Raw genomic sequence first — 57,467 nt, 5'->3', positions numbered from 1 at the left:
GTCGCGAGCCTCGTCCAGCCGCCCGGACTGGGCGAGCAGCACACCGCGCAGCAGCAGATCCTTGGTCTCGGTGGTGTCGCCGAGCAGGTCGAGCGCCTCGGCGAACCGGTCGTCGCGCAGCAGCCCGAGCGCGCGCGGATAAACGTCGTCCTCGACCACCGGGGCAGGCGCTTCGACCCGGCGGGGCGACAGCGGGGGAGGGGTCGTCTTCGCCGGTGAGGTGGACGACGTGCGCCGGTAGTACACCGTCCCGCCGTCGTGACCCACCTCGAGACCGTCCGGGCTGCTGCCCAGCGAGTCGGTGTGCCCCAGGAAGAGATAACCGCCGGGAGCCAGCGACGAGGTCAGATGCTGGATCAGCCGGGCCTGCACGGCCGGGGTGAGATACATCAGCACGTTCCGGCAGAAGATCACGTCGTACCGGCCCGGATGCCACAGCTGCGGCGCCTCCTCGGCCAGGTTCTGCTCGACGAACTGGACCACGGCGGTGACCTCGGGCACCACCCGGAAGTTGTCGCCCTCCGGCCGGAACCACCGCTGCTGCATGTCCTCCGGCGTCTCCCGCAGCGACCACGCCGAGTACGTCGCGCCGCGCGCCTTGGCGAGCACCCGCCGGTTCGCGTCCACCCCGGTGACCGAAACGATCCAATCGTTGCCCGGCCGGGCCCGGTACGCCTCGATCGCGAGCGAGTACGCCTCCTCACCCGACGAACACGCCACCGAGATGAGCCGCAGCACCCGCTGACCCTCCCGCTCCGCGATCCGCTCGGGAATGGCCTGGTCGCGCAGGATCCGGAACTGGTCACCGTGCCGGAAGAAGTAGGTCTCGGTGATGCTGAGCGCGTCGGCGAGCTCCGCGGTCTCGGCCTCCCAGCCGGGCTTCGCGAGCTGGTTGAGGTAATCGCGCGGGTTCATCTGGTGCGCCGCGGCCCGTGCCGACAGCACCTCGGTGGTCTGCGTACCGTCCTGATCGGTCGGCGTCCACCCGAGCCGCCGTTGCAGCAGCTCCCAGAACCGGCTCAGATCACTGGCCCGGATCATGCGACGGCCCCCGTACCGGCAGCGGCCTCCCACACGTCGTCCGGCACCGTCCGGATCCCCCGGAGCAGCAGCAACGGATCAGTCCCGATCCGCCCCACCCCGGAGATCAACGCCCGCGACACCACACCGCTCAGCGCGGCGGACGGCCCCTCAGGCGGTTCGACATCGATGTCCCGCACACCCAGCACCGGCCCGGTAGCGCACGCGACAACACCCCGCCCAGCCCGAACCGCAACATACCGGTGAATTTCCCCGACTTCCCCGGTGAGCAGCCGCGTAACATCGATGACCGGCGAGGGCATCCCGCGCAAAATGGTCAGCCCCTGAACATAGGGCGGCGTCCCGGCGAGCGGCCGGGTCTGCAAAGGCCGCATCGTCTCCACCACCTCTTCCAGGGGAAACGCACAGAAAAGCGGCCCGGCCTGAAAGACCAGAGCGATCACCCGAGCGCCGACCGCTGCCTCCCCCACAGGGTCAGGCTAGCGACCAGATCGCGCGCTTTCGCGAGCTTCGCTCGCTTTGCCCCTTCCCGCAAACCCCGACGTTTCCCCAGCTGAAACCCGGGTACCCGGCTCCGGCCCCACACCCACGCCCGCGCCGCCCACCTCACCCTCCCCGCGCGCCCCACCTCACCCTCCCCGCGCGCCCCACCTCACCCTCCCCGCGCGCCCCACCCATGCGATCCCCCAACCCCACCAGCCCGGGTACGCCCAAAGCCCCCAAAGCCCCCAAGCCCCGCCCCGCCCTTTCCTGGCCCACGCCCGCCACGACGCCCACCCGCCCGAGCAAGCACCCGAGCGGCCGGCCGGCCGGGCGGGCAGTCGAGCGAGCGGGCAGCCGAGCGAGCGGGCAGCCGAGCAGGCAGGCGAGTGGGCAGCCGGCCGAGTGGGCAGCCGGCCGAGTGGGCAGCCGGCCGAGTGGGCAGCCGCCCGAGCGGACGGGCAGCCGAGCGAGCAGGCAGCCGAGCAGGCAGGCGAGCAGGCAGGCGAGCAGGCAGCCGCCCGAGCGGACGGGTAGCCGAGCGAGCACGCGCCTGAGCGAGCGCGCGGGCAGGTGAGCGGGCGGGCGCGGGCGACCCAACAGCCGGAGGTGTTCTGTCGAGGTAGGGCTTGTCGCCGCGGGGGTGAGCCGTAGCTCAGATAGGTCATCGGGGCTGATGACCTATCTGAGCTACGGCTCACCCAGTGGTTGGCTCGCCCAGTGGTCGGCCCGCGCCGGCGACCGTGTTTGGTCCGCCAGGCGGGGCCGAGTGCGTCACGCCGTGAGCACCCCTCCGCGCCCGGTGTGTGTCGAGTTGAGGTGCGTATCAAACCCGTAATCGACACACGGCAGGCAGTTCGCGGGGTGCGTGTCGATTTTGGGTGCGTATCGAACCCGAAGTCGACACACCGGCCCTGGCCTGCGCGATCTTGGGCCGCCGTTCCCGTCAGGGTGTGGTTCGGGGCCCACGATCGCCGCGAGGATCCGGGGCGGAAAGGCGATCAAGACCGAGCGTCCACTGCCAGCGGTATTTCCATCAACCAGCAGGGTCAGCGCTGACAACCAGCCGGACCAGCCGGATGTGGGCGTAGGCCAGGTCGCACGTAACACCATCGTGTGCCCCGATCTACGCCCTGGCCGTGATGAAGTCACACGAACCGCAACTGTGCGACCCCATCCACGCCAACCCGAGCATCCGTGCGCTCCCAGCCACGTCAGTCCAAGCCCTCGCCGCAGCGTGGCGCGACCAGGGCTCACCGTGTGCCGGCATCCCGGATGCGTCGAGGCTCACCGTGTGCCGGTGTCTCGGGCGTGCCAGGGCTCACCGTGTGCCGCTGTCCACGTTCGTGCTGTCCTGCTTTGGCGGCTCATGCATCAGGTCCGGCTTGTGCTTACGGCTGCTTCAACGCCCCCGAGACAGCCGTAAGCACAAGCCGGACCTGTGGGCGACCGGTCCCGGCGTTTGGCCGCCCTCCGCGCGCCGGGACCGGAGTTATCAGGGGGTGCCGTCGTACCGCATCGCCGGGGCTTCGTCCGGCTCACGCGGACCCCGCTGCGGGCCGGGCTGCCAGGGCTCACGGGCACCTCCGGCATGGCCCACCCACGGCACCCCGCCATAACCGTCCTGCTGAACCGCGCCATAACCGTCGGACGTCCCGGCTTGACCGTCGGATGCACTGCCATAGCCGTCGGACGCCGCGCCATGACCGTCGGACGCCCCGTCACGACGGTCAGGCTCGGCGCCGTAGCCGTCCTGATGAATCCCGGTGTAGTCGTTCCGCGCCGGATCGGCCCCTTCGAGGGCGTATCCCGGCGAGGGCCGCCCGGCCACCGGCATGCCGTCCCTGCCCGCGATGAATCGCGGATCTCCACCGCTCGCCGGGCCACCCCAGCTCAGCCCCGGCGCCGACATCTGCGCCGTGTCGGTGGACGTCAGCCGCGGGCCCTCAGCGCCGGACAACCGCGGCCCTTCGTCAGCCGACAACGACGGACCTGAAGCCCCCGGCAACGACGGACCTGAAGCCCCCGGCAACGACGGACCTGAAGCCCCCGGCAACGACGGGCTCGAAGCTCCCGGCAACCCCGGACTCTCCGCCGCGGACAACCTCAGCCCTGGCGTCGGCAGCTGATCGGTGCCCGCGCGGGCCACCCCCGCCTCCTCGCGGGGCACCTCCGGCCACCCCGACGGCACCGGGCCCACCGTCGCCGTCGCCGTCGCCAGCTCCGGAGAAGGCCCCGACCCCGGCCCCGACCCCGGCCCCGGCCCCGGCCTCGGCGCCTCATCAGCCGGCCACAGGCGCGGCCGGCGCTGGGCGGCGAGATCCTCGGCCCACCCGAAAAGCACCACCGCCAGCGCGGTCACCGCGAACGTGATGCCCAGCGTCACCGGCGGCTCGAAGTCGCCGAGGTCCTCCATGCCGACGAACTCCAGGATCGGCCAGACCGCGGCGATCGCCACGCCGTGCCACAGGTAGACCGTGACGGCTCGCGCGTTGAGCAGGCTGATCGCTTTCGACACCGACGGCGTGGCGACGAGTTTCTCGATCGGCGGCTGCCAGCGCAGGGCGATCAGGACGAAGGCGAGCGAGTACACCGCCTGGGCCTCGGAGACCTCGTTCAGGTCCCAGCCGGTCTCGGCGTGGTTCTGCACGAGCCAGTGGATTCCCAGGCCGGCGAGCGCGGCGAACGAGATGACGACCAGGACCGGGTTGGTACGCCCGAGCCGCCCGTCCCGATGAGCGAAACCGGCCAGCCAGCAGGCGCCGTACGTGGACAGGTCCCACAAGGCCGACTCCACCGGGGCCGGCATGCCGAACGAGCCGTGCTCCAGGAACACCATCAGCAGCAGCGGCACGGCGAGCAGCGGCCAGCCCACCTTGCGGAATACCGGATAGAGCAGGGGGGAGAGCAGGACCAGCCAGAGGTACGTCCGGACGTACCACAGCGCGTCCCAGATGAACGCCGCCGCATCGCTGCCGGGCGGGTCGCCGAGCGGGACGATCCAGAAGGCCAGGCCCAGCGGTGAGAACGGGTGTTCGCCGTCGGTCTCGTCCTGCCATCCGGCGTAGAGCATGAGCGGCACCGCGATGAGCCCGAGCAGCCAGACCGGTGGCAGCAGGCGGCGCATCCGGGAGACGACGACGTTGCCGGGGGAGCGTTTCGCCAGGGACGCCGCGGTCAGCGAACCGGCGACCGCGAACATGATCCCCATGGCGGGGAACAGGATGGACAGTAACGGCCATCCGAAGTGGTGATAGACGATCACCCGGACGATCGCCACGGCGCGGAGGAGGTCCAGGTATCGATTTCGCACCGCGAAAACTTAGCGACGTGGTGGGAGTGGACAGCACCGGCCGCGCGGTCGGCAGAAACGCCTGAGCGGGTTACCCCATTAGACGGAATGCGGCGGATTTCCAGTGCGATTGTGCGACGCGTGTGCATTCCGGGAAATGACGTTCAGGCTGCTCACCGCGTACAAAAGACGGGTTTTGATCTTTGGTCGGGAAATTGGGGGCAGTGTCCGGCCTGGATCGGGGCCGTTGGTCAACGGTGCGCGCTCCGGAGAAGGCCGGGGCGCCGGAGACCGACGGGATCGACGACGACATGCGGAAACCTCTGGTACTGGCCTGTGTGGCCGCCGCCGCGCTGGCCGCGGGTGGCATCACCGCGACCGCGCTCGCGCAGGCGTCACCGGACGTGCCGGAAGTGCCGGACGTGCAGTTGTACGGCGAGCCGATGCTGCCGGATCCGGACGATGCGGCCTTTGCGGAGCCGTCCGCCCCGGCCGGGAAATGGGTGGGTGAGCCGGGCCCGGATCCGGTGAGCAAGAGCCCGGTAAGAGTGAGCAAAAGCCCCGCCGCCAAAGAGGACAAAGCCGAAACCCCAGAACCGAAAAGTCCGAAAAATCGTGATAAAGCGGAAGTTCAGCGGCAACCGCAACCCGACGCCCCCGCACGCGACGCCATCGCTGGCGCCCGTGAGGCAGTCACCGCCCGAGACATCTCCAACAGCCCCGCCGCCCCCGTCCAGCAACAGGTCCTCGCGCTGGTCAACAAGAACCGCCGCGCGCACGGCTGCGACTCCCTCACCCCGGACCGCCGCCTGATCGAGGCCGCGAACGAGCACGCCGCCGACATGGCGAAGCGCGGCTACTTCGCGCACGAGGACCGGCAGGGCGAACGGGCCGGCTCGCGGGTCGCCGGAGCCGGTTACGAGTGGAAGCGGTACGGCGAGAACATCGCCCGCGGCCAGAAGTCGCCGTTCGAGGTGGTGAGCGACTGGATGGATTCGCCGGCCCACCGGGAGAACATTCTCGACTGCCGGCTGGACCAGATGGGTGTCGGTTTCGCGATCGCCGGCGATGACACCCCGTACTGGGTCCAGGACTTCGCCACGCCCCGTTGATCTAGGAATAACTCCCCGGAGTCTCAAGCACGAAACCTGAATGCCGATGGCATACCGGTTTCATGTCACGGTCCTTCCCCGTACGCCATTAGTGGGACGGCTGTGCTTCGATGTGCGGACAGAAACTCCTGGGGAGGATGCAGATTTGGCAGTGAGACGGGTTTCCGCCCGCCTCGCCAGTGCCGTTTTGGCGGTGCTGGTGGGCGGTGGTCTCGGCGCGTTCGGGCTGACGCCGGCGAGCGCTGGTGCGGCGGTGCCGGTGGCCACCAAGGTGGTCACCAAGGCGGCTGCCGCGTCGTGCGCGACCGGCAAGTACCAGAAGCAGGTCGAGGGCTACCTCAAGAAACTGGGCGGCTACGGAACGGTTACGGTCGACGGCAAGCAATCAGCCGCCGACTGCGCCGCGATCGTCAAGTTCCAGAAGCGGTTCGGCATCCAGCCGGCCAAGGGTCTCGCCGGCCCGACCACCTTCAACGTCGCCAAGCGTCTGGCGTCGACGAAGACGTCGGCCTGCAAGGCGAAGAAGAAGGGCATCACCTTCTGCGTCGATCTGACCAACCAGACGACGTACGTGATGAAGAACGGCAAGGTCCTCGTCAAGCCGACGGTCACCCGTACCGGCATGAAGAACTACCGGACCCCGGCCGGCACCTTCAAGATCAACAAGCGGACCAAGAAGGAATGGTCGGACCCGTACGAGGTGTGGTTGCCGTACTGGCAGCGTTTCATCGGCGGACGTGGCTTCCACCAGACCACCACCTACATCCACGACATGTGGCGGGGTTCGCACGGCTGCGTCAACCTGCTCCCGCAGGATGCGAAGAAGTACTACAGCCTCGGCAAGATCGGTTCCACGGTGAAGGTGTACGGACGGCGTTCCGGTACCTGATCCGAAGCAGGGAACGGGCCGTCCTCCAGCAATGGAGGGCGGCCCGCTTCTCATGAACGGCATAGAGTGGCCTCTGTGTCTCGACGACCACGGATCGTGATCATCGCAGCGGGCCTCCTCGTGCTGCTCCCCATGACCGCCGCTTCCTGCGACGACGAACCCACCGGGATCCGGGTCGGCACGGCCGCCGTCGGCGCTGTCGACGAGATCGTCGAGGCTCCCGGCACGGTCACCGCGCGGGCCGCCGCCACCCTGACCGCCCCCGCCGCGGGCACCCTCGCCGAGCTGCGCGTCGAGCCCGGCGACCGGGTCGACAAGGGTGACCTTCTCGCCGTCATCGACTCTCCCGAGCTGGAACGCCGCCGGGAGTCGGCAGCCCGCGCCCTGGATCAGACCGGCGACGTGTCCGTCGACAGCGGCACCTCGGAGTTCGTCGCGGTCCGTAAACGCACCGACCGCCAGGCCACCGAGGCCTTCGAGCAGGCCGCCGACGCCGCCGACAAGCTTGCCGACCCGGAACTGAAGAAGGCGCTGAAGCACCAGATCGCGGCGGCCGAGGAACAGTACGAAGCCGCGTCCGACGCGGCCGCCGCAGCGGTCCGCTCGGTCCAGCGCGGCGTGAGCTCGCTCGGCCGGGCGGTGGGCGCGCTGAGCGCGGCACAGCGGCTGCAGGCCGAGCAGGCGTACGAGCTCGCCGACGCGGCCGTGGAGGCGTTGTCGCTGCGGGCGCCGGTCGCCGGGGTGATCCAGGCCGGCGGGCCCGCGCAGCCGGCAGCCGCTCCCGATCTCTCGGCGCTGATCCAGAGCAACACCGCGAATACCGCGGCAACCGGTGTCGACACCGAGATCAGCGAGGGTGGCTACGTCTCGGCCGGTACCCCGGTGCTGACCATCGTCGACACCAGCACGCTCGGCCTCACCGCCGACGTCGACGAGACCGACGTGCTCCTGGTCGAACCGGGTATCGAGGCCGACGTCGAGCTGGACGCGGCACCCGGCGTCGGTTATACCGCCACCGTCCGCTCCACCGATCTGCTCCCGACCACCTCGGCGCGCGGCGGTGTGTCGTACCAAATCCGCCTTGATCTGGCGAAAGCCGACCCCGCCCCGCGCCCCGGGATGAGCGCCGTCGTCCGGCTGAAGGTCCGGCAGGCCGACGACGCCGTGACCGTCCCCGCGTCGGCGGTGCTCAGCGTCGACGGCAAGGACACCGTCTGGACGGTCCAGGACGGCCGCTTCCGATCGGTTCCGGTCACCCTCGGCGTCCAGGGCGAGGACTCGGTGCAGGTGGTCGACGGGGTGGGCGCCGGCGAACGGATCGTGGTCGCCGGCGCCGATCAGGTCATCGAGGGTGAAGAGACACCGTGAGCGCGATCGTGGCCGACAACGTCAGCCGCACCTACCAGCTCGACGGCTTCGAGGTCCCGGCGCTGCGCGGCGTCTCGCTGACCGTCGAGGCCGGCGACTACGTGGCGATCGTCGGCACCTCCGGCTCCGGCAAGTCGACCCTGATGCACCTGCTCGGCGGCCTGGACCGGCCGACCAGCGGAACCCTGCTGATCGGCGGCCGCGACGTGAGCACCTTGAGCCCGAACGAGATGGCCGAGCTCCGGAACACCACGATCGGCTTCGTCTTCCAGTCGTTCCACCTGCTGTCCCGGACCACCGCGCAGGACAACGTCGGGCTCCCGCTCGTCTACCGGGGCGCCGGCCGTAAGGAGCGCCGGGCCCGGGCCGCCGAGATGCTGGACCGGGTCGGCCTCGCGCACCGGATGACGCACCGCCCCAACCAGATGTCCGGCGGCGAGCAGCAGCGGGTGGCGATCGCGCGTGCCCTGGTCACCGGCCCGTCGGTGCTGCTCGCCGACGAGCCGACCGGCAACCTCGACTCGGCGACCGGCCAGTCGGTGCTCGCCCTGCTGGAATCGCTGAAGGACGACGGCGTTGCGGTCGTCCTGGTCACCCACGACCGGGAGGTGGCGGCCCGGGCCGATCGGCAGATCGTGATGAAGGACGGGAAAATACAGTGAGGCTCGCCGAGGCCTGGCGGGTCGCCCTCGAAGCGTTGCGGGCCAACCGGCTGCGCAGCCTGCTCACCATGCTCGGCGTCGTGATCGGCGTGGCCGCCGTGGTGGCGCTGGTCGGCATCGGCACCGGTACGAAACAACAGATCGAGCAGCAGGTCGAGGGACTCGGCTCCAACCTGCTGATCGTCGTACCCGGGAGGCTCGAAGCCGGCGCCGCGCCCACGTCCTCGCCCCTGACGCTCGACGACGTCGAGGCGGTCACCCGCATCGTGGGCGACCGCGGCCGGGTCGCCGTCACGATCAGCTCCGGCGAGACGGTACGCGCCGGCCGCAACACCGGTTTCGCCAGCATGCAGGGCGTCCTGGAGACCACCCCGGACGTCTTCGTCCGCAAGCTCGACCGGGGCACCTACCTGACCAGGACCGACGTGAGCACCGGCCGACGGGTGGCGGTACTCGGCGCCGGCACCGCGAAGAGCCTGTTCGGCGAGCGGGACCCGATCGGGCGGCAGATCACCATCGGCGGTGTCCGGTTCCGGGTGATCGGCACGTTCGAGCCGCTCGGGCAGAGCCTCGGCGTGGACCGGGACGGCGAGGTGCACGTACCCGTGACCGCCGCGCAGCGGCTGCTCGGCACCGAGCGCATCGACGGCCTCGCGATCCGCGCCCCGGACCGGGACCGGATCGACGAGCTCAGCGCGAACATCCTGAACGTGCTGACCAAGGAACACCCGGACACCGACTTCTCCGCCGTCACCCAGGAGCAGATCCTCGGCGTGCTCGGCGACATCCTCGGCGTGCTGACCGGGGTGCTCGCCGCGATCGCCGGGATCAGCCTGCTGGTCGGCGGGGTCGGCGTCTCCAACATCATGCTGGTGTCGGTCCGGGAACGCACCAAGGAGATCGGCCTGCGCAAGGCGGTCGGCGCCCGTCCCCGCGACATCGGCACCCAGTTCCTGCTCGAAGCGGTGCTGCTGACCACCACCGGCGGGATCCTCGGCATGCTGCTGGGCGGCTCGGCCGCGATCCTGGTCGACCGGCTCTCCCCGGTGCCGGCCGCGCTGACCTGGTGGTCGATGGCCCTCGCGTTCGGGGTGTCGGCCGTCGTCGGCATCGTCTTCGGCGTGGTCCCGGCCCAGCGGGCCGGCCGCCTGGACCCGGTAGTGGCCCTGCGCACCGAGTGACGGCTCAGGTCCGCCGCGTCCGCGCCGAATGAAACAAGCGAACCAGGAGGAGCCCCACTTGCCGTTTCAGATACGCGATCAGCACGGCGCCGCCCGTGCCGTCGCCTACCTGATGCTGGCTGCCAGCCCGTACAACATCATCACCGGCGTGCTGATGAAGCTCGGCGATCCCCTTCCCGAGCTGATCGCGGTCACCGTCACCGCCGTCGCGTTCCTGATCATCGGCCTGATCTGCCTGCGCCGGCCCCGGGTGATGCCCCGCGCGTTCTGGGTCTCCCTGCCGGTGCTGTCCGCCCTCGCGGTGACCGGGCTGAACTACGCGACCGAGGACACCACTGTCGGCGCGCAACTCTTCTACCTCTGGCCCCTGCTGTTCGCTGCGTCGTTCCTGAGCCGCTGGGTGATCGCCGCGACCGTGGTCACCATCTCCGGTGGTCACGCCCTGGTGGCGTACTCGTTCACCGACACGTCCCGGGCCATGAGCGACTGGATCGCGCTCACCGTGGCGATGGCGATGACCGCGTTCGTCGTCACCAACCTGCGCGAGCGCAACGACCGGCTGCGGGAGGTCCTGGAAGCCCAGGCGACCTCGGACTCGCTGACCGGTGCCGCGAACCGGCGCGCCTTCGACGAGTCCCTGACGAAGGCCGTGCGGTTGGGCGGGACGATCGCGCTCGTCATGGTCGACGTCGACCACTTCAAGACGATCAACGACACGTGGGGTCACGCCACCGGTGACCGCGCGCTGTGTGCCGTGGCCGACGCGCTGCGCTCGGCCGCGCCGGACGGCACCAGCATGGTGGCCCGCCTCGGAGGCGACGAGTTCGCGGTGCTGCTGCGGGCCGGCCCGGGTGAGGCTCTCGCGTACGCCGAAAAGGCCCGCACCACGCTCGGCACCACCACCGACCTGCCCGGTGGGCCGCCGCAACTCAGCATCGGCGTAGCCGTCCTGCCCGACCACGCCGGATCGGCCGAGGAACTCCAGCGCGTCGCCGACACCGCCCTCTACCAGGCGAAAGCCGGTGGCCGCGGCCGCAGCGCCCTGGCACAGGGCCGGCCGCCACGGCACAACGTCGATCAGGTTCCGGAACCGGACCCGTTCACCGTGGCGTGACGGTCGCCTGCTCGGCGGTCGTCTCGTTGAACGCATCCGGGCCGGCGCTCTTCTTCAGCACGCTCTCGATCTCGGCGCCGTTGCGCGGGAAGGGTCCCCACCCGTCGCGCAGCACGTGGATGTAGACCGACTCGAGGCACACCCCGATCCGCTCCACCAGGTCGGTGTCCTCGGGCGCGCCGAGGCGTACCGCCCGCGCGAAGTGGTCCAGCGCCTCCATCTGCCGCCCCTGGTCGAAGCAGCACCGCCCGGCGTTCTCGTGCACGACGCTGCGTACCGCCGCCGGCACGTCCGCGTCGACAGCCCGCTGGAACAGCCGGTCCGCCTCCATGAAATCGCCGCGCAGCCGCAACACGTGCGCCAGCTCGGCCTGCGCGATCACGATCGACTGCAGGTCCTTCGCCGACTCCGCGTGCGCCAGCGCCAGCCGGCTCGCCGCCGCGGCCATCCCCAGCTCACCGAGCAGCCGGTAGACCTCGGCCCGGACACTGAGCAACCCCGCCTTGACGATGTTGTCAGCCTCGTCAGCGAGCGGCCCGTCCAGCCGCTCACCCAGCGCCCGCAGCGCGTCCCGGTCATCGACGACCTCCCGCAGCGAGGCCCCGTCGAGCCGCCACCGGATCGCCGACAGATCAGCGGCGGTCAGCGGAAGGTGAGCCGCCAGCTCAGGCTCCGGCTCCTTCCCCTCGGCCTCATCCGCCTCGTCCGTGGTCTTGGCAACGAACCACCCACCACCGAATGCCGTGTCGGTATACGACCGCGGTTCCTGGTCCGGCCCACTGACCTCCAGCACCGCGATCGGCTTCAGGTTGTGCCAGGTCCCTTCCGCATCCATGTAAGGCGCATCCGGATCCGCAGGACGCCCCTCATCACCCTTCTCCGGTACGCCCGACGCACCCGAACCGTCATCGTCCGGGTTTCCGCCCGCACCGCTCCGGTCAGGCATCGCAATCCCCGCATCGACGGGGCCGTCCTCGGGCCGCTCACCGCGAGCCGCCGCACCGTCCGTAGTGGTGTCCTCAGGCCGAGCATGCCGCTTGTCCCGAACCCCAGGCTGAATTGGAACCGCGATCCGCCGCTTACTCAGCGAAACAGTGGCCTCGTCCGCCCCCGAATCCTCCACCGCCGGCGCAACCGGCGGCGGCACCAGCGGCCGCCCGACAACAGGCCACGCCTCCACAGGCCGTTCCGCCCCAGTACTCTGCTGCGGAATCCCAGCGCTCTGCTGCGGAGTGCCGGTGCTCTGCTGCGGGATACCGCCGGTCGTATCCCTGGCCGGCCGCTCGTCCGTCCAGGCGCCACTCTGAGCCGCGATGCTCCCGCTTCCCGAGCCGGGCACCACATCAGCCGGCTGCCCAGCCCCATCCGGCCCGGCTTGCCCATGAGCAGCGAAGCCCCAAGCCGAACCACCCCGAACCGGCACACTACCGGCCAAATCCCACGCCGAGACCTCAGCCGGAGCAGCATGAGCCGCCACACCGTGCGAAGCCGCCACCGGAGCATCCGAACCCTGAGGCGCCGCTTCCTGAGCCGGAACATCCGCACCCGAGCTCTGGACCGGAATGTTCCTGACCGGCTCTTGAGCCGGAACGTTCCTGGCCGTTTCCTGCGCCGGAACGTTCTCGACCGGCTCCTGAGCCGGAACACTCCCCGCCGGAGCAACCGGCGGCTTCCAACCCGGCGGAACCGGCTGCGCGACAGCAGGCGTATGCCGCCCCGCAGGCGCCTGCCGCCCGACAAGCTGCGGATGCCCCGCAGCCGGAGCCGGTTGACCCTGGCCAGCCGGCTGATGAGGCTGACCGGCCTCAGGCTGCCGCACGACCGGAGGCCAGGCGGCTGCGGCCGGCGCTACGACCCCACCCGGCTGCCCGGGCACGCCAGGTCCCGGTTGCCCGATGACACCCGGAGCCGGCCGCACCTCAGGGCGTGCCGGAGTTGACGCGGCGGTGGTCTCGGGCTGCGGACGAACCGGCGGCGGCCACGCGCTGGCCGCCGCAGGCATCGCGGTAGGCGCGGGCGTCGCGGTAGGCGCGGGCGTCGCGGTAGGCGCGGCAGGCGCAGGCATCGTGGTGGGAGCGGGCATCGCGGCGGGTGCGTCCTGCGGACGTCCCCAGCTCGCGGGGGAGACCGGACGCGAACCGTTCGGCAGCTGATGCGCCTCGTCCGGAACTATCGACCAAGGCCCGTTCCCATCGGAGAGAACCACGTGCGCGGTCCGCGGCGACCGTCGCGAACGCTGCTGCGGCACGTCCACATCCGCACCCGGGTACGGCGCCGGAACGGTCGGCCGCCCGGCAGCGGACGGTGCCGCCGGAGCAGCCGACCCGGCCCGCGCAACCGGCCCCATCGGCGAACCCGGCGACAACGGAGCCACCGATCCCGACGGAGAAACGGGCCGCTCGTAAGCCGCGGCCACCGGCTGCCCACCAGAAGAAGCAGAAGTAACGGGAGAAGCAGGCGAAGCAGGTGAAACCGCAGAAGCGTGCGAAACCGGAGAAGCGGGCGAAACCGGCCGCACCGGGACGGCCGGAGCCGGACCCGGGTCCGCCGCCGCAGCCGGGCGGATGCTCTCGGCAGGCGTGCTGTTCGGGCCGATGACCCGGGCCGGCGGTACCGGCGCCGGCGCGGCCAGAACCCGCGGCGCCACCGGCGGGTCCGCCTTGATCACACGGGGAGCCTGCGGCGGGGTGGTCCGCCCGAGAACCTTCGGGGGCACGGGCGCCTCAGCCCGCCGAACAACCCGCGGCCCGTCACCGTCCCCGCTGTCCTTGACACCCGCCGCGGCGTCAGCCGTCTCGCCGGCGTCAGCGGCCGGCCGGACCTGTTCCGATCCGCGCGAATCCCGCTCGCCATCCAGCTGCCGGGTGAGCTCCTCATCCCGCCCACGCCCAGCGTCAGCATCCCGCCCACGCCCAGCGTCAGCATCTCGCCCGAGCCCGGCGTCGGCCTGCTCCGGCCGCGAACCACCGGCCGCACCGGCAGCAATCCCGGCCTCCGGAACGTCCCCACGCCGCCGAACCCCGATAGTCGGCCCGTCGAGGAGATCCCCACGACCCCCGTCCACCGCGGCCCCGTCAACCGGCACCCGCCCGTCAGCAGCGGCACGCCCGTCAACAGAGGCACGCCCTTCAACAGGCACCCGGCCCTCAACGGGAACGCGCCCCTCTACAGGAACACGGCCTTCAGACACCCGGCCCTCGACGGGAACGCGGCCCTCGACGGGAACGCGGCCCTCGGCCGGAACCACTCCTTCGCGCCGGTCGTAGGACGCGGCCACGCCGCGCCGGTCCGTCTCCGGGCGATATGTCTCGTACGGATCCGGGACCGAAGCCCGCCCGGCCACCGACAGGTCGTCGCGCCGGATCGGGCCGGGAACCTCGTCCCGCCGCGGGCGCCGCCCACCGGCCGGACGGATCGGACCGAAGTCGTCGTCCTCCCAGGCACGGCCACGACTCTCGAAACGGTCGTCGTCCTCGTGACGGCCACCGCGCCGGGCGTACCCATCGGGCTCGTCCTGGAACGCAGGAGCGCGACGCGCGTCGCGGCGCTCGGGATCGACGGCCCTGCGTCGCGCCGCGTCGAGATCGATGACGCGATCGTCGGCGTTGCGGCGGCGGTCGTCCTCCCAGTATTCGTCGGAGCGCAGCTCGATCGTGCGGCCGTCCGGCGGGACACGGCGATCGTCGTTATCCCAGCGCTCGTCCCGGCGGGGCCGACGCCCAGGAGCCTCACGCCCTGGAACCTCACGCCCTGGAACCTCACGCCCGACCGGCTCCTCCTGCCGCACGGAATGCCCGACCGGCTCCTCCTGCCGGACAGAGCGACGCATAACCGGAACCTCGTCCCGGCGCATAACCGGAACCTCGTCCTCACGACCAACCTGCCGCGCGGCATACCGATCCTGACCAGCCGGAGCGCTGCGCCGGAACTCCGGGCGCGCATCCGGATCCTGGATCGGGAAGTCGGGTTTGTCGAAATCGACACCGAGCTCAGGCCGGTTGAAGTCGACATCGTCGAACTCATGACCCGCGAGATTCGGCTTCGAGGTGTCGATCGGCACGAAATCCGGGTCGTTCAGCCAGCTGGGCCGCTGGTCGTCGAACGCGCTGCTCCGTGCCTGAGGCGTCTCGTCACCGCGCGAACGCCGGGTCGGAATCACCGGGTCGGGCGCGGTACGCCGGGCGTAGTGCTTCTCCTGCTTGACCGCTGACTGCGGCATGAGCGAGTACTCGTCGTACTCGTCAGCCCAGTATTCGTCGTCTTCGTAGCTCATGAGGAGGCCCCGAACAGGCCCGGGGTTGTCCCTCTGCCCCCACGCCGCATTCGCGCCACCGTCCTCACGCTGTCCCACCTCCGCACACCGGTGCCCGCCCCTCGCGCCCCGGATTGATGCCTGCCACGTGGTGGATGTGGAAGGGTAATCATGGATTTGCGTAGTGCGCTACCGCGCTGCGGACCTCTGCCATGGAACCCGTGGGAGACCCACGGGGACCGACCTTCCCCGCGCCGCAGCCCGCCGAGAGTCGTCGATCATCGGGGTATACGTCTGCCGGGCGCTCTCGGTTCAAACTCCTCAGCAGTGATAACGCCGTAGATCCGGTGCCGCCGAGCCCGTCGCGAATCCGGTACACACCATCAACGATGATCACTGACTCCAGGTCACGGGGCAGGTTACGAGTTAAGCGCGTTTTAAGGGTCCCTTCAGGAGACCTAAGGACTTGCGGGCGACCCTGATCAGGTGAATCCCGGGCGTGTCGAAAGACACTCACGTTTCGCACGGATCAAGGGGGGTCGTCCTGGCACGGTTGTTGAGGCGCCCCGGGACGGGCGCCAGGTACTCCCCGGCCGGTGGCCGCCGCCCCCCAGTCAAGCGGCCGCCGAGCGCCCGAGACGACCCGCGGGGTTTTGATGCCCCCCAGAGATTCCCCGCGGGTGGGCGGAGTACGGCGCGATGCCGGGACGAGGGACGGCGGCGGGACCCCAACCCGCCGCCGTTCCCTTCAGAAATCCCCGATTCCCGCTTTCCGCGCCACAGCGCGGACAACCTCCCGCGGCGCGGCCTCAGACGCCACGTCCAGCCCTTCTTGGGTACGCGCGAAGCCCACCGTCACGAGCACCCAGCCCTGGTCCTCGGCCCACGCGACGCCCGCCTGTTCGCAGTCCCAGACGAGCCGCCCGTGCAGCGCGACCTGCCGGACCAGGTCGAACGCGATCCAGCCGTCCCGCGGCACCCGGTCATCAGCCCGGAAGTCAGCCACCGGAATCCCGGCCTCCTCCAACGCCTCCGCGACGGCCTGGATGTATCCGTAGTGCCCGCCGGTCATGTCAGATGGCCGCGCCGCGAGCGATGGTGAACAGCCCGGCCCGCCCGCCGAACGTGGACCGCACCGCCGCACCCATCGTGGCGAACACGTTCTCCCCGCTGAAGTCACACCCGGCGCCCACCTCGCCGGTGAGCAGATGCACGGCGAGCCGATCCAGCCCGGTGGACGGCAGATACCCGCCGGGCGGCAGGTCGGTGCCGAACACCCGCCGCGCGACCCGGGCGTCACCGGCGGGGGAGTCGTACTCCCCGGCGTGCAGATAGAGCAGAGCGGCAGTTTCGGGGCGCAGCACCCGCTGGAACACACACGGCTCGTAGTCCGGCAGGTTGACCAGGGCGCTGCGTTGCTGGTGCGGCAGGCCGGCCGGGGTGCCGCGTTCTTGGTGCCGCAGGTCGACCAGGGCGCCGCCCCAGAACGGCTCGGTCACCCGCCAGCCGGCGGCGGCCAGCGCGGCCGCGGCGGTGCTGCCACAGGGCCCGTCGTCCCAGGTGACGATCGGCGGCACCCGTTGCTCGGCCCGCGGGAACAACCCCGGCACACCACCCAGGACTTCGAGCAGACCGCCGTTGATCATCGGGAGATGATGGCACACGGTGGGCCCGGGTCAGAAGGTACGGCCGTGCCGGTCACGGGCTTTGAGACACACGGTCGGCAGCTCCGGGGCGGGCAGCGGCGCCGCCGCACAACCGCCGACGGTCCCGAACCGCTCACCCGCCATCCATTGGGTACGCGCCTCGACGATGTCCTCGTGCGACCGGCCGACGAAGTTCCACCACATGACGAGTGGCTCGTCGAACGGCTCACCACCGACGAGGAACAGCCGCGCCTCCCCGTCGCTCGTGACGGTCACCGTCTCCTGGCCGTCGCCGAGGTAGAGCAGCGACCCCGGTTCCAGCGGGGTCCCGTCGACGGACGCCGACCCGGACATCACCAGAATCCCGTACTCGAAGCCGGCCTCCAGGGGCAGCGTGATCCCCGAGGCCCCGGCGAAGAGCAGCTCAGCCCCGGCCAGCGGCGTGAACACGGTGGCCGGCGACCGCAGCGCACCGAGCTGTCCGATCACGACCGTGACGGTCACCCCATCGGCGGTGTAACCCGGCAGCCCGGCGTGATGTTCGAAGCTCGCCGTCCCGTTGCGCGCCGAGTCGGGTAGCGCGAGCCAGAGCTGAAGCCCGTGCATCCCGTCCGGATGATCGGGCGGGGTGTACTCGGAGTGCGCGATACCCCGCCCGGACGTCATCAGATTGAGCTGCCCCGGCGCGATGAACTGATGACTGCCAAGACTGTCACGATGCTCGATGACCCCGTCGACGAGCCACGTGACGGTCTGCAATCCGGTATGCGGATGAGGCGGCACCTGCATCCCCGGCCGCCCCCGGACATCATCAGGCCCGAAATGATCGACAAAGCACCAGGCCCCGATCATCCGGCGTTCCCGGTGAGGCAGCAGCCGCCGCACGGTCGTATACCGCCCGAGCGGCACATCATGCCCAGCCAACAACACACTGCCGACCGCATATTCGGTGCCCATTCCCCAACACTAAAGACCCCACCACCCAGCACACACGGCCCCGCCACAGATCTTGAGCGATCCTCTACCCCGGCTGGCAACCGCAGCCCAAGATCGCGCAGGCCCAGGCGGGTGTGTCGATTTCGGGTTCGCTACGCCCCCAAACTCGACACGCACCCCGCGAACCACCCGCCCTGTGTCGATTTCGGGTCCGATACGCACCCGAACTCGACACACACCGAGCGGGGAATGCCCGCGGCACGTTGCCGCGGCGCCGCCAGGCGAACCGGCCCCGGTTGCAAGGGGCGAGCCGTAGCTCAGATAGGTCATCAGCCCCGATGACCTATCTGAGCTACGGCTCACGCCCGCGGCGACGAGACCTGCGGCGACAGAACACGCCCGACCACCGTTCGACGGGACGTACCCCCTGGTGAGCGGCTACCTCATGCGACCAGCAGGGTCCGTGCTGTCACGCCGCCCGCGACACAGCGCTGACAGCCAGCCGGACCAGGCGTGCCCAAGCCGCGGACTTGCCGGGAACATCCCCGACTGTGTCGATGGTGGGTTCGCCGTGCCACTGACGGGTGGTGCCGGGGTGAAGGGAGCCTCGCGCGTACCCCAGCTCTGCGATCTTAAACATGCCCGTTTCGCACTAAGGAGCCTGGTATGACCGATGCCGAGTTGATGAGCCCGTTGCCCTACTGCTCGCAGCCGCTCAGTCCCGCGCCCGTTCTGCCGCCCGAGATGCCGCTGGACCGTCAGCACGCGATCATCGTGGGCCGCAGCAAGTGGGTGAACGGCACGCCCCTGCGGTACGCGTTCATGCCGCAGACCCGGAACCACGTGCAGGAGGAGGTCGTCCGGGAGTCGTTCGACGAGTGGAAGGACCTCGGGATCGGCCTGGACTTCTGGGAGGTCCGGGACCCGCGTGAGGCGCAGGTGCGGATCGGGTTCGAGCCGGGCCGGTCGTGGTCCTACATCGGCCGGGACGTGCTGCGCCGCCCGCGCCACGAGCCGACCATGAACCTCGGCTGGGATCTGCGCGACGACCACGGCCGGGCCACCGCCCTGCACGAGATCGGGCACACGCTCGGCCTGGCGCACGAGCACCAGAACCCGAACGCCGGCATCGTCTGGAACGAGGACGCGGTCTACCGGCACATGGCCGGCCCGCCGAACCGCTGGGACCCGGAGACGACCTTCCACAACATCCTGCGCAAGCTGGACCCCTCCGAGGTCGAGGGCAGCCGCTGGGACCCGGATTCGATCATGGAGTACCGGTTCCCGGCCGGCCTGGTGATCCGGCCGGAGGAGTACCGGAGCGGCATCAACCCGCCCGGCACGATCTCCAAGCTGGACGCCGAGCAGGTGCTGATCTGGTACCCGCCGCTGGAGGAGCGCCTGCCGCACCTGACCGCGTTCGAGTCGCGCTCCCTGAGCCTCACGCCCGGCCAGCAGTACGACGCGGAGGTGCTGCCCGAGGAGACCCGGAAGTACCGGGTGGGCTCGTTCGGCGCGTCCGACATGGTGCTGGTGCTCTTCGAGGACGTCGACGGCGAGCTGCGTCAGGTCGCCGCCGACGACGACAGCGGCGAGGACCGCAACGCGCAGGTCGAGGCGGAGTTGCAGGCCGGCCGCCGGTACGTGCTGCGTACCCGGATGTACCACGCCTGGCAGGCCGGCACGACGGCTGTCATGTACTGGTGAGCGACGCGGATCCCAGGACCCGGGTGATCGTCACCTCGATGACCACCCGGGCCGGGTTGGGCCGGGGCGTGCGGTAACGCCGGGCGTACCGCTGCTCCGCCTCGGTCACCGCGTCGGTCTGATCGGAAACGGTCGCGATGCCCTCGACGGTGCTCCAGCGGGGGCCGTCCACCTGGCAGATCGCGACCCGCTGCTGGCCCCGGCGGATGTGCCGGACGTGCGCCGAGGTGGCCGACGAAATGATCCGGGCGAGGCCGGACGCCGGGTCCAGGGTGGCGCCGACGGCGACCACGTGCGGCGAGCCGTCGGCCCGCAATGTGGTCAGCGTGCAGAGATGACGCTCGGTCCAGAACTCGCCCAGGGCCGGGGAATGGATCTCAATGGTGCCGCTCATGGTCCGTACCCTAGAAGGGTTTTAGGCCGGCTCGGCCGGCAACTCGCCGCGCCGGACCGCGGAGACCAGCGCCTCGTGGTCCTTCTCCACCTGGTCGGCGTAGGCGCGGGCGAACCGGGAGAGCGACTCGTCCATCTTGTCGCTGTTGCCGACGTAACCGGCGATCATCGAGGCGCCGCTGGTCCGGGCGTGCGACTTGGCGGTGAGATAGCCGCAGATGCCGGCGTAGTCGGCGAGCGCGCCCGCGTCGAGGTCGTCGACGATGATCGCGCCCTTCATGTCGCGGAACTGGCGCACGTAGAACTGCTGGTCACCGACGGTCGTCCAGCCGAGCAGCGGATCGCTCACGGTCTGCAGCGCCTGCTGGTACTCCACAACGCGCTGGCCCTGATGCCGGTGCCAGGCGACGGCGCCGTGCTGGTGTTTCGCGACGACCGAGCGGCGGGCCTGCTTGATCTGCAGGAACAGCACGTCGTCGGCGCTGCTGCCCTCACAGAGCGCGACGTACGCCCGCAGCCCCACCGACCCGACACCGACCACCTTGTGTGCGATGTCGACGATCCGGTACCCGCCGAGGATCCGTGACCAGTGCGGTTTGAGGGTGTTGAGGTACCCGTCGAGGGCCTCGGAGAGCTGCTCGCGCTCCTGCGGCTCGATCCGGGTGATCAGCGGCGGCTGCTCGACAAGCCGGGCGGTGCCGTCGTGACGCTCGGTGAACCGCGGCAGAGCCCGGTCACTGGTACGCCGCCGCGCCCGCCGCGCCGCCCGTCCGATCTGCTCGCGGAAGCTGTCCCGGCTGGTCGCCGACTGCATCGCCTCGACGTTGAGCTGGTCGAAGGAGCGGGCCAGCAGCGGCTGGTCGGCGAGGAACCGGATCTGTTCGCGGTACTCCTCGACGCAGTGCTTGACGGCGTCGGCGCACTCGCTCTCCCGGAACCCGTTGACCCGGCCGGCGACGTAGACGCTGACGACGAGCCGGCGCAGGTCCCACTCCCACGGGCCGGGGTGCGCCTCGTCGAAGTCGTTGAGGTCGAAGACCAGCTCGCGTTCCGGGGAGGCGTAGAAGCCGAAGTTGCCGAGATGCGCGTCGCCGCAGATCACCGGCGTGATCCCGGTGAGCGGCAGCATCGCGAAGTCGTCGGCCATCAGCTGGGAGGTGCCGCGCAGGAATGCGTACGGAGACGCGATCATGCGGCCGACCCGGACCGGGATGAGGTGTGGCACCCGGCCGAAGTGCGAGGCGGTAACCTGGGCGACCGGATCGGGCCGGTCGGCCGGCGGCCGCCAGTGCGCCATGTCGGAACGCGGGGAGTGATCGCGCAGCGACCGCCCCACCTCGTACCGCTCGGCGCGGGGCGCGGCGGCGCGGCGCAGCGAAGTGAAGCCCTCGTCGTTTACGCTGCCGAGCACGACCTGGCCGTTCAGTGTCGGTGACCCTTCCATCGCTGCCGAGGGTACGTCCTCGTTAATCGGGCGTGTACAGGGCTCGTTAAATCCCGGGTGTTATCGATAACATTCCCGTTACGTGGCGGCCGCGAAGAGTTGCCACGCTCTTATTGCAACCGGACCGGACGAGGTGCGCAAGTGGACAAGGTATCCCGTAGCCCGGCGATGACCGATGTGGCCCGCTTGGCCGGTGTCTCCCACCAAACGGTGTCCCGTGTCCTCAACGATCATCCGAACGTCAAGGAGCAGACCCGGATCCGGGTCCGCGCCGCGATCGCCGAGCTCAACTACCGGCCGAACCGGGCGGCGCGAGCCCTGGTCACCGGCCGTTCCCAGCTGATCGGCGTGGTCGCCCGCAACAGCACGCTGTACGGCCCGGCCTCGATGCTCACCGAGTTCGAGCAGGCCGCCGCGGACGCCGGTTTCGCGGTGAGCGTGGGCAGCGTCCGCGAGCTGGACCGCTCCTCGATCTCCTCGGTGGTGGAACGGCACCTGGACCAGCGGGTGGCCGGCCTGGTCGTCATCGCCAACGTGGCCTCGGCGGCCGAGGCGCTCGCCGAGATCCCGTCCGAGCTGCCGGTGGTCTTCATCGACGGCGACCCGGCCAGCGGGCGGCCGCTGGTGACGGTGGATCAGGTGGCCGGCGCCCGGGCGGCGACCCAGCATCTGCTCGACGCCGGGCACGAGACGGTCTGGCACGTCTCCGGCCCGATCGACTGGTTCGACTCGGCCGGGCGCATCCAGGGGTGGCGGCAGACCCTGGAGGAGGCCGGCGCCGAGGTTCCGCCGCTGCTCTCCGCCGACTGGTCGGCCGCCGAGGGCTACCGGGCCGGTCAGATGCTGGCCCGGATGCCCGAGGTCACGGCGGTATTCACGGCGAACGATCACCTGGCGCTCGGCATCCTGCGCGCGCTGAGCGAGCGGGGCCGCCGGGTGCCGCACGACGTGAGCGTGGTCGGTTTCGACGACGTGCCCGAGGCGGCGTACTTCATTCCGCCGCTGACCACCGTCCGGCAGGCCTTCGGTGACGTGGCCCGGGCAGCGCTGAGCCTGCTCCTGGGGCAGATGCGGGACGATTCCGGCACTGCCGACCACATCGTGGTGCCGCCGCAGCTGGTCGTCCGGCAGAGCGTGGGGCCGCCCGCCTGAGATTTTTTGTGGGGGATGTGGGGCCTTACTAGTGCTCGGTTAATCAGCCGTTACCTCGTTGTTGCCAAGGGCTGTTGACACGGGTTTTGTTAGCGATAACACTAGGCCTCGCTCCGCCGGAGTGTGGCCCCCGCCACCATCCCGGCCCCCCTTCGGAGGTACACCCCCAGATGAAACCCCAGATCTGGTTTCTCACCGGCAGCCAGCACCTCTATGGCCCGGAGACGCTCCAGCAGGTGGCCGACCAGTCCGCCGAGATCCAGCGGACCCTGGCACAGGGCGGACTGCCCGCCGAGATTATCGGCAAGCCGGTTCTGACCGACAGCGGCGCCATCAAGCGCACGATGCTGGAGGCGAACGCCGACCCGAACTGCATCGGCATCATCGCCTGGATGCACACGTTCTCGCCGGCCAAGATGTGGATCGGCGGTCTTGACGCGCTGCGTAAGCCGCTGCTGCACCTGCACACGCAGCACAACGCGTCGCTGCCGTGGTCGACCATCGACATGGACTTCATGAACCTGAACCAGGCGGCGCACGGCGACCGCGAGTTCGGTTTCATCCAGGCCCGGCTCGGCGTACCGCGCAAGGTCGTCGCCGGACACGCCTCCGACCCGGTCGTGGTGGCGCGGGTCGAGTCGTGGACGCGGGCCGCGCTCGGCTGGCAGCACCTGCGGACGCTGCGAGTGGCGCGCTTCGGCGACAACATGCGCGACGTCGCGGTGACCGAGGGTGACAAGGTCGAGGCCGAGCTGAAGTTCGGCGTCTCGGTGAACACGTACGGCGTGAACGATCTCGTCGAGTTCGTCGACGCGACCGAAGAGTCCGAGATCGACAAGCTGGTCGCCGAGATCTCCGACATCTACGAGATCTCCAGTGAGCTGCTGGCCGAGCGGAACGACTCGCTCCGCTACGCCGTCAAGATCGAGGCCGGCCTGCGCCGTTTCCTCACCGAGGGCGGCTTCGGCGCGTTCACGTCGAACTTCGAGGACCTCGGCGGGCTGCGCCAGCTGCCCGGCCTGGCCGTGCAGCGGCTGATGGCCGACGGTTACGGCTTCGGTGGCGAGGGTGACTGGAAGACCTCGGTTCTCGTCGCCACCGTGAAGGCGATGGGTTCCGGAACCGGGCGTGGTACCTCATTCATGGAGGATTACACCTACCACTTCGGCCCGGGCGAGCCTAAGATCCTCGGCGCGCACATGCTCGAGGTGTGCCCGTCCATCGCGTCCGCCAAGCCGCGCGCCGAGATCCACCCGCTGGGCATCGGCGGTCGTGAGGACCCGGTCCGGCTGGTCTTCGACGCCGCGTCCGGGCCCGCCGTGGTCATGGGCATGGCCGACATGGGCGACCGCTTCCGCTTGGTCGCGAACGAGATCGAGGTGATTCCGCCGGACGAGCCGCTGCCGAACCTGCCCGTGGCCCGGGCGGTTTGGAAGCCCGCACCGACGCTGTCCACTTCGGCCGAGTGCTGGATCACCGCGGGCGGACCGCACCACACGGTCCTGACCCAGGCGGTCGGCGCGGAGACGCTTCGCGACTTCGCCGAAATGGCGCAGACCGAGCTACTACTGATCGACAACCGCACGACCCCGGCCGACTTCGCAGACCGGGTGCGCTGGAACCAGGCGTACTACCGCCTCAACCGGCCTCTGTAACACGCACCGCTCTCAAAGAGGAGATCCAAAGTGAAATACCCCCGGCTCGCGGCGGTCCTGACCGCTGCCACCCTGGTCGCCACGATGGCCGCCTGCGGTTCTGCTGAGAAGGACGTCGACAAGGAAGCTGCTGGCGGCGGCGACAACGCCGGCGCCCTGGTCGGTATCACCATGCCGACCCGTTCCTCGGAGCGGTGGATCGCCGATGGCGACAACCTGAAGAAGCAGCTTGAGGGTCTTGGTTACAAGGTTGACCTGCAGTACGCCGAGGACAACATCCCGACGCAGACGCAGCAGCTGGACAACCAGATCACCAAGGGCGCCAAGGTCCTGATCATCGCGTCGATCGACGGCACCGCGATCACGACGCAGCTGGAGAACGCGAAGGCCAACAACATCCCGGTCATCGCGTACGACCGGCTGATCCGTAACAGCCCGAACGTGGACTACTACGCCACCTTCGACAACTTCAAGGTCGGCGTGCAGCAGGCCACCTCGCTGCTGACCGGCCTCAAGGTCCTCAACGCCGACGGCAGCGACGCCGGCGCGAAGGGCCCGCTGAACGTCGAGCTGTTCGCCGGTTCGCCGGACGACAACAACGCGACCTTCTTCTTCAACGGCGCGATGAGCGTTCTGCAGCCGTACATCGACAAGAAGGTCATCACCGTCAAGAGCGGTCAGACCAAGTTCGAGACGGTCGCGACCCTTCGCTGGGACCCGGCCACCGCGCAGAAGCGCATGGAGAACGTCCTGACCTCCACCTACAAGGGTGGCGCGAAGGTCGACGGCGTTCTGTCGCCGTACGACGGCATCTCGATCGGTATCCTCTCGGCGCTCAAGTCGAACGGTTACGGCACCGCCGCTCAGGCGTACCCGATCGTCACCGGCCAGGACGCTGAGGTCGCCTCGGTGAAGTCGATCGTTGCTGGTGAGCAGTACTCGACCATCTACAAGGACACCCGCCAGCTGGCGAAGGTTGCCGGCGAGATGGCCGACGCGGTGCTCAAGGGCCAGACCCCGACCACCAACAACACCAAGGACTACGACAACGGCAACAAGGTCGTTCCGGCGCAGCTCCTTGAGTCGATCATCGTCGACAAGTCGAACTACCAGGCTCAGCTCGTCGACACCGGTTACTACACGGCCGACCAGCTGAAGTAATCCGGGCTCCGCGCCCTGTCCGTCCCCAGCGGGCGGGGCGCGGTCTCCATGGCTGACCAGCAAGACGGCCCATAGGAGGGTCCATGACCGACACGATCCTGCGGATGAGTGGCATCACCAAGACGTTCCCGGGCGTCAAGGCGTTGCAGGATGTGAACCTGGAAGTCCGCAGAGGTGAGATCCACTCGATCTGCGGCGAGAACGGGGCCGGTAAGTCGACCCTGATGAAGGTGCTCTCCGGCGTCTACCCGCACGGTACTTATGAGGGTGACATCGAGTTCGACGGTGAGGCCTGCGAGTTCTCCGGTATCCGGGACAGTGAGCACCGCGGCATCGTCATCATCCACCAGGAGCTGGCGCTCGCGTCGAACCTGTCGATCGCCGAGAACATCTTCCTCGGTAACGAGCAGGCCAAGCGCGGTTTCATCGACTGGAACCGGACCAACCACGCGGCGGACGAGTTGCTGCGCCGGGTCGGTCTGGGGGAGAGCGCGGTGACACCGGTCATCGACCTGGGTGTCGGTAAGCAGCAGCTGGTGGAGATCGCGAAGGCGCTCTCCAAGAAGGTGAAGCTGCTGATCCTCGACGAGCCCACCGCGGCTCTCAACGACGAGGACTCCGAGCACCTGCTCGGCCTGCTGCGCGGGCTGCGTGACGAGGGCATCACCTGCGTGATCATCTCGCACAAGCTCAACGAGGTCATGAGCATCTCGGACCGGGTCACGATTCTGCGAGACGGTAAGACGATCTGGACGCAGGAGACCGCGGAGCTGACCGAGGACAAGGTCATTTCCGGCATGGTGGGCCGCGATCTGGAGCACCGGTACCCGGAGCACACGCCGAACATCGGCGAGGAGGCTCTGCGGATCGAGGACTGGACTGTTTACAGTCCCATCCAGGCGGATCGGGCTCTGGTTCGTGGTGTCAACATGACGCTGCGTCGTGGTGAGATCGTCGGCCTGGCCGGGCTGATGGGCGCCGGCCGTACCGAGCTGGCGATGAGTGTGTTCGGCCGCTCGTACGGCGTTAACATCTCCGGCAAGCTGATCAAGGACGGCAAGGAGATCCGGGCGCGCAACGTCGCCGAGGCGATCGACAACGGCCTGGCGTACGCGACCGAGGACCGCAAGCGGTACGGCTTGAACCTGATCGAGGACATCAAGCGCAACATCTCCGCGGCGGGCCTGTCGAAGCTGGCCAAGGGCGGCTGGGTCGACGGCAACGAAGAGCACAAGGTCGCCGACGAGTTCCGGGCCAGCATGAACATCAAGGCCCCGACCGTCGAGTCGATCGTGGGCAAGCTGTCCGGTGGTAACCAGCAGAAGGTCGTCCTGTCGAAGTGGATCTTCACTGACCCGGACGTGCTGATCCTCGACGAGCCGACCCGTGGCATCGACGTCGGTGCGAAGTACGAGATCTACACGATCATCAACCGGCTTGCCGACGAGGGCAAAGCCGTTCTGGTCATCAGTTCCGAGCTGCCCGAGCTGCTCGGTATCTGTGACCGCATCTACACCCTCTCCGCTGGGCGGATCACCGGTGAGGTGGCCCGTGCCGACGCGACGCAGGAGGGTCTGATGACCCTCATGACGAAGGAAGAACAGGAGGTAGCGCCGTGACGGTCGCACCTACCAACGCCGACCTGACCGTTGGCAAGGGGCCGGCCGGAGCCACTGGTGGCAAGGCGCCCTTGAAGTTCAATTTCAACCTGAAGCAGTCCGGGATCTACATCGCGTTCGCGTTGATCGTGGCGCTGTTCACTGTTCTGACCGGCGGCGACATGCTCGCGCCGCAGAACATCAGCAACATCATCGTGCAGAACTCGTACATCCTGGTTCTGGCGATCGGCATGATCCTGATCATCATCGCCGGGCACATCGACCTCTCGGTCGGCTCGGTCGTGGCCGCGTGTGGCGCGTTCAGCGCGGTCATGATGGTCAACTGGGACCTGCCCTGGCCGATCGCGGTCATCGGCACCCTGGTGTTCGGCGCGATCATCGGCGCCTGGCAGGGCTACTGGGTCGCCTACTTCGGCATCCCGGCGTTCATCGTCACCCTGGCCGGCATGCTGCTGTTCCGGGCGATCACCCTGATGATCCTGGGTAACAAGGGCATCGGCCCGTTCCCCGAAGAGGTCCGCACCCTCGCGAACGGCTTCACCGACGGTTTCCTCGGCAACATCGCGCTCGGTCCGCTGGGCGGCGCTGACCTGTTCTCCATCATCGTCGGCGTGGCCGTCGTGGTGGCGATGGCGTTCGTGCAGTGGCGTACCCGCACGGCCCGGATCAAGTACAGCCAGGTCGTCGACCCGCTGTGGCTGTTCATCACGAAGGTCGCCGTCCCGGCGATCCTGATCCTGTTCGTGATCGTGCAGCTGGCCCGGTTCCGTAACCTGCCCTGGGTCCTCGTGCTCCTCGCGGTCCTGGTCGTCGGCTACACCGTGGTCACCAACCGGGCCGTCTTCGGCCGCCAGATCTACGCCGTCGGCGGCAACCTGCAGGCCGCGACGCTCTCCGGCGTCAAGGTCAAGTCGGTCGTGTTCTGGCTGTTCGTGAACATGGGCGTGCTCTCCGCGCTCGCCGGCATCATCTTCGCCGGCCGCCTCAACCAGGCGAACCCGACCGCCGGTAACAGCTTCGAGCTGGACGCCATCGCGGCCGCGTTCATCGGCGGCGCGGCCGTCCAGGGCGGTGTCGGCAAGGTCGTCGGCGCCATCACCGGCGGTCTGATCATGGGTGTCATCAACAACGGCATGGGTCTTCTCGGCGCACAGTCCGAGCAGGTCATGCTGGTCAAGGGCGCGGTACTGCTCGCCGCCGTCGCCTTCGACGTCTGGTCCAAGCGACGCACCGCCAGCACTCGCTGACCAGCTAACAGACGTGCCGTCCTGACAGGGCCTTGGCGGGACGGCGCAACAGGGCCGGCGCTTCGCAAGAAGCGCCGGCCCTATTTTTACGGTTCTATGGCCCTTTTTGTACGGGTTGTGGCCATCGCCGGCTGGGTGTTATGGAGAGCGACGACGCCGAGGGGTACCGCGCCGATCTGGGGGTCCTGTGAGCGGCCGCCCGGCCGCGAAGTCCGACCCGATCGGGGCGAGACAGCGTTGATGAGGTCACACACAACCACTCGGTGCGACCGCATCCACGCCAGGACCGGGATGGGAGCTCACACAGGCGTTACGTGTGAGCTCATCACCGCTGCCCGGGGCCTTACGTGCGCCCTCGGCTCGGCCGGCAGGCCACGGGAGCCTGGCGAGGGCTTGCGTGTTACCTCGGCGTCCCGTCATCCCGCAGCCACCGGGCACGACCAGCTTGTGCGAGGAGCGGCATCGAATGCCGGCCCGGTCAGCGGGCCGCGGCGAGGCCGAATGACGACGGTTTGACGCCGGGGAAGACCGTGGACAGGTCGCCGAAGCCGCAGCGCTTCTGGAGGATCTCGCCGATCACCGAGCGGTAGTCCGTCGTCGCCGCCAGATCGCCGTCCACCAGGGCCGCCGTCGCCAGGGTCGGCCAGCGGGTGTACACCTTGCCGCCCCGGATGCCGCCGCCCAGCAGGAGCATCGCGTTGCCGTGGCCGTGGTCCACGCCGTGGGAGCCGTTCTCCGCGACGCGGCGGCCGAACTCGCTGATCGTCAGGATCGTCACCCGGTTCATCAGCGTGGCGCCGAGATCGGCGACGAAGGCGGCGAGTGCCGCGGCCAGGTCGGCCAGGTTGTCGTACATGCGCCGGCCCTTGACCGCGGGGCCGAGCGCCTCGTGCATGTCCCAGTCGCCGCAGTCCACCGTTGCGGTGACCAGCCCGGCATTCGACTTGATCAGCCGGGCGACGTCGCGCAGCGCGCCACCCAGATCGGTCTTCGGATAGCCGGTGCCGGCCGCCACCGCACGGGGCCTGCCCATCGCGGCGAGGGCCCGGTCGGCGGCCCGGGCCGGGGCGGCCAGGTGCGCGGGGGCGTCGGCGTACATGGCCCGCAGCGCCGCGGCGATCGGGCGTTTGCCGTCGCCGGCCAGGGTCAGCTCGTCGACGGATCGCATCGAGACGTCGCCGCCGGGACCGGAGAACAGCCGGGCCGGCATGGCGTCACCCACCGAGACGCCGGCCAGGGGAGCGGTCGCTCCGGTGCCGCCGAGCATCCGATCCAGCCAGCCGCTGCGGACCGAGGTGCCGGGCGCGGCGTTCTCCATGGCGTCCATCGCGGCGAAGTGCGAGCGGGTCGGGTTGGGCTGGCCGACCGCGTGCACGGCCGCCAGCTTGCCGGTCTTCCAGTACGGCAGCAGCGGGGCCAGTGCCGGGTGCAGGCCGAACGTGCCGTCGCCGGCGATGACCTGATTCTTTCCGACCGCGATCGTCGGGCGGGCGCGGTAGTAGTCCTGATCGCCGATCGGCGCGATCGCCGACAGGCCGTCGAAGCCGCCGTGCAGCGAGATCACAACAAGGGTATCGCCGGAGTATTTCTCGGCGGCAAAGGCGAAATCAACCGACAAACCCGCTGCCCCAGCAACCCCGGCCGTCACTCCGCCCAGCACCGATCGGCGGCTGACCAAACTAGTGTGCTCGGCGCAGGACGGCATGATCACCTCAGCTGGAACGACGGCGAGTCCAGGACGAGCGCGATCAGGTACGGCGCGGCACCGGCGAGCGACTTGTCCTTGCTGGTCAGAACAGAGTTCGGCAGCTTCGCGGCGACACTGAGCACGGCCGCGGTGTGCGGGGCGGGCAGACGAGCGCCGATCAGGGCGACGGCGAGCGCGTCGATCAGCGCGCCCCAGGTGGCCGGCAGCACCGGGACCAGCGACTTCAGCAGATCGGCGGGGCGGGTCAGCTGGGTCGGGTACCACCCGGTGGCGAGGTTCAGGTGCAGGTTGCACCGCTGGACGAATCCGGCCGGCGACGACCAGGCCGCGGCGACGTCGGGGTACCCGTTCGGCGGCGCCCACCGGAACGGCGCGTTCCCGGCGTTCACCATCAGGTTGTAGAGCGCGTCCAGCGCCTCGGAGGACGGGCCGAGACCGAGCACCCGGATCGACGCGATCATGTCCTCGAACGGGGTACGCGTCTTGCGCCCGACCGAGGCGGCGAACTCCGCTGAGGTGAAGAGGGCGCGCAGCACCGGGACGATCGCGGTGTCGTTCGCCAGGTAGACGTCGGCGAGCCGGTCGACCAGCGCGGCCGGCGGCACGTCGGCGACGAACCGGACGCACAGCTTGGCGGCGATCCGCTCCGCCGTGGCGCGATGCCGGGCCAGGTGGTCGAGGAGCGCGAGCACCGCCGCCTCACCGTCGGCCTTCGTGTTGGCGTGGCTGAAACCGAGGATCGACACGGCCCCGGTGGCGTGCTTCGAGGCGTCGTACGCGTACCCGCCCGCCGCGCCCACCGTCATGCCGGTGAGCAGTCGGGACGCCGCCTTCACGTCCGCCTCGGAGTACTCCAGGCCGACGGTGTGCAGCTCCATCAGCTCCCGCGCGTAGTTCTCGTTCGGGTGGGCCTTCGTCGACGACCGCTGGTCGAGGTAGGTCAGCATCGCCGGGTGGCGGGCGCTGGCCTTGAGCATGTCGGCGTACCGGCCGAAGGCGTGCTTGCGGATGACCTGGGTGTCGTAGTCGCCGCGGGTGTCCCAGACGCCGCTGGACGGTGCCGCCACGTGCAGGTGGTTCGACCAGAACATCACCGTGGACTCGAACAGCTGCCGGTTGCTCCAGGCGGCACGGGCGACCGCGGCACGGCCCAGCTGACCGAACGCCTCGTACGAGTGGCCGGGGAGCTTCGCGCGTACCGAAGAAGGAGTGGCGCCGGCGAGCGGAAGGCGCTGCAGAAGCCTGTCGGACGCGGAGTCCGCGATCTTCGCGGGGTTGAACTGACGGTCCAGCCAGCCGTTCACGCCCAGCTTGCGCGCCGCGGCGAGGTCAGCGGGCGTGGCGCCGAAGGTGGCGCGTCGCAGCAGGTGAGCGATGGGGTCGTTGTCCAGCAGCGGGCCGGAGGCCGGAGCAGCTTCCGCGACCGCCGGGGCCACCACGCCCGTGGAGACGACAACGGCGGTGGCAGCGGCGAGGACGGTGCGGCGGCTGGTCATGACAGACGTTTCGGCCCGGACTTGAGGTTTCCGCGCCCGCGAACCGAGGACTAACCGATCCGCAATCCGCGCGCACCCGTGACCCCGGCAGGCCTGTCGTCGTAGGCTCAAAAGCGTGGATCAGGCTGAATCGGTACGTACCCCGTCCTCCTGGGTCGTCGTCGGGCTCGACAACGGCGGCACCTGCAACAACGCTACGGTGCTCGATGCGACCGGGCAGTTTCTCGTCAGTAGTCTCGTGGAGAACCCGAGCCGGGTCACCGACGGCCCGGAGCTGGCCGTCGATTCCCTGGCGGCCGCGTTCACCGCGATTCTGGAGCTGACGCAGACGCCGCTGTCGCTGGTGCGGGCGGTCGGCCTGGACACACCCGGCCCGGCAAGCGCCCACGGGGTGATCTCCTCGAAGGGCGCGACCAACTTCAATCAGGTCTCCTGGCACGGATTCGACATCCGGGGAGCGCTGGAAGCGCGGCTCGGCATGCCCGTCGTCTACAACAACGACGCCAACGCCGCCGCGCTCTACGCGCATCACCGGCATTTCGGCACCTCGGCGCTGGAGAAGAGCTCGGTCTCCGCGATCGTCGGCACCGGCCTGGGCGGCGGCGTCGTGGAGAGCGGCAAGGTCATTCGCGGCGCGGCCGGCATGGCGGGCGAACTCGGTCACGTCCAGATCCCGCTGCACGGCGTCCTGGAGGACGGCCAGCCCGTGCCGGTCTGCAACTGCGGCTTCGAGGGTGACGTCGAGAGCATCGCGTCGCTGACCGGCATCAAGAAGAACCTGCTGCCCTACTGGCTGACCCGCTTCCCGGACCACCCGCTCGCCGCCGAGCCGGTCGAGAAAGCCGCCAAGATGCTGCGCGGGTACGGCGAGAAGGACGACCCGCTCGCACTGGCCGTTTTCGGTCAGCAGGCCCGCGCGATCGGCAAGCTGTTCACCATCGCCGCGAACTTCACCGACCCGGACGCCTACTTCCTCGGCGGCGGGGTCGTCGAGGCCGCGCCGCACTTCCGCCAGTGGTTCCTCAACACCGTGCGGGAGAGCACCCAGCTGCGTGACGAGCAGGCCCGGGCGGCCACGTTCGCCCTGGTCCCGGACCTGGACATGGCCGGGGCGCGAGGCGCGGCGGTCGCCGCACTCGACGCCGTCGCCGCGGGCGCACGCTGACCTTTCGGTACGCCGTCAGGCGGCCGTCTCGTCCTTCAGGGCGGCCGTCACGTCCGGGAACATCGGCAGGTAATCACTGAGGCCGAGGGTGTCGAACAGCCGCCGCAGAAATCCGGACGGCGCGGCGAGCCGGACCCAGCCGCCGCGCTCGGAGGCGCGGCCGTGTGCGGTGACCAGCACGCCGACGCCCATCGAGTCACAGAAGTCGAGGCCGGCGACGTCGACGACGACGCGCGGTGAGGCGCGCTCGACGAGCCGGCTGAGATTGGCCTTGAGCGCGGGCGCCGTGTCGATGTCGAGAGATCCGCGCAGCACGAGCACTGCGGTGTTCGGTGGGTGGTGTGCTACCGAAACCTGCATATAAGTGACTTTCTGGAACGGAACCGGACGGGCTCGCGGGGATCGAGGGTGATGACCACCCTATGCGAGCCCGACCGGTGTCGCTCGTTTGTCAGGCGGCGTTGCGCCACTTACGCCCGTTGCGTCCGATCAGCCGGTCGGCGTCGGTCGGACCCCACGAAGCGGCCTCGTACGTCGGGATCGGCGAGTTGTCCTTCGCCCAGTGCTCGATGATCGGGTCGACGATTCCCCAGCTGTGCTGAACCTCGTCACTGCGGATGAACAGCGACGCGTCACCGATCAGAGCGTCGAGCAGCAGCCGCTCGTACGCCTCCGGCGACTCCTCCTGGAACGTCTGCTCGTAGGAGAAGTCCATGCTCGCGGTCCGCACCCGGAACGAGTGACCCGGCACCTTGGCGCCGAACCGCAGCGAGATGCCCTCGTTCGGCTGGATCCGCAGGATCAGCGCGTCGGCGTCCAGCTCGGTGAGCTGGTCGGCCGGGATCGGCAGGTGCGGCGGCCGCTGGAACTGCAGCGCCACCTCGGTGACCCGGGCCGGCAGACGCTTACCGGTACGCACGTAGAACGGCACACCGGCCCAGCGCCAGTTGTCCACGTTCAGCCGCATCGCCGCGAACGTCTCGGTCCGCGACAGCGGGTCGACGCCGACCTCCTCGCGGTAACCGGCCATCAGCTCCTGGCGGGTGCCGCCCCGGGTGTACTGACCCCGGACCGCCGCGTCGGCGATGTCGCGGTCGGTGGGCAGCCGGATCGCCTGGAGCAGTTTCACCTTCTCGTTGCGGAGGTTCTCACCGCCGAACGAGACCGGCGGCTCCATCAGCGCGAGGGCGAGGACCTGGAGCACGTGGTTCTGCACGATGTCACGCATCGCGCCGGCGCCCTCGTAGAAGCCGCCGCGGGTGCCGACACCGAGCGTCTCGGCGACCGTGATCTGCACGTGGTCGACCCAGGAACGGTCCCAGATCGGCTGGAAGATCGAGTTGGCGAACCGCAGCGCCAGCACGTTCTGGACGGTGTCCTTGCCCAGGTAGTGGTCGATGCGGAAGACCTGGCTCTCGTCGAACGCGCTGTGCACGACCCCGTCGAGCTCGCGAGCCGTGGCGAGGTCCCGCCCGTACGGCTTCTCGATCACCAGGCGCGAGAAGGTGTTCTCCCGCTCCAGGTTGAGACCGGCGCCGGCCAGACCGTTGATCACCGGCTCGAACGCGCCGGCCGGGGTGGAGAGATAGAACAAACGGTTCCCGGACGTGCCACGCTGCGCGTCCAATTCGTCCAGCGTCTCGGAAAGACGCTTGAAGGTCTCCGGGTCGTCGTAGCCACCCGCGACATAGCGGATGCCACCTTGCAGCTGGCGCTTCTCGGCCAGGCTGCGGCCGGCCAGCGCGCTTTCCGCGAACTGGTCGTCGCTCATCGGCGTCCGGGCGACGCCGACCAGGGCGAACTGATCGGGAAGCCGGTTGTGCCGGGCAAGGCTCTCGACGGCCGGGAGCAGCTTACGGCGGGTCAGGTCACCAGAGGCGCCGAAGATCACCAACGTGGCTGGTGGGGCGCTGCGCTCCTGGATGAGCTGAGGTGCGTGGTCCATGGTCTGCGTGTCCTCCGACCGGGTCGTTACCGTCCGTTTGAACCTTACGGCGCTGCCGGGGCCGAGGTTCACATCCATGTCGCGATGCGACCAGGGCCATAGCGAAAAAAGTGGCAAACTGGGCTCAAAGGTCTGGCATCCGAGGGGGACCCGTGAAGTACCGGCTCGTGACCCGTAGCGACTTCGACGGTCTGGTCTGCGCTGTTTTGCTGCGGTTGCTGGACCTCATCGACGACATCAAGTTCGTGCACCCGAAAGATGTGCAGGACGGCGTCGAGGAGATCAGTGACCGGGACATCCTCACCAACCTTCCGTACGCCCCCGGGGCGCACATGGTCTTCGACCACCACCACTCGGAGACGCTGCGTAACGAGGGCAACCTGCCGAACCACATCATCGACGCGGACGCGCCGTCGGCGGCCCGGGTGATCTACGAGCACTTCGGGGGCAAACAGCGCTTCCCGCTGGTCTCCGACGACCTGATGCGCGCCGTCGACCAGGCCGACTCGGCGGATTACTCGCTGACCGACATCCTCAGCCCGACCGGCTGGACGCTGCTCAACTTCCTGATGGACAGCCGGACCGGGCTGGGCCGGTTCCGCAACTTCCGGATCTCGAACTACCAGCTGATGATGCAGCTCATCGACGCCTGCATCGAGCACCAGGACGTCCACGAGATTCTTTCCCTGCCGGACGTCGCGGAGCGCGCCCAGCTCTTCCACGACTGCTCGGCGCGGTTCGTGGAGCAGCTGCACCGGGTCTGCCGGCTCGACGGCGACGTGGTCGTGGTCGACCTGCGTGACGAGGAGCTGATCGAGGCCGGCAACCGGTTCATGGTGTACGCGCTGTTCCCGGAGGCCCGGGTCTCGGTGCACATCATCTGGGGCCGGCAGAAGCTGAACACGGTCTTCGCCTGCGGGAAGTCGATCCTCGACCGCAGCTCGCCGGTGGACATCGGCGAGGTGATGCTGGGTTACGGCGGCGGCGGGCACATCGCGGCCGGCACCTGCCAGGTCCCGCACGACGTGTCGGACCGGGTGGAACGCGAGATCATCGACGCGCTGCGGACCGAGCGGGTCGTCAGCGTCTGAGAATGAAGGGCGGGCGGGGTTGCCCCCACCCGCCCTGCGCGCGGATCACGGGCCTTGCCCGGGGCCCCACCCGCCGGTCGTGGTTCACGCCCCACGCGCTTACCCACGACACCCTCACGCCCACCCGCGTGAGGTTTCCCGCTCGCAGGACCCGGCCTGCGTCGGAGTCTGTCTAGCCCTTGAAGGCCCACTTGCTGGTGCCGGCGCCGACGGGCTCCTTGCCGGCCTCGGCATCGAGCTCGTTCTCATCGGGCTCGGAGGGTGCGTCCGGCTCCTCCTCGGCGCGGTGCCGGTTGCGGAACATGACCCAGCCGCAGCCGAGCAGCGCCAGAGCGGCGACCACCCAGCCGGCGATCGACATCACCGAGGGGCCGTTCTGCTCCTCGAGAATCTCGTTGAACGCCGCCTGCTCCTGCGGGGTGAGCGCCTGATCGGTTCCGGTCGTGGGGGCAGCACCGTGGTGTGTCGTGGCGGCGGTGCCGTCGGACGGGGTGAGCGTCAGCGAGGCCGGAGGCATCGCCGGGGCGGCCGAGCCGTCGGCGAGTTTCGCGTCCACGGCGAAACGCACCGAGCTCAGCGTCGGCAGCGGGCCGACGGCCACGGTCAGATCGGCCGAGCCACCCGGAGCGATCGACGTGCCGCCGACGGCGATCCAGGTGATCGCGCTCGGCGCCTCGTCGACCGGCGTCCCGTTGTGGATCGAGGTGAGCGGCTGACTCAGCTTCTGCCACACGATCTTGGGCGCCCAGTCGTCCACCGACAGCGGATAGACCTCCGCGATCGGCGTGTCCGCCGGGATCCGCAGCGTCACCTCGGTGATCGGCGCGGCGCCCTCGTTGGTGACCTTGAAGGTCAGGTTCTGTCCGCTTCCCTGCGGCACACTCGCCGGACTCACCGTCACGTCGGCCGCGGCCGGGCCGGCGGTCGAGAGTACGGCGGCAGCGGTCACCGCGGTCAACGCGCCCGCACGGCGGGCGATCCCCAGATGCCTCACGACATGTAGTTCGGATCACCGGCCAGGATGGTTCAACGACGGCCCGGAAGTTTTCGAGATCGTTTCTCGTCAAGGATGATGGACGTATGCGAGACGTTTCCATCGGTAGCGACATGATCCGGCTGGGCCAGTTCCTCAAACTGGCCGATCTCATCGAGACCGGGGGAGAGGCGAAGATCGTGATCGCCTCCGGCGACGTGACGGTGAACGGCGAGGTCGACATCCGCCGCGGCCGCCAGCTCCACCCCGGCGACGTGGTCGAGGTCCTGGGACGTGAGGCGAGGGTCGCCGTCTAAAAAAGTCCAGGCTCGTTCAGGGGAAAATCCGAAACGGGACGGAACCGGCGTGACGGTCGTCTCGTCGTACCCAGCATGACCCGAACTCGCGGCCTCCTGACCGCTGCCGCCATCCCCATGCTGATGCTGGGCGCCTGCGCCCAGCCCGGTGCCGCCGGTGACGCCGGCGCACCGGGCAAGTCCGATCCGGTGACCGAGAGCGTCACCGCGCCCTCCGCCAACGACCTGGTGCTGCGCGTGCAGTACCGGGGCGGCTTCGTGCCCCCGCAGTTCCTGGTGGGCCGGCTCCCGATGGTGAGCGTCTACGCCGACGGCCGGGTGATCACCGAGGGCCCGACCACGCTGATCTATCCCGGCCCGGCGCTGCCCAACCTCCAGGTCGCCCGGATCACGCCGGAGGAGGTGAAGCAGCTGGCCGCCGAGGCGGGCGAGGCGGGCGTCGAGACCGGCACCGACTTCGGTTCGCCCAACGTCGCCGACGCCCCGAGCACCCACGTCTCGGTGGTGACCGGGTACGGCACCCAGAGCGTCGACGTGGTGGCGCTCAACGAGACCCAGCCCGACGACAGCTCGCTGACCCCGGCGAACCAGGCCGCGCGGAAGACGCTGAAGACCTTCGTCGACAAGCTCACCAGCCTCGGCGCCGAGTCGCAGCCCTACACTCCGGAGGAGGTCGCGGTGATCGCACAGCCGTGGACCGACCCCGGTGACGGCCTCGGCGGCAAGCCGGTGGCCTGGCCCGGCGCGCAGCTCCCGGGCGAGTTCCTGAACAAGACCGTGGCGATCCACTGCCTGGCGGTCAGCGGCGCGGAGAAGGACACCGTCCTGGAGGCCGCCGGCAAGGCCAACCAGCAGACCGCCTGGACGTCCGGCGGTAAGCAGTGGTCGGTGATGTTCCGGCCGCTGCTGCCCGACGAGTCAGGCTGCGAGTCCCTGCGGAGCGCTGAGTGAGCCCTTTCGACGACCCGTTCGAGTTCGAGGCGTTCGACTCGGGCAGCCCGGAGCCGGCGCCGGCCCGGCGGCGCTGCCGCAGCCGCTCGGTCACGCTCCGCGGCCGTCGCAGGCCGCGCCGGTAAGACCGGTCACCAGACGTCGCCGGCACGCCAGTCGCAGACGAGCGTGCCGGTCGCGGTGATTCCGCGTACGAAAGTGCTGTCGTCGTCCTCCGGGGTCAGGGTCACCCCGGAGGGCGCCAGCACCGCCGTCGGGCCGTCCCAGAGCCGCCAGCCGCGTGACAGGTACAGCCCGTGCCCGTCCTCGGAGGCGGAGAGCGCCCCCAGGTCGTACCCATGGTCGATGGCCCGCTCGGCCGGCGCCATGACGGCGCCGCCCAGGCCCTGCCTGCGGTGGGCCGGATGCACGGCGACAGCCTCGACGTACCCGCAGCGCAGCGGACGGTCGTCGAGCAGGAACCGGCGCGGGACGACGGAGGCGTGCGCGATCGGCTCGCCGCCGCCGCCGAGGACGAGGAAGTGCAGGCCGCCGAGGGCGTGGTCCCAGTCCTCGGCGGTGAATGCGCCGCCGAACGCGAGGTCGAGCAGGCCGCGGACGGCCGACCGCTCGGGGCCGGAGAGATCAGCGGTGGAGACGGTGCGAACCGGGGTCACACCGCATTATGGGCCGGTTGGGAGGCCGGGGCAGCCGGGTGCCGGCCCGGCAGCTTGACGCTCGGGTGCTCGGGCAGGACCGGCGCGTTGACGAGGTGTGCCTGGATGAAGGCTTCGGCCAGCTTGTCGCCGTGAACCTTCAGGGGCGGCTCGGTGTGGTGTTCTTCAGCCATGGGCCCATGGTCGACCCATACGGTTGCGATTTTCCGCTTTTACGCAGCCTGGCCGCTCTGGGCCGCGTGTGCGATGGCCCGCCGCAGCACCGCGACGGAGACCGTGAGGTCGCCGGCCATGTCGGTGAGGCCCAGTTCGATCCATTCGCGGACCAGCTGCGAGTACGGAACACCGGCCTGATCGGCAGCGGCGCGGACCCGCTGGGCGAGGGCCGGCGGCACCCGCACACCGAGCGGCACCATCGGCTCGGCCTCCGGGACCGGGGGCAGGCTCACTCGTGCCGCCGGGTCGTAGGTGACCGTGCCGGCGGCGAAGGCGACCGCTGCCGCGCTGAGCTGTTCGTCGGTGTATTGCCTGGTCATGATGCCTCCCACGCCTCGAACCGAGCCAACTCGTCCGGTGTCATCTCGCGGGCGCCGATGATCTGCTGCTGGTGCCCGCCGAGAAGTCGCACCGCGACGACCAGAGCCCGGCCGGTCTCGGTCCGGCCGCTGATCGTCAGGAAGTGGACTCCGGCGCTCTCCGCGGCCAGCGGAAGCCGCTGTTTCGCGGAGAGAACCTGGGTCACTTCCCACGTCTCGACGTCACGCAGGGCAGCCAGTGCCGCTGTCAGCCACTCGTACCCCACACCCCCAGCGTAAAACGTTCGTCAGACAGCGTCGAGGCCCGGTCGGACGAACCGGCCGGGCCCCACGGGTGAAGCAGAGGATCAGTGGACCTCGAGCAGGTCCACCACGAAGACCAGGGTCTCGTTCGGCTTGATCGCGCCGGCCGCGCCGCGGGCTCCGTAACCCAGGTGCGGCGGGATGACGAGTTTGCGGCGGCCGCCGACCTTCATGCCGGCCACGCCCTGGTCCCAGCCCTGGATGACCTGCTGGCCGGCGACCCGGAAGCCGAACGCCTCGCCGCGGTTGTAGGAGGCGTCGAACTCCTTGCCGGTGGACTGGGCGACGCCGACGTAGTGGACGCTGACGAAATCGCCGGCCTTCGCCTCCTGGCCCTCGCCCTCGACGATGTCCTCGATCAGCAGTTCGCTGGCGGGAGCGTCGGGGATGGGGCCGACGTCAGGCTTGTTCATGAATCCTCCTGAGTTCTTACCGGACATCGGCCATGCAACCACAGCTTTGCCTCGGCTGAACGAGCGGTGCCCGAAGTACGTACCCCAGGGTGGCCGGGAATCCCCGGCCGGTGTCTGCCCAGGAGTGTCCTCGTGTACGTCCGCCTCCTCACCGCCGCCGGGCTGCTGACCCTCGCGTCCGTGCCTGCCCTGCCCGCTGCCGCGCTCGCGCACGGCTCGCCGGTCACCCCGATCAGCCGGACCGCCGCCTGCGGCGGCAACGGCAGCAAGACCAGCGCGGCGGCCTGCGTCGCGGCGCGCAAGGCCACCGGTGGGCGATTGGGGGCGTACGACAATCTGCGCCTCGCGAACGTGAACGGCAACGACCGGGAGCGGGTGCCGGACGGTGAGCTGTGCAGCGGCGGGATCGCGCTGTACAAGGGCCTCGATCTGGCCCGGGACGACTTCCCGTCGACCGATGTGAAATCCGGTCAGCGGCTGTCCGTCTCCTATCGGGGGACGATCCCGCACGAGGGCAGCTTCCGGATCTACCTGACCAAGGCCGGTTACGACCCGGCGACGAAGCTGACGTGGGACGCCCTCGGGTCGAAGCCGCTCGCCGACATCAAGGACCCGCCGCTGACCGATGGCGCGTACCGGATGAAGGTGACGCTGCCGGAGCGGACCGGGCGGCAGATCCTCTACGTGGTCTGGGAGACGTCCAGCACACCGGACACCTACTACTCGTGTTCCGACCTGGAGTTCGGAGCGCCGGTGGTGAAGAAGGCGGTGGTGAAGAAGACGACAGCAGCGCCGGTGGTGAAGAAGACGACAGCAGCGCCGGTGGTGAAGAAGACCACAGAGGCGCCGGCGCCCGTGGAGTCGGAACCGGCCGTGATCGACGCGGCACCGGCGAGCGCGGACACCACCATGGTGAATATCGGTCACTGGCTGATTTTGGGAGCGCTCACAGCAGCGGCCCTGGTAGCAGCGGGTGCGGGACTCAGCCGAGCACGTCGTCGCAAAAACAGTTGAACCGCCGGTGTGTGGATCTCGTACTGACGGGCGTCGACAATGCACCGCCCGTCAGGCCCCCCGAATTGACGATGAAAGGCCCAGCATGAGTCGTGTTCGTTACCGCGCCCAGAGGAGCCCCTGGCTCTCCCGCCGCCGGGTCCTCGCCCTCGCCGCGACCGGCGTCGGCGTCTCGGCAGTGTCCGTGGCCGGCCTGAGCCTCGCCGGCGAGAACGGCGACGACAAGGAGAAGGGTAAGCCACTGGTGCTATCCCTCCGCGACGCGAACAAGGGCACCTTCGACGTCTTCTCCGGTGAGAAGCGACTGACCATCACCGACAAGAAGCTCGCCGCCCAGCTGCTCAAAGCAGCCGGCCGCTAACGCAGAGAGGAGTACGCGACCATGTCTTCACACCGCGAAGCGCCGGAGATCAGCAAAGACCCGGTGGCCGACAGCTCCGACCTGTACGCCTTCGTCAGCCCTGACGACCCCGACACGGTCACGCTGATCGCGAACTACGTCCCGCTGCAGCTCCCGGCGAGCGGACCGAACTTCTTCGAGTTCGGCGACGACGTCCTCTACGAGATCCACATCGATGCGAACGGCGACGCCCGCCCGGACGTCACGTACCAGTTCCGCTTCCGTACCGAGCTGCGCAACGACCGGACCTTCCTGTACAACACCGGCCCGATCGAGTCTCTCGACAGCGAGAACTGGAACCGGCGGCAGTTCTACTCGGTCACCAAGGTCGACTCGCACGGCAAGAGCACGGTCCTCGCGAAGAGCCTGCCCTGCCCGCCCTGCAACGTCGGACCGCTCTCGATCCCCGATTACGAGAAGCTGGCCGAGGACGCGGTGCACAAGCTGAAGTCCGGCGAGAAGGTCTTCGCCGGTCAGCGCGCCGACGCGTTCTTCGTCGACCTCGGCTCGATCTTCGACCTGGGCACGCTGCGCCCGTTCCAGGACAAGCACCTGGTCGGCCAGAACCTGTTCAACTACGCCGGCAAGGCGGTCAACGCCACCGACAAGACCAACGTGCACAGCATCGCGGTCCAGATCCCGCTGCACATGGTCCGCCGGGAAGGCAAGAAGCGGGTACGCGGACGCGACGCCGGAGCGGTCATCGGCGTGTGGACGTCGGCCAGCCGCCGCCAGGTCGAGGTACGCGGTGACAAAGAGGGCGCTGACGTCGTGGTCGGCCCGCAGGTCCAGGTGTCCCGGCTCGGCAACCCGCTGTTCAACGAGGTCATCGTCCCGATGGCGGAGAAGGACAAGTGGAACAGCCTGCCGCCGAGCGAGGACAAGCGCTTCGCCGAGTTCGTCGCGACCCCGGAACTCGGCGCGCTGCTGCCGGTGCTCTACCCGGGTCTGTTCGACAAGCTGGACGCGCTGAACAAGACCAAGGAACCGCGCGCCGACCTGCTGGCGATCCTGCTGACCGGCATCCCGGACGGGATCATCGACGGCTTCCAGAACAACACCGGCAAGCTGCAGGCCGACATGCTGCGGCTGAACACCGCCATCCCGCCGGCCGAGAAGGAGAACAAGTTCGGCGTGGTCGGCGGTGACCTGGCCGGTTTCCCGAACGGCCGCCGGATCGCCGACGACGTCGTCTCGATCTCGCTGCGGGCCATCGCCGGTGTCACCGTGCCGCTGGTGAACGCCGACTTCGAGCCGGACGCGGCGGCAGCCCTGGTCGAGCAGGGACTGAGCATCAAGGACGCCAGCGCCGGCCTGCTGAAGAAGTTCCCGTTCCTCGGCACCCCCTTCGACGGATTCGGAAACCCCTCGTGACTCACGCACACGGTCACCCGCATCACCACCACACCCTCGCCCCGTCCGGGCAGGGCACGGTGATGCTGAACATCGGTGGCGACATCGGCGCGCTGATCATCTCGACGCCGGGCCACCTGCACGGCCACGAGATCGAGGTGAGCCCGGCGGACGAGCCGGATCGGCGTACGCACGCCGCCGTCCGGGCCCGGTACGTCCGCGGTGGCGTCACCTTCTGTGTGGTCATCGACGCCCTCCCGCAGGGCCGGTACCTGATCTGGCAGCAGGGTGAGACCGCGCTCGCCGAGGTCGAGGTGCGTGGTGGCTCGGTCGCCGAGTACACCTGGCCGGAGGCAGCCGTCCCCGGGCGGACCCTGGTTTCGGTCTAGTCTGGACGCATGGCAGGCGGCCGGCCCTGGGGCCCCTCGGGGCCCGGGGCGGACATCCCGGTCCACGTCAAGTTGCGCACGACCGACGTGGACGAGGCGAGGGCGTTCTGCCGCAAGCTCTACTACGGTCCGCTGCGGATCGAGCCGGTCGGCGACGCGTCCACGTTCCTGTTCAGCGCGGACGTGGTGCTGCTCGGCCCGATCACGCTCGGCGAGGTCGGTTACGGCACCGACATCAGGGTGTCGATCGCTGCCCTGGAGACGTCGTACCACGTGCTGATGCCGCTCACCGGGATGCTCCGGTCGCGGCATCGGGGCACGGTGGTCTACGCCGACCCGACCCGCGCCGCGGTCTACCGGCCCACCGGTGACATCGAGCTGGACTGGCCGGGCACCTGCCGGCTGCTCAGCGTGAAGGTGGACCGGTCCGCGCTGGAGCGCGAGCTGGACGCGGCGCTCGACCAGCGGGTGATCTCGCCGCTGCCGCTCGGCGCCAGTTTCGACCTGGTGGACGGGCCGGGGCGGACCTGGGCGGCGCTGGTCCGGCTGCTGCTCAGCGAGCTGCGAGGCCCGGACGCCCTGGCCACCCGGCCCCGGATGGCGGCCCGGTGGCGGGACATGGTGGTGAGCGGTCTCGCGCTGAGCGTCGAGCATCCGTACGGCGAGGAGCCGGCCGGCCTGCAGGGCCCGTACCGTCCGCGTACGGTGAAACGGGCCCTCGACGTGATGCACGCGGAGCCGTGGCGGCCGTACACGATCGGGGACCTCGCGACGGTGGCCGGTGTCGGCGTCCGGGTGCTCCAGGAGTCGTTCCGGCAGCACGTCGGGATGCCGCCGCTCACCTATCTGCGGCGGCTGCGCCTCGACGGGGTGCACGCCGAGCTGTCCCGGTCCGACCCGGGGCAGTCGAGCGTCAGCGAGATCGCGTACCGATGGGGTTTCACCCACCTGGGCCGGTTCGCCGGCGCGTACCGCGAGCGGTTCGGGGTCTCCCCGTCACACACCCTGCGTGGCCGGAGCTGACGGGGTCTCGGCGAGGACGCCGTGGGCGTCCAGGAAATCACGGACCGCGGCGAGCACCCGGTGCTCGATGAGACGCTGATGTTTGCGCACGTCCGGGTGCCGGTCCAGATCGGCGGGCGCTGCGCCGAGCTCGCGTACCCCGACCCGGGCGCCGTGATCGAAGCCGCGGGTGAGCCGTTCGTCGAGGCCGGCCGGGACGCGGCCGGTGGGCAGCGCCCGGATCAGGCGGGCCGGCGCCCGCAGGGCGACCGCCGGTGTCCGCACCACACCCTCGCAGAGCGTCTGCCACCAGCTCGGCGGGGTGTCCCGGTCCACCGCCCGGTACGCGTCAGCGCACGGCAGCAGCACCGTCGTGGTGACCTCCAGATAGAGCGAGCGCCCCTGGACCGCCACGTGCACGTGGACCGTGGTCACCACCTCGCCGCCGCCGGAGACGACCTGGCAGGCGAGCTGGTGCCGGGCCGGCGAGGCGGGATGCCGGATGATCCGGCCGATCTCGTGCGGTGACGTCATCGGGCGCAGCCGCCGTGCCTCGGTGCCGGCGAGGAAGACCCGGTCGGTGACGGTGAGCCCGGCGATCGACTGGCCGGAGACGGCATCCGGGCCGCCGACCAGCGAGCCGAGGTGCCAGCCGAGGTGGGTGACGAGGTCGTCGGCGGCGAACGGCGGCCGGTCGAACTCGCGTTCGCTCTCGGCGCGCGGCGGGCCGGCCGGGTCGGCGGGGCGCAGCAGCCGCTGGGCGAAGCCCCACGTGCCGATCACCTCGCCGGCCCCGACGTAGGGGTGGAACCCGTGGATGACCGTGTTGCCGTACTGAAGTCTTTCGATCTCCCGCAGGCGTGGCGTGTCGGCGGGGGAGGTGGGCGCGCGGCCGGGCCGGAAACGTCGCAGCTGAGCGCGGCACCAGAACGCCCAGCCGATCGAGCAGCCCGCCACCAGGAGCAGCACCGGCAGCGCGCGGCTGAGCACCGCGCCGGCCAGGGCGGCCACGATCACGCCGTCGCGGGCCAGAGCGGCGGCCCGGGCTCGCAGGCAGTGCCCGAGCACCGGGCCGAGGGTGAACCCGTACGACGGCGCCACGGCCAGGTGCGGCTGCCGGTAGACCTCGTTCAGCGCGGCGTCACGGAAGTCCTCGTCGAGGTACGCGCCCGCGCAGAGGTGTCGCGTGGCGGTGGTGGGATCCTCCGAGTGCGACACGCCTTCAGATTACGAAGCCACAGTGGCCTGCGTAAATGCGTCCAACGAGTGACTAGAGCTCGATCCGCTGACCCTTGCCGATCACCACGATGCCGTTGTCGCTGACCGTGTAGAGCTTGCGGTCCTTCTCCAGGTCGACGCCGATCTGCGCGCCCTCGGGGATCACCACGTTCTTGTCGATGATCGCGTTGCGGATCACCGCGCGGCGGCCCACCGAGACGCCCTCCATGATCACGCCGCCGTCCACGTGCGCCCACGAGTTCACCCGCACGTTCGGAGAGATGACCGAGCGCTCGACCAGAGCGCCGGAGATCACCACACCGGGCGAGATCATCGAGTCGATGGCGCGGCCCTGGCGGTCGTCGTAACCGTGCACGAATTTCGCCGGCGGCCACGAGCCGTAGTTCGTGAAGATCGGCCAGTCGTGGTTGTAGAGGTTGAAGATCGGCAGGGTGGCGTTGAGGTCCATGTGGGCCTCGTAGAACGAGTCGAGCGTGCCCACGTCGCGCCAGTAACCTCGGTCGCGATCGGTGCTGCCGGGCACGTCGTTGTCGCGGAAGTCGTAGACGTTCGCCTCGCCGCGCTCCACCAGCATCGGGATGATGTTGCCGCCCATGTCGTGCTTGCTGTCCGGGTCCTGCGCGTCGCGGGTGACCGCCTCGCAGAGCGCCCGGGTGGTGAAGACGTAGTTGCCCATCGAGGCGTAGACCTCGTCGGGGGAGTCGGGCAGGCCCTCCGCGTCTTTCGGCTTCTCCCGGAACGCCTTGATCCGCTTGCCGTCCTCGGCCACGTCGATCACGCCGAACTGGTCGGCCTGCGACAGCGGCTGCCGGATGCCGGCGACGGTCACCGCGGCGCCCGAGGCGATGTGGTCGTTGACCATCTGCTTCGGGTCCATGCGGTAGATGTGGTCGGCGCCGAAGACGATCACGTAGTCCGGAGCCTCGTCGTTGATCAGGTTGAGGCTCTGGTAGATCGCGTCGGCCGAGCCGGCGAACCAGCGCGGGCCGAGCCGCTGCTGCGCGGGCACCGGGGTGACGTAATTGCCGAGAAGCGTGGACATGCGCCACGTCTTGGAGATGTGCCGGTCGAGCGAGTGGGATTTGTACTGCGTCAGAACGACGATCTTGAGGTACCCCGCGTTCGCGAGGTTCGACAGAACGAAATCAATCATGCGATAGATGCCGCCGAATGGCACGCCGGGTTTGGCCCGGTCAGCCGTCAAGGGCATCAGGCGCTTGCCTTCTCCACCAGCCAGAACGATCGCAAGCACCTTGACAGCCATGGGAAGGACGCTAATGTTCCGGCCGCTCGTTCGCCACCCGAAAGGGCTGTCCGAAATATCTTGCGTCAGCTGCTGTGGACTTGCGTTTCAGCTTACCGGCGCGGGATTCGCCTCCCGCATCCGGGCCTCGATCATCCCGGGCTCCACCGGGCGGCCGAAGTGATAGCCCTGCGACAGTGGGCAGCGCAGTTCGCGCAACAGCTCGGCCTGCGCGGCGGTCTCCACGCCCTCGGCCACGGTGATCAGGTCCTGACTGCCGGCCAGCTCCAGGATCGCCCTGGTCAGACTCACGTCCTGCGGGCGCGGCGGGTCCTGCAGGCGGCGGATGAACGACTGGTCGATCTTCAGGATGTCGACGGGCAGTTGGTGCAGATATGCGAGGGACGAGTACCCCGTACCGAAGTCGTCGATCGCGATCCGGATGCCCTCGGCCCGCAGCACGTCCAGCACACCGGTGTCCGCCGCGTCGATGAGCACCGATTCGGTGATCTCCAGCACCAGGGCCCGGGCCGGCAGACCGGTCTCGGCCAGGATCGCCAGGACGTCACCGGCGAACCCGGGGTCGCGCAGCTGGTGGGTGGAGACGTTGACGGTCACGTACAGGCCGTACTCCGCGTGCCACCGGGTCGCTTGCGCGCAGGCCAGCCGCAGCGCGCGGATGCCGAGCGCGACGATCAGGCCGGTCTGCTCGGCCACCGGGATGAACACGCCGGGCGGGATCATCTCGCCGTCGCGGCGCCAGCGCATCAGCGCCTCCACCCCGAGCGTGCGGCCGGTGGCGGTGTCCACCACCGGCTGGTAGTGCATCAGCAGCGTCTGATCGGCCAGCGCCTGCCGCAGGCCCGCCGCGATCCTCGCGCGTTCGCTCTGCTCGGCGCGCAGCGAGTCGTCGAACCAGCTCAGCCGCGCGCCACCGGCCTGCTTCGCAGCCCGAAGAGCCAGGTCACCATCTCCGAGCGTCGCCGCCGGCTCCGATTTTGGTACGCCGATGGCGGCACCCGCGCTCATCGTCAGATGGATCCGCCGCTCGCCGACGACGAAGGGCTGGTCCGCCACGGCGGCCAGGACACGCGAAGCCAGGTCGTCGGTGAGCTCCGCCCGCTCGACCAGGAATCCGAACTCGTCGCCGCTCAGCCGCGCCACCAGGTCCACCTCCGGGGCGAACAGCAGCAGCCGCCCGGCCAGCTGGCGCAGCACGGTGTCGCCGACCGGGTGGCCGTACGTGTCATTGACCGCCTTGAACCCGTCCAGCCCGCAGAGCAGCAGCGCGTACGGCCGGTCACCGGCCGCGGTGGCGGTGAGCCGCTCCATCAGCAGGTCCCGGTTGGCGATCCCGGTCAGCGCGTCGTGCCCGGCCCGGTACGCGAGCCGCTGCTGCAGCTCCTGCTGCTCGGCGAGCGCTGCTGCGAGCTGGGCGGCCCGGCCCTCCCCGATCCGGAGCAGGATCGCGATCCGGGCCAGCAGCAGCCCGCAGAGCACCGCGGTGATCGCCGCCGGGACGATCACCACGGCGGGGCTGCCGGAACCGGTCAGATAGCCGCCGGCGACCGGCAGGAGCGGGCTGGCCACCGCCATGGCGACCAGGCCGATCAGCCGGGGCCGGCCGATCAGCCGGTCGCCGGTGACCTGGCAGGTGCCCTGCCAGCCGGCGTTCGGGTGCAGCACGGCCGCGGTCACCAGCACGTTCCACACCGCGATCGCCAGGAAGCCGAAACCGCCCGGCAGGAACGGCCCGGTGCCGGACCCGCCGGCGGCCGCGTAGACCAGGTGCGGTGCCAGCAGCGTCACGCCGGCCGCGGTGACCAGGCGGGAGCAGTTCAGCCCGCGCAGCACGACGATCAGGATCGCGATGTCGAGCCCCGCGTACAGCGCCGCCATCGCGTCGTCGACCTGGCGGTACCCGGGGTCGTCGAGGTACGGCACGATCACCATCGACCAGGCGAGCATGGACAGGAACAGCACCACGGTGCCGAACTCGGCCCCGCTCTCGGTCGCCGAGCGTCCCCGGCGGGGCTTGCGGGTCACCACGTAACCGGCGGCCGCGTACAGCGTCCAGACGACGGTCAGTGACATGCCCATCGGTGCGTTGCCGGGCGCCGGCGCGCCGCGCGCGTCCTGGAGCATCCACCAGCCGTTCACCGCGGTCGCGGCGATCTGTGCGGCGGCCATCAGCCACCAGCCGAGCGGCGAGCCCACACCGCGCCGGAGCACCGCCGTCACCGTCACCACGACCCCGGCGGCCTGCGGCAGGAGCCAGGCCGGACCGCCCGCGCCACCCGCCACCAGCTGCACGGCGAAGACCGTCGCAAGGCCGGCGACCAGTGTGTACTGCCAGGCCGCGAGGCGGGTGAACGACGGGATGTGCACGCTCACATCTCATCGCGCCGTGGTTGCGGCTCCGGTTGCCACCGGGTTGTAGATCGCCGAACAGGCCCGGCCGGCGGTCTTCGCCGCGTACAGCGCCACGTCGGCGTCGCGAAGGGCCTCCGAGGGCCCGGCCGCGTCGTTCAGGTCGAGCAGGCCGATGCTGGCCGAGACGCGTATCCGGTTGCCGCTGAGCAGGCGCTCGCGCGCGGCCACGTCGAGCAGGACGCTCGCGGCCGCCACCGCGTCCCGGCCGATCAGATCGCCGTCGGCGGGGGCGGCCGGCGGCGCGTCCGCCTCGCCCGGGATCAGGACCGCGAACTCGTCGCCGCCGAGGCGTGCCACCGCGGCGGACGGCACGGCGGCCCGGAACTCGCCGCCGAGCGCCACCAGCAGCTCGTCACCGACCGGGTGCCCGAAGGTGTCGTTGACCTCCTTGAAGCCGTCCAGGTCGACCAGGATCAGCCAGCCCCGGCCACCGTGCGGCGTCGCCATCGCGGCGGCCAGCCCGTCGGTGAACGCGGCCCGGTTACCGAGCCCGGTGAGCGGGTCGTGGGTGGCCCGGTGTTCCAGCTCGGCGCGCAGCTCGTCCTGCTCGCGCAGGGCGGCGTCCAGGGCGTCCGCCCGGCGCTGCGCCAGGTTCCCGAGCCCGCCCATCCGCAACAGCAGCAGGACGCTCACGGCGACGCTGAGCAGCAGCGGGATCATGAACGCGTTGAGCGCCATCAGCAGGCTCAGCTCGTTCTCGGGCTGCGGCGGAGGACCGTCGTGCGGTCGCAGGGCGGCCGCCAGGCCGGTCATCAGCGGGTTGAGCGCGGTGAGAACCGAGAAGAGCCAGAGCCGGGTACGCGAGATCGTCCGGGTGTCGCGCCCCGGCTCGATCCGGGCCATGTGCGGATGCAGCGCGGCCGCCGCGGCGATCAGGTGCCCGAACACCCAGCAGGCCACCTGCCAGGACTTCGTGCCGTCGTTGTCGGCCAGACCGCTGGCGTACGTGGTGTCGCCGGCCAGTTGCAGCGCCACGCTCGCCATCAGCAGCTGGTTGACCCGGTCACGGGGATCACCGGCCAGCAGCAGCACCGCCCCGGCCGCGGTACGCACCAGGCCGAGCAGGTTGAACAGGATGAACGTCAGCAGGGCCGGCAGATGGCCCCAGCGTTCCATCAGGAACGGACCGGTGATGAACGCCCAGATGCCGGCCAGCAGGCAGAGCATCACGATCAGGCCGTCGACCAGGTTCGCCCGGTGCTGCCCGGGCCGGCTCAGATGACGGACCCGGACCAGCATCGCCGCGGTGAACAGCGTGAACGCGCAGGCGACGGCGGCCACGTCGGCCGTCGTGCCGGTCCCGATGCGGTCGGTGACGTGGGTGGCGGCGAAGGCGAGCAGCGCGGCGGCGAGCAGCCACCAGGACGCGGCGGCGGGCGGCCGGCGCCGGCGGATCGCGACGATCACCACCAGACCGGCGGAAATCTCCGCGCCGGTCAGCACCACCTCGCCCCACGGCTGCCGGGTGGCGGCCGCGCTCACCACCAGCACCGCGCCGATCAGCAGGTAAACGGACCACAGCCGGTTCACGTCAGTTCCATCGTCCGGGGCCGGGACCGGGCTGAGCTGTCGGCGGCCCGCTATCCTGCGAACCGTGACCTCACGACTGCGCGCCGACCTGATCACCCGCGAATATCCGCCGGAGGTCTACGGCGGCGCCGGGGTGCATCTGGAATACCTGACCCGTGACCTGCGGCGTCTCGCCGACGTGCGGGTGCACTGCTTCGGTGCTCCCCGCGACGAGGAGGGCGTCACGGCGTACCCGGAGATCGCGGAGCTGGCGGGCGCGAACGCGGCCTTGCGCACCATGGGGGTCAATCTCGAGATGGCGCACGGCGCCGCCGGCGCCGACATCGTGCACAGCCACACCTGGTACGCGAACTTCGCCGGCCACACGGCGAAACTGCTGCACGGCATCCCGCACGTGCTGACCACGCACAGCCTCGAACCGCTGCGCCCGTGGAAAGCCGAGCAGCTCGGCGGCGGTTACGCGTTGTCGTCGTTCTGCGAGCGGACCGCCGTGGAGAGCGCCGACGCGATCATCGCGGTCTCCGGCGGGATGCGGCGGGACGTGCTCAAGGCGTACCCGTCGGTGGACCCTGACAAGATCCAGGTGGTCTACAACGGGATCGACACCGCGCTGTACTCGCCGGACCAGGGCACCGACGTCGTCGACCGGCTCGGTATCGACCGCAACCGGCCCAGCGTCGTGTTCGTCGGCCGGATCACCCGGCAGAAGGGTCTGCCGTACCTGATGCGGGCCTGTCACGACCTGCCCGCCGAGGCGCAGATCATCCTGCTGGCCGGCGCGCCGGACACCCCCGAGATCGCCGCCGAGGTCGAGGCACTGGCCCGTGAGCTGCGCGAGGCCCGTGACCCGGAGGGCGTGATCTGGGTGCAGGAGATGCTGCCGAAACAGGACGTCATCCAGGTGCTCACGCACGCCACGGTCTTCGTCTGCCCGTCGATCTACGAGCCGATGGGCATCGTGAACCTGGAGGCGATGGCCTGCGAGACCGCGGTGGTCGCCACCGCGACCGGCGGCATCCCCGAGGTGGTCAAGGACGGCGAGACCGGCCTGCTGGTGCCGATCGAGCAGGTCCAGGACGGTACGGGAACACCGGTGAACCCGGAGAAGTTCGTGGCCGACCTGTCCGCCACCCTGTCCCGCGTGCTGCGTGACCCCGCGCTGGCCGCCACGATGGGCAAGGCCGGCCGCCGCCGCGCCGTCGAACACTTCAGCTGGGCCCGGATCGCCGAGGACACCCTCGAGGTCTATCGCTCGGTTCTCTGATGTTACGAAACCCCCCGATTCGTCTCGTCCTGCTGCTCGCCGTCGTTCTGTTCGGCGTCGCTGTTCTCGGTGTCGGCCTGGTTCGCGCGGCGTTCCACCAGCCGCTCGGACGGGCGGCGGCCACCGGCGATCCGGTGCCGGCGGTGGCCGCGCCGGCCGCGGCCAACGACGGCCGGTGCGGGGTCGTCCCGGTCCGGGCCCCCGCCCGGGAACTGCGCGGCATGTGGCTCACCACGGTCTACAACATCGACTTCCCGTCCAAGCCGGGGCTGTCCCAGGCACAGGTGAAGGCGGAGTACCTGAAGTGGCTCGACCTGGCCGAGGCGCAGAACCACAACGCGATCTTCGTGCACGTCCGGCCCAGCGGTGACGCGTTCTGGCCGTCGGCGTACGCGCCCTGGTCGAACTGGCTGACCGGCAAGCTGGACGGCACCGATCCCGGCTGGGACCCGATGGCGTTCATGATCGACGAGGCGCACGCCCGCAACCTGGAGTTCCACGGCTGGTTCAACCCGTACCGGGGAACCCAGCCGGCGCCGGGCGGCGGCGCCGGGACCGATCTGACGAAGCTCGCGCCGAACCATCCGCTGCTCCAGCACCCGGAATGGCGGATCTCGTACCCGACCGGTAAGAACGGCCGGCTGTACTTCGATCCCGGCGTGCCCGAGGCCCGCCGTTTCGTTGAGGACGCGATGCTGGAGGCGGTCGAGAAATACGACCTCGACGGCGTCCACTTCGACGACTTCTTCTACCCCTATCCGGAAGCCGGCCAGGACTTCCCGGACAACGCCTCGTTCGCGAAACACGGTGGCGGGAAATCGCGGGCCGACTGGCGGCGCGACAACGTGAACACCCTGGTCCGGGAAATGCACGAACGGCTCGCCGCGCTGAAACCGTGGGTGAAGTTCGGGATCAGCCCGTTCGGCATCTGGCGCAACGGCGGCGAAGGCTCCGACACCAGCGGCCTGGAGAGCTACGACGCCATCTACGCCGACACCCGTAAATGGGTACGCGAGGGCTGGCTCGACTACATCGTGCCGCAGCTGTACTGGACGATCGGTTTCGACAAGGCCGATTACGCGAAAACGCTGCCCTGGTGGGTGAAGACGGTCAAGGGCACCGGCGTGCAGCTCTACATCGGGATGGCCGATTACCGGGTCGGCGAGAAAGGCGACTGGAGCGATCCCGCCGAACTCGACAGGCAGATGGCGCTCAACGACAAGTACGGCGTCCAGGGCCAGGTGCACTACAGCGCCAAAAAGGTCAAGGCGAACCGGCTGGGTTCGGTGACCCGCTATCGCGACAAGCACTACGCGTCGCCGGCGCTGCTGCCCCGGATGGCCCGCCTGCCGGCCGCGCCACCGGCGGCGCCGCAGATCACCGGGGCGACCCGGGGTGCGAACGGCGAACTCGTCTTCGCGGCTGCCGCCGACGGGGTGAGCTGGGCGCTGTACCGGACCGGGGAGAAGGAGGCCACGCTGGTCTCCACCGGACGCTCCGGGACACCGGTGACCGATCCGAAACCGTCGTCGGCGGGTGGGACGTACTGCCTGACCTCGCTGGACCGGTCGGCGAACGAGGGGCGGGCGAGCGCTCCGTTCACGGTCGCGGGTTCCTGACACAGGATTTAGGGTGAGTTGGTGATCGCTCACCCGGGACTGCGTTTCACCGACCACACCGTCACCGTGCCGCTTGATCATCGGAAACCCGGTGTGGCCGGGATCGAGATCTTCGCGCGCGAGGTGGTGGCGGCCGATCGGGTGGGCGACGATCTGCCGTGGCTGCTGTTCCTGCAGGGCGGTCCGGGCGGGAAATCGCCGCGGCCGCTGCGGGCGGACAGCTGGCTGGCGCGCGCTACGCGTACCCATAGGGTTTTGTTGCTGGACCAGCGGGGGACCGGGCGCAGTACGCCGATCACCGCGCGGACCGTGCGGGACATGCCGGCGGACCGGCTCGCGGCGTTTCTCCGGCTGTTCCGGGCGGACAGCATCGTCGCGGACGCGGAGATTCTGCGGGAACGGCTGGCCGGCGGCTCGAAATGGGACACGCTCGGGCAGAGTTACGGCGGTTTCGTGACGATGGCCTATCTGTCGGCGGCGCCGCAGGGTTTGCGGAATTGCTATGTGACCGGTGGGCTGCCGGGTCTGACCGCCACGGCCGACGATGTTTATGCCCGGACCTATCCGCGGGTGGCCGCGAAGAATGCCGAGTTCTATCGAGCGTTTCCCGAGGACGTGGCGGGAGTGCGCGCGGTCGCCGATCACCTGGAGTCCGCCGATGTGCGGTTGCCGGACGGGGATCGGCTCACCGCACGGCGGTTGCGGCTTCTCGGGAACGCTTTCGGGATGAGTTCCGGGTACGCGCAGGTGCACTGGCTTTTCGAAGAGGCGTGGCACGGTTCGTGGTTGTCGGACACGTTTCTGCACGAGGTGATGCGGTTGACGGGGTTCGTCGACACGCCGTTGTTCGCGCTGCAGGAGTACTGCTACGGGCGGCAGGGAGTGGCCTCCGGCTGGGCCGCGTCACGCCTCATCTCGAGATATCCGGAATTCGGGGAGAAGGCGGACCCGCTGCTGTTCACCGGCGAGATGATGTACCCCTGGATGTTCGCCGAGATCGCCGCGTTGCGGCCGTTCGCCGGCGCCGCCGATCTGCTGGCCGCCGCTGATGACTGGCCCGATCTCGTCGACGTGGATCGTCTCGCGGGCAACGAGGTGCCGGTGCTGGCGGCGGTGTACGCCGACGACATGTACGTGGACGCGGAGCTGTCACTGCTGACCGCGTCGACTGTTGGCAATGTTCGCACCTGGGTGACGAATGAGTACGAGCACGACGGCCTCCGGACCTCCGGGGACGCCGTGCTCGGGCACCTCATCGAGATGGCCGCAGGGCTTCGATAGCCAGATCCCACAGCCGGTCGGCGTTCGCGGGGTCTACCGACCAATGGGCAACGCCCGCGTGCAGGCCGGTCCCGCCCGGCACCACGCCGGCGATCTGCACGTCCTCGTCGAAGTACCGCCCGGTCACCCCGTCGATCAGCGGTGACGCGGCGAGCAGCACGGACGCCGCCGCACCCTGCTCGGGAGTCTTGAAGTTGTCCGGGTGGATCAGCTCGCCGGTCTGATCCATGGCGCCCATCGCCTGCATCGTCGCGTCCGAGAGGTGCCGCTGCAGGCTGGTGTGGATGCGCCCGGGGGCGAGCGCGTTCGCGGTCACACCCCATTTGCGGGAGAGCGCCACGGCCAGCAGGACGTCGGCGGTCTTCGATTGGGCGTACGCCACCCACGGGTCGTACGCCCGCCGCTCGAACTGCGGGTCGTCGAAGTCCAGGCCCGCGTTGAGCTGGGCGCCGGAACTGACCAGCACGATCCGGGCGTCCGCTGTCAGGTGCTCGCGCAGGCCGGTGATCAGCGCGAAGTGGCCGAGGAAGTTGGTGGCGAGCTGCATCTCCCAGCCGTTGCGGGCGCGGGTCAGCTCCGGCAGCGCCATGATCCCGGCGTTCGCGACGATCGCGTGCAGCGGGCCGGTCCAGGCGTTGGTGAAGGTGTTGATCGACGCGGGGTCGGCCAGGTCGAAATCGGCGCGGCTCGTCGCGATCACCTCGGCGCCGGCATCACGCAGCGCCTGGCTGGTGGCGAGACCGAGCCCGGAGCCGCCACCGGTGACCAGAACACGCCGGCCGGTGAGATCAAGGCCGTCGAGAACGTCGGCGGCGGTGGACCGGGCGGTGAAGGGAGTAACGATCATGTGCTTCACGCTATGTCGCGATCCCTGGACGATGAATGGTTCTGAGTCCAAGATAGTTGCGTGAGCGTCCAGCATGGTGATCCCCTTGACGACGTCCTGGCCCTGGCCGGCGTGACCAGTAGCCTCTCCACCGCCCTCGTGGCCGGCGGCGACTGGGCCATCGACTTCGAACCGCCCCTCGCCGTCAAGTTCAACGCCGTCGCCCGGGGCAGCTGCCTGCTGACCGTCGACGGCGTACCCGGACCGATCCCGCTGGCCGAGGGCGACTGCTTCCTGCTGATCCAGCCGCGTGCGTTCACCCTGGCCAGCGGCCCGGGCGTTCCGCCCGTCCCGGCCGGCCCGATCTTCTCGGCGGCGGCTTCGGGGGTGGCCCAGGTCGGTGAGACCGCTGGGGTACGCGTGATCGGCGGCCGCTTCGACTTCGGCGACCGCGCCCGGGAGCTGCTGCTGGACGCTCTGCCGCCGGTGATCCACGTGCCGGCCGGCACCGCCGAGGCACAGACCATCCGCTGGTCCCTGGCGCGCATCGACGAGGAGCTGGGAGGCCGCCCCCTGGCCTCCACCCTGGTCACCGAACACCTGGCCATGATCATGCTGATCCACATCCTCCGGCTGCACGTGGCAGGCGGCGGTCCTGGTCTTCTCGCCGGGCTCGCCGATCCGGTGGTGGCGCCGGCGCTGCGGGCGCTCCATGCCCGGCCGGAGCGAGCCTGGACCGTCGCAGATCTGGCCGAGGTGTCCGCGGTCTCCCGGTCAACCCTCGCCGCGCGGTTCCGGCAGGCGATGGGCCGGGGACCGCTCGACTACCTCACCGGCTGGCGGATCGAGCTCGCCGCCGCCCGGCTCCGGCGCGGCGACGGAACGGTCGCGGCCATCGCGCACGCCATCGGGTACGGCTCGGAGAGCGCCCTGAGCACCGCCTTCAAACGGGTGACCGGCAGTTCCCCGCGCGACTATCGCCGAGCACTGGCGACCCGGATAACAGCGCCGGCCGGCGACACGGCATGACTGCGCCGCTCGTTGGCGGCCGCGCTGTTCGGCGGCGGACGAATAGAACCGGCCCGGCGGCGTGTTCCCGGCCCGCTTCTACACCAGATGAGTCATATTGTTTCGTGACAAATCCGGCATATCGCTCGAAGGGGTCCCCCAGATGTCTCGCATCCGGTACATCGCCGCCATCTCCGCAGCAGCCTGCCTGGCCGTACCCGCCGCCGCTGCCCTCGCCGCCTCCCCGGCAACGCCGGTATCCCCAGCCACCGTCACCGGCCAGACCGGCCTCTCCACAAACGCCGCCGAGGCCGGGCACGCTGCTCAGGCCGGGCACGCGGCACCGCCCGCTGCCATGATCTGCAGCATCCAGACCCGGAGCGGCCACTACGTGACAGCGGTCGGCGGCGGTGGTCAAGCCGCCAACGCCATGCGCACCGACGCCACGGCGGTAGGCGCCACCGAGCGCTTCCAGCTGATCGCCCTCAGCGCGACCACGTTCGCCGTGCGTACCGCCAACAAGAGCTACATCAGCGTCGTCGGCGGCGGAGGCCGCAAGGCCGACGTGATCCGCTCGAACGCCAAGACCGTGGGCGCCAACGAGAAGCTGTCCGTGGTCCCGCTCTCCGCCGACGGCTGGTCCGCGATCCGCACCCCGAGCGGCAACTTCCTCACCGCGGTAGGCGGCGGCGGCCGCCGCGCCGACGTGGTCCGCTCCGACGCCAAGAAGATCGGCCCCGACGAGCGCTTCAAGCTCGCCTGCTGACCCCCGGCTCAACGCCACGGTCGCCGCGCAGTACAGCCGGGGACCGTGGCGTTAAGCCCGTCCCCGGCTGAACGCCACGGTCACCATGCTGTGCAGCCGGGGACCGTGGCGTTAAGCCCGTTCCCCGGCGCCTAAGACCGTACAACCGGGGGAACGTCAGCCGGAGACCTTGCCGTCGGCCACCTCGAGGTGGCG

54 protein-coding genes (2 of these 54 only partly in view) are annotated in these 57,467 nt (G+C 69.8%); 29 read left to right on the top strand and 25 right to left on the bottom strand.

Annotated features, from left to right (window positions below; genetic code table 11):
- From B0I29_RS33295 to B0I29_RS46385, 3 genes are all read right to left on the bottom strand, one after another.
- Positions 1–1,041 carry the 5' portion of a CheR family methyltransferase gene (locus B0I29_RS33295; RefSeq protein ID WP_111653090.1) on the bottom strand. Its footprint begins 336 nt before the window's first position, so the window shows 1,041 of its 1,377 coding nt (coding positions 1–1,041); the start codon lies at positions 1,039–1,041; its stop codon lies off the left edge, out of view.
- Entirely contained in the window at positions 1,038–1,484 is a 447-nt protein-coding gene (locus B0I29_RS33290; protein WP_245972936.1) for a chemotaxis protein CheW, read from the bottom strand. The genes B0I29_RS33295 and B0I29_RS33290 overlap by 4 nt, the downstream gene beginning before the upstream one ends.
- A 1,532-nt stretch (positions 1,485–3,016) precedes the next feature.
- Positions 3,017–4,834 carry an acyltransferase family protein gene (locus B0I29_RS46385; RefSeq protein ID WP_220091476.1) on the bottom strand — a complete coding sequence of 606 codons (1,818 nt, stop codon included), beginning with the start codon at positions 4,832–4,834 and terminating at the stop codon, positions 3,017–3,019.
- 203 nt (positions 4,835–5,037) lie between these two features.
- Here B0I29_RS46385 and B0I29_RS33275 point away from each other — a divergent pair, with 203 nt between their 5' ends.
- The 6 genes from B0I29_RS33275 (at position 5,038) to B0I29_RS33250 (ending at position 11,139) form a co-directional block, all read left to right on the top strand.
- Complete coding sequence (locus B0I29_RS33275; RefSeq protein ID WP_146616963.1) at positions 5,038–5,925, top strand: CAP domain-containing protein; 888 nt, start codon at positions 5,038–5,040, stop codon at positions 5,923–5,925.
- Between the two features lie 151 nt (positions 5,926–6,076).
- Positions 6,077–6,814, top strand: coding sequence for a L,D-transpeptidase family protein (locus tag B0I29_RS33270; protein ID WP_245972934.1), 738 nt, complete (start codon positions 6,077–6,079; stop codon positions 6,812–6,814).
- A 75-nt stretch (positions 6,815–6,889) separates the two neighbouring features.
- Positions 6,890–8,182: an efflux RND transporter periplasmic adaptor subunit gene (locus B0I29_RS33265; protein ID WP_111653085.1), complete on the top strand. Its 1,293-nt coding sequence runs from the start codon at positions 6,890–6,892 to the stop codon at positions 8,180–8,182.
- On the top strand, positions 8,179–8,844 hold the full coding sequence (locus B0I29_RS33260; RefSeq protein ID WP_111653084.1) for an ABC transporter ATP-binding protein: 666 nt from the start codon (positions 8,179–8,181) through the stop codon (positions 8,842–8,844). The genes B0I29_RS33265 and B0I29_RS33260 overlap by 4 nt, the downstream gene beginning before the upstream one ends.
- Complete coding sequence (locus B0I29_RS33255) at positions 8,841–10,025, top strand: ABC transporter permease (RefSeq protein WP_111653083.1); 1,185 nt, start codon at positions 8,841–8,843, stop codon at positions 10,023–10,025. The genes B0I29_RS33260 and B0I29_RS33255 overlap by 4 nt, the downstream gene beginning before the upstream one ends.
- 58 nt (positions 10,026–10,083) lie before the next feature.
- Complete coding sequence (locus B0I29_RS33250; protein ID WP_111653134.1) at positions 10,084–11,139, top strand: GGDEF domain-containing protein; 1,056 nt, start codon at positions 10,084–10,086, stop codon at positions 11,137–11,139.
- Here the strand turns inward: B0I29_RS33250 and B0I29_RS33245 are convergent.
- Entirely contained in the window at positions 11,126–12,085 is a 960-nt protein-coding gene (locus B0I29_RS33245) for a tetratricopeptide repeat protein (RefSeq protein WP_146616962.1), read from the bottom strand. The genes B0I29_RS33250 and B0I29_RS33245 overlap by 14 nt on opposite strands.
- A 949-nt stretch (positions 12,086–13,034) precedes the next feature.
- On the opposite strand from B0I29_RS33245, the gene B0I29_RS45355 reads away from it, so the two are divergent.
- Positions 13,035–13,292: a hypothetical protein gene (locus B0I29_RS45355; RefSeq protein ID WP_146616961.1), complete on the top strand. Its 258-nt coding sequence runs from the start codon at positions 13,035–13,037 to the stop codon at positions 13,290–13,292.
- Between the two features lie 1,322 nt (positions 13,293–14,614).
- Positions 14,615–15,349 carry a hypothetical protein gene (locus B0I29_RS45350; protein WP_146616960.1) on the top strand — a complete coding sequence of 245 codons (735 nt, stop codon included), beginning with the start codon at positions 14,615–14,617 and terminating at the stop codon, positions 15,347–15,349.
- Positions 15,350–16,139: 790 nt separating this feature from the next.
- Here the strand turns inward: B0I29_RS45350 and B0I29_RS33235 are convergent.
- Genes B0I29_RS33235 through B0I29_RS33225 form a run of 3 tightly spaced genes read right to left on the bottom strand, consistent with a single transcriptional unit; the run spans position 16,140 to position 17,994 of the window.
- Complete coding sequence (locus tag B0I29_RS33235) at positions 16,140–16,463, bottom strand: DUF6292 family protein (RefSeq protein WP_111653080.1); 324 nt, start codon at positions 16,461–16,463, stop codon at positions 16,140–16,142.
- 1 nt (position 16,464) lies between these two features.
- On the bottom strand, positions 16,465–17,037 hold the full coding sequence (locus B0I29_RS33230; protein WP_111653079.1) for a hypothetical protein: 573 nt from the start codon (positions 17,035–17,037) through the stop codon (positions 16,465–16,467).
- A 30-nt stretch (positions 17,038–17,067) separates the two neighbouring features.
- Complete coding sequence (locus B0I29_RS33225; protein ID WP_111653078.1) at positions 17,068–17,994, bottom strand: pirin family protein; 927 nt, start codon at positions 17,992–17,994, stop codon at positions 17,068–17,070.
- 645 nt (positions 17,995–18,639) lie between these two features.
- On the opposite strand from B0I29_RS33225, the gene B0I29_RS33220 reads away from it, so the two are divergent.
- Positions 18,640–19,680: a M12 family metallopeptidase gene (locus B0I29_RS33220; protein WP_220091475.1), complete on the top strand. Its 1,041-nt coding sequence runs from the start codon at positions 18,640–18,642 to the stop codon at positions 19,678–19,680.
- Here B0I29_RS33220 and B0I29_RS33215 read toward each other — a convergent pair.
- Both B0I29_RS33215 and B0I29_RS33210 read right to left on the bottom strand, forming a co-directional pair.
- A complete protein-coding gene (locus B0I29_RS33215) occupies positions 19,667–20,074 on the bottom strand; it encodes a TIGR03618 family F420-dependent PPOX class oxidoreductase (protein WP_111653077.1) in 408 nt (135 codons plus the stop codon). The genes B0I29_RS33220 and B0I29_RS33215 overlap by 14 nt on opposite strands.
- 21 nt (positions 20,075–20,095) lie before the next feature.
- Positions 20,096–21,517 (bottom strand): DUF2252 domain-containing protein, encoded by a 1,422-nt coding sequence (locus B0I29_RS33210; RefSeq protein WP_111653076.1) that lies wholly within the window; start codon positions 21,515–21,517, stop codon positions 20,096–20,098.
- A gap of 168 nt (positions 21,518–21,685) precedes the next feature.
- On the opposite strand from B0I29_RS33210, the gene B0I29_RS33205 reads away from it, so the two are divergent.
- The 5 genes from B0I29_RS33205 to mmsB all read left to right on the top strand — a co-directional run bounded on the left by B0I29_RS33205 (position 21,686) and on the right by mmsB (position 28,351).
- Positions 21,686–22,669 carry a LacI family DNA-binding transcriptional regulator gene (locus B0I29_RS33205; RefSeq protein ID WP_111653075.1) on the top strand — a complete coding sequence of 328 codons (984 nt, stop codon included), beginning with the start codon at positions 21,686–21,688 and terminating at the stop codon, positions 22,667–22,669.
- A gap of 170 nt (positions 22,670–22,839) precedes the next feature.
- Positions 22,840–24,324: an L-arabinose isomerase gene (araA, locus tag B0I29_RS33200; protein WP_111653074.1), complete on the top strand. Its 1,485-nt coding sequence runs from the start codon at positions 22,840–22,842 to the stop codon at positions 24,322–24,324.
- Between the two features lie 30 nt (positions 24,325–24,354).
- The gene (gene chvE / locus B0I29_RS33195; RefSeq protein ID WP_111653073.1) at positions 24,355–25,485 is read left to right on the top strand and encodes a multiple monosaccharide ABC transporter substrate-binding protein; all 1,131 of its coding nucleotides are present in this window, start codon (positions 24,355–24,357) and stop codon (positions 25,483–25,485) included.
- An 83-nt stretch (positions 25,486–25,568) separates the two neighbouring features.
- Positions 25,569–27,104, top strand: coding sequence for a multiple monosaccharide ABC transporter ATP-binding protein (gene mmsA / locus B0I29_RS33190; RefSeq protein WP_111653072.1), 1,536 nt, complete (start codon positions 25,569–25,571; stop codon positions 27,102–27,104).
- Positions 27,101–28,351 carry a multiple monosaccharide ABC transporter permease gene (mmsB, locus tag B0I29_RS33185; protein ID WP_111653071.1) on the top strand — a complete coding sequence of 417 codons (1,251 nt, stop codon included), beginning with the start codon at positions 27,101–27,103 and terminating at the stop codon, positions 28,349–28,351. The genes mmsA and mmsB overlap by 4 nt, the downstream gene beginning before the upstream one ends.
- Positions 28,352–28,829: 478 nt before the next feature.
- Here mmsB and B0I29_RS33180 read toward each other — a convergent pair whose 3' ends face one another.
- Both B0I29_RS33180 and B0I29_RS33175 read right to left on the bottom strand, forming a co-directional pair.
- Positions 28,830–29,969 (bottom strand): DUF1501 domain-containing protein, encoded by a 1,140-nt coding sequence (locus tag B0I29_RS33180; RefSeq protein WP_245972932.1) that lies wholly within the window; start codon positions 29,967–29,969, stop codon positions 28,830–28,832.
- 89 nt (positions 29,970–30,058) lie between these two features.
- Complete coding sequence (locus B0I29_RS33175; protein ID WP_111653070.1) at positions 30,059–31,555, bottom strand: DUF1800 domain-containing protein; 1,497 nt, start codon at positions 31,553–31,555, stop codon at positions 30,059–30,061.
- A gap of 115 nt (positions 31,556–31,670) precedes the next feature.
- On the opposite strand from B0I29_RS33175, the gene B0I29_RS33170 reads away from it, so the two are divergent.
- Positions 31,671–32,720: an ROK family protein gene (locus tag B0I29_RS33170; protein ID WP_111653069.1), complete on the top strand. Its 1,050-nt coding sequence runs from the start codon at positions 31,671–31,673 to the stop codon at positions 32,718–32,720.
- A 15-nt stretch (positions 32,721–32,735) separates the two neighbouring features.
- On the opposite strand, the gene B0I29_RS33165 is transcribed toward B0I29_RS33170, so the two are convergent.
- Positions 32,736–33,080 (bottom strand): STAS domain-containing protein, encoded by a 345-nt coding sequence (locus B0I29_RS33165; RefSeq protein WP_111653068.1) that lies wholly within the window; start codon positions 33,078–33,080, stop codon positions 32,736–32,738.
- 91 nt (positions 33,081–33,171) lie between these two features.
- Complete coding sequence (zwf, locus tag B0I29_RS33160) at positions 33,172–34,665, bottom strand: glucose-6-phosphate dehydrogenase (RefSeq protein ID WP_111653131.1); 1,494 nt, start codon at positions 34,663–34,665, stop codon at positions 33,172–33,174.
- 152 nt (positions 34,666–34,817) lie between these two features.
- Between zwf and B0I29_RS33155 the strand changes: the two genes are divergently transcribed.
- Complete coding sequence (locus B0I29_RS33155; protein WP_111653067.1) at positions 34,818–35,756, top strand: DHH family phosphoesterase; 939 nt, start codon at positions 34,818–34,820, stop codon at positions 35,754–35,756.
- Positions 35,757–35,928: 172 nt separating this feature from the next.
- Here the strand turns inward: B0I29_RS33155 and B0I29_RS33150 are convergent, their stop codons facing one another.
- Positions 35,929–36,750 carry a DUF1775 domain-containing protein gene (locus B0I29_RS33150; RefSeq protein ID WP_111653066.1) on the bottom strand — a complete coding sequence of 274 codons (822 nt, stop codon included), beginning with the start codon at positions 36,748–36,750 and terminating at the stop codon, positions 35,929–35,931.
- A gap of 86 nt (positions 36,751–36,836) precedes the next feature.
- On the opposite strand from B0I29_RS33150, the gene B0I29_RS33145 reads away from it, so the two are divergent.
- The 3 genes from B0I29_RS33145 to B0I29_RS47580 all read left to right on the top strand — a co-directional run bounded on the left by B0I29_RS33145 (position 36,837) and on the right by B0I29_RS47580 (position 38,122).
- Complete coding sequence (locus tag B0I29_RS33145) at positions 36,837–37,046, top strand: RNA-binding S4 domain-containing protein (RefSeq protein ID WP_111653065.1); 210 nt, start codon at positions 36,837–36,839, stop codon at positions 37,044–37,046.
- Between the two features lie 75 nt (positions 37,047–37,121).
- On the top strand, positions 37,122–37,997 hold the full coding sequence (locus tag B0I29_RS33140; RefSeq protein WP_111653064.1) for a hypothetical protein: 876 nt from the start codon (positions 37,122–37,124) through the stop codon (positions 37,995–37,997).
- The gene (locus tag B0I29_RS47580; protein WP_260329555.1) at positions 37,994–38,122 is read left to right on the top strand and encodes a hypothetical protein; all 129 of its coding nucleotides are present in this window, start codon (positions 37,994–37,996) and stop codon (positions 38,120–38,122) included. The genes B0I29_RS33140 and B0I29_RS47580 overlap by 4 nt, the downstream gene beginning before the upstream one ends.
- A gap of 6 nt (positions 38,123–38,128) precedes the next feature.
- Here B0I29_RS47580 and B0I29_RS33135 read toward each other — a convergent pair whose 3' ends face one another.
- The 5 genes from B0I29_RS33135 to B0I29_RS33120 all read right to left on the bottom strand — a co-directional run bounded on the left by B0I29_RS33135 (position 38,129) and on the right by B0I29_RS33120 (position 39,905).
- The gene (locus B0I29_RS33135; protein WP_111653063.1) at positions 38,129–38,653 is read right to left on the bottom strand and encodes a GNAT family N-acetyltransferase; all 525 of its coding nucleotides are present in this window, start codon (positions 38,651–38,653) and stop codon (positions 38,129–38,131) included.
- A complete protein-coding gene (locus tag B0I29_RS46030) occupies positions 38,650–38,826 on the bottom strand; it encodes a hypothetical protein (RefSeq protein WP_181558086.1) in 177 nt (58 codons plus the stop codon). Before B0I29_RS46030 ends, B0I29_RS33135 begins: the two co-directional genes overlap by 4 nt.
- 39 nt (positions 38,827–38,865) lie before the next feature.
- Positions 38,866–39,189, bottom strand: coding sequence for a hypothetical protein (locus tag B0I29_RS33130; protein ID WP_111653130.1), 324 nt, complete (start codon positions 39,187–39,189; stop codon positions 38,866–38,868).
- A complete protein-coding gene (locus B0I29_RS33125; protein WP_111653062.1) occupies positions 39,186–39,455 on the bottom strand; it encodes a hypothetical protein in 270 nt (89 codons plus the stop codon). Before B0I29_RS33125 ends, B0I29_RS33130 begins: the two co-directional genes overlap by 4 nt.
- Positions 39,456–39,536: 81 nt before the next feature.
- Positions 39,537–39,905 carry an FKBP-type peptidyl-prolyl cis-trans isomerase gene (locus B0I29_RS33120; RefSeq protein WP_111653061.1) on the bottom strand — a complete coding sequence of 123 codons (369 nt, stop codon included), beginning with the start codon at positions 39,903–39,905 and terminating at the stop codon, positions 39,537–39,539.
- Positions 39,906–40,037: 132 nt separating this feature from the next.
- Between B0I29_RS33120 and B0I29_RS33115 the strand changes: the two genes are divergently transcribed.
- From B0I29_RS33115 to B0I29_RS33095, 5 genes are all read left to right on the top strand, one after another.
- Positions 40,038–40,919 (top strand): lytic polysaccharide monooxygenase, encoded by an 882-nt coding sequence (locus tag B0I29_RS33115; protein ID WP_111653060.1) that lies wholly within the window; start codon positions 40,038–40,040, stop codon positions 40,917–40,919.
- Between the two features lie 85 nt (positions 40,920–41,004).
- Positions 41,005–41,280: a hypothetical protein gene (locus tag B0I29_RS33110; protein WP_111653059.1), complete on the top strand. Its 276-nt coding sequence runs from the start codon at positions 41,005–41,007 to the stop codon at positions 41,278–41,280.
- A gap of 21 nt (positions 41,281–41,301) precedes the next feature.
- Positions 41,302–42,693 carry a DUF4331 domain-containing protein gene (locus B0I29_RS33105; RefSeq protein ID WP_111653058.1) on the top strand — a complete coding sequence of 464 codons (1,392 nt, stop codon included), beginning with the start codon at positions 41,302–41,304 and terminating at the stop codon, positions 42,691–42,693.
- The gene (locus B0I29_RS33100; RefSeq protein ID WP_111653057.1) at positions 42,690–43,061 is read left to right on the top strand and encodes a phospholipase; all 372 of its coding nucleotides are present in this window, start codon (positions 42,690–42,692) and stop codon (positions 43,059–43,061) included. Before B0I29_RS33105 ends, B0I29_RS33100 begins: the two co-directional genes overlap by 4 nt.
- Positions 43,062–43,070: 9 nt before the next feature.
- A complete protein-coding gene (locus B0I29_RS33095) occupies positions 43,071–44,084 on the top strand; it encodes an AraC family transcriptional regulator (protein WP_111653056.1) in 1,014 nt (337 codons plus the stop codon).
- Here B0I29_RS33095 and B0I29_RS33090 read toward each other — a convergent pair.
- From B0I29_RS33090 to B0I29_RS33075, 4 genes are all read right to left on the bottom strand, one after another.
- Positions 44,058–45,281, bottom strand: coding sequence for a hypothetical protein (locus tag B0I29_RS33090; RefSeq protein WP_111653055.1), 1,224 nt, complete (start codon positions 45,279–45,281; stop codon positions 44,058–44,060). The two genes, B0I29_RS33095 and B0I29_RS33090, sit on opposite strands and share 27 nt — an antisense overlap.
- A gap of 52 nt (positions 45,282–45,333) precedes the next feature.
- Positions 45,334–46,566 carry a glucose-1-phosphate adenylyltransferase gene (gene glgC / locus B0I29_RS33085; RefSeq protein ID WP_111653054.1) on the bottom strand — a complete coding sequence of 411 codons (1,233 nt, stop codon included), beginning with the start codon at positions 46,564–46,566 and terminating at the stop codon, positions 45,334–45,336.
- 87 nt (positions 46,567–46,653) lie between these two features.
- Positions 46,654–48,939, bottom strand: a complete 2,286-nt coding sequence (locus B0I29_RS33080; RefSeq protein ID WP_111653053.1) for a putative bifunctional diguanylate cyclase/phosphodiesterase — start codon at positions 48,937–48,939, stop codon at positions 46,654–46,656.
- Positions 48,940–48,942: 3 nt separating this feature from the next.
- Positions 48,943–50,508: a GGDEF domain-containing protein gene (locus tag B0I29_RS33075; RefSeq protein ID WP_111653052.1), complete on the bottom strand. Its 1,566-nt coding sequence runs from the start codon at positions 50,506–50,508 to the stop codon at positions 48,943–48,945.
- A gap of 64 nt (positions 50,509–50,572) precedes the next feature.
- On the opposite strand from B0I29_RS33075, the gene glgA reads away from it, so the two are divergent.
- Genes glgA through B0I29_RS33060 form a run of 3 tightly spaced genes read left to right on the top strand, consistent with a single transcriptional unit; the run spans position 50,573 to position 54,672 of the window.
- Positions 50,573–51,772, top strand: coding sequence for a glycogen synthase (gene glgA, locus B0I29_RS33070; RefSeq protein WP_245972931.1), 1,200 nt, complete (start codon positions 50,573–50,575; stop codon positions 51,770–51,772).
- Positions 51,772–53,391, top strand: coding sequence for a glycoside hydrolase family 10-like protein (locus B0I29_RS33065; RefSeq protein WP_111653051.1), 1,620 nt, complete (start codon positions 51,772–51,774; stop codon positions 53,389–53,391). The genes glgA and B0I29_RS33065 overlap by 1 nt, the downstream gene beginning before the upstream one ends.
- Before the next feature lie 21 nt (positions 53,392–53,412).
- Positions 53,413–54,672, top strand: a complete 1,260-nt coding sequence (locus B0I29_RS33060) for an alpha/beta fold hydrolase (protein WP_111653050.1) — start codon at positions 53,413–53,415, stop codon at positions 54,670–54,672.
- On the opposite strand, the gene B0I29_RS33055 is transcribed toward B0I29_RS33060, so the two are convergent.
- Positions 54,644–55,519, bottom strand: coding sequence for an SDR family NAD(P)-dependent oxidoreductase (locus B0I29_RS33055; protein ID WP_111653049.1), 876 nt, complete (start codon positions 55,517–55,519; stop codon positions 54,644–54,646). The two genes, B0I29_RS33060 and B0I29_RS33055, sit on opposite strands and share 29 nt — an antisense overlap.
- A 60-nt stretch (positions 55,520–55,579) precedes the next feature.
- Here B0I29_RS33055 and B0I29_RS33050 point away from each other — a divergent pair, with 60 nt between their 5' ends.
- Positions 55,580–56,527, top strand: a complete 948-nt coding sequence (locus B0I29_RS33050) for an AraC family transcriptional regulator (RefSeq protein WP_111653048.1) — start codon at positions 55,580–55,582, stop codon at positions 56,525–56,527.
- Positions 56,528–56,669: 142 nt separating this feature from the next.
- On the top strand, positions 56,670–57,272 hold the full coding sequence (locus tag B0I29_RS33045; RefSeq protein ID WP_111653047.1) for a fascin domain-containing protein: 603 nt from the start codon (positions 56,670–56,672) through the stop codon (positions 57,270–57,272).
- Positions 57,273–57,428: 156 nt separating this feature from the next.
- Here the strand turns inward: B0I29_RS33045 and B0I29_RS33040 are convergent, their stop codons facing one another.
- On the bottom strand, positions 57,429–57,467 hold the 3' portion of the coding sequence (locus B0I29_RS33040) for an ABC-F family ATP-binding cassette domain-containing protein (protein ID WP_111653046.1). 1,584 nt of this gene lie beyond the right edge of the window; 39 of the gene's 1,623 nt are visible here — the last part of the coding sequence; the start codon falls outside the window, past its right edge; the stop codon is at positions 57,429–57,431.

Origin of the sequence: Actinoplanes lutulentus (assembly GCF_003259845.1) — a bacterium.
GTDB classification, from domain to species: domain Bacteria; phylum Actinomycetota; class Actinomycetes; order Mycobacteriales; family Micromonosporaceae; genus Actinoplanes; species Actinoplanes lutulentus.
The sequence above is the reverse complement of the archived record's forward strand: the minus strand, read 5'-3'. Positions and strand labels throughout refer to the sequence as shown.

Coding starts and splice junctions, on each gene's coding strand:
- B0I29_RS33245 (WP_146616962.1), bottom strand. CDS start 12,085: ATGCCTGACCGGAGCGGTGCGGGCGGAAACCCGGACGATGACGGTTCG.
- B0I29_RS45355 (WP_146616961.1), top strand. CDS start 13,035: ATGACACCCGGAGCCGGCCGCACCTCAGGGCGTGCCGGAGTTGACGCG.
- B0I29_RS33235 (WP_111653080.1), bottom strand. CDS start 16,463: ATGACCGGCGGGCACTACGGATACATCCAGGCCGTCGCGGAGGCGTTG.
- B0I29_RS33230 (WP_111653079.1), bottom strand. CDS start 17,037: ATGATCAACGGCGGTCTGCTCGAAGTCCTGGGTGGTGTGCCGGGGTTG.
- B0I29_RS33225 (WP_111653078.1), bottom strand. CDS start 17,994: ATGGGCACCGAATATGCGGTCGGCAGTGTGTTGTTGGCTGGGCATGAT.
- B0I29_RS33220 (WP_220091475.1), top strand. CDS start 18,640: ATGACCGATGCCGAGTTGATGAGCCCGTTGCCCTACTGCTCGCAGCCG.
- B0I29_RS33215 (WP_111653077.1), bottom strand. CDS start 20,074: ATGAGCGGCACCATTGAGATCCATTCCCCGGCCCTGGGCGAGTTCTGG.
- B0I29_RS33210 (WP_111653076.1), bottom strand. CDS start 21,517: ATGGAAGGGTCACCGACACTGAACGGCCAGGTCGTGCTCGGCAGCGTA.
- B0I29_RS33205 (WP_111653075.1), top strand. CDS start 21,686: ATGACCGATGTGGCCCGCTTGGCCGGTGTCTCCCACCAAACGGTGTCC.
- araA (WP_111653074.1), top strand. CDS start 22,840: ATGAAACCCCAGATCTGGTTTCTCACCGGCAGCCAGCACCTCTATGGC.
- mmsA (WP_111653072.1), top strand. CDS start 25,569: ATGACCGACACGATCCTGCGGATGAGTGGCATCACCAAGACGTTCCCG.
- B0I29_RS33175 (WP_111653070.1), bottom strand. CDS start 31,555: ATGACCAGCCGCCGCACCGTCCTCGCCGCTGCCACCGCCGTTGTCGTC.
- B0I29_RS33165 (WP_111653068.1), bottom strand. CDS start 33,080: ATGCAGGTTTCGGTAGCACACCACCCACCGAACACCGCAGTGCTCGTG.
- zwf (WP_111653131.1), bottom strand. CDS start 34,665: ATGGACCACGCACCTCAGCTCATCCAGGAGCGCAGCGCCCCACCAGCC.
- B0I29_RS33145 (WP_111653065.1), top strand. CDS start 36,837: ATGCGAGACGTTTCCATCGGTAGCGACATGATCCGGCTGGGCCAGTTC.
- B0I29_RS33140 (WP_111653064.1), top strand. CDS start 37,122: ATGACCCGAACTCGCGGCCTCCTGACCGCTGCCGCCATCCCCATGCTG.
- B0I29_RS46030 (WP_181558086.1), bottom strand. CDS start 38,826: ATGGCTGAAGAACACCACACCGAGCCGCCCCTGAAGGTTCACGGCGAC.
- B0I29_RS33130 (WP_111653130.1), bottom strand. CDS start 39,189: ATGACCAGGCAATACACCGACGAACAGCTCAGCGCGGCAGCGGTCGCC.
- B0I29_RS33120 (WP_111653061.1), bottom strand. CDS start 39,905: ATGAACAAGCCTGACGTCGGCCCCATCCCCGACGCTCCCGCCAGCGAA.
- B0I29_RS33110 (WP_111653059.1), top strand. CDS start 41,005: ATGAGTCGTGTTCGTTACCGCGCCCAGAGGAGCCCCTGGCTCTCCCGC.
- B0I29_RS33105 (WP_111653058.1), top strand. CDS start 41,302: ATGTCTTCACACCGCGAAGCGCCGGAGATCAGCAAAGACCCGGTGGCC.
- B0I29_RS33095 (WP_111653056.1), top strand. CDS start 43,071: ATGGCAGGCGGCCGGCCCTGGGGCCCCTCGGGGCCCGGGGCGGACATC.
- glgC (WP_111653054.1), bottom strand. CDS start 46,566: ATGGCTGTCAAGGTGCTTGCGATCGTTCTGGCTGGTGGAGAAGGCAAG.
- B0I29_RS33065 (WP_111653051.1), top strand. CDS start 51,772: ATGTTACGAAACCCCCCGATTCGTCTCGTCCTGCTGCTCGCCGTCGTT.
- B0I29_RS33055 (WP_111653049.1), bottom strand. CDS start 55,519: ATGATCGTTACTCCCTTCACCGCCCGGTCCACCGCCGCCGACGTTCTC.
- B0I29_RS33045 (WP_111653047.1), top strand. CDS start 56,670: ATGTCTCGCATCCGGTACATCGCCGCCATCTCCGCAGCAGCCTGCCTG.